The sequence below is a fragment of the Halomonas sp. CH40 genome, from assembly GCA_041875495.1.
Lineage (GTDB): Bacteria > Pseudomonadota > Gammaproteobacteria > Pseudomonadales > Halomonadaceae > Vreelandella.
On sequence record CP112982.1, the window covers coordinates 690,480 to 746,631 of the forward strand.

The 56,152-nt window shown below is 56.4% G+C and carries 59 protein-coding genes and 3 pseudogenes (2 of these 62 only partly in view); 33 read left to right on the forward strand and 29 right to left on the reverse strand.

Features of this window, described 5'->3' with window-relative positions; translation table 11 throughout:
* Positions 1–1,439, forward strand: the 3' portion of a protein-coding gene (locus OR573_03190) for an OsmC domain/YcaO domain-containing protein (GenBank protein ID XGA80678.1). Its footprint begins 757 nt before the window's first position; the window shows 1,439 of its 2,196 coding nt (coding positions 758–2,196); the start codon falls outside the window, past its left edge; its stop codon occupies positions 1,437–1,439.
* Between the two features lie 102 nt (positions 1,440–1,541).
* Here the strand turns inward: OR573_03190 and luxS are convergent, their stop codons facing one another.
* The 5 genes and pseudogenes from luxS to OR573_03215 all read right to left on the reverse strand — a co-directional run bounded on the left by luxS (position 1,542) and on the right by OR573_03215 (position 2,981).
* Positions 1,542–2,063, reverse strand: coding sequence for an S-ribosylhomocysteine lyase (gene luxS / locus OR573_03195; protein ID XGA80679.1), 522 nt, complete (start codon positions 2,061–2,063; stop codon positions 1,542–1,544).
* A 221-nt stretch (positions 2,064–2,284) separates the two neighbouring features.
* Positions 2,285–2,437, reverse strand: a pseudogene (locus OR573_03200) (GTP-binding protein).
* A 59-nt stretch (positions 2,438–2,496) separates the two neighbouring features.
* Positions 2,497–2,601: pseudogene (locus OR573_03205) on the reverse strand (metal ABC transporter permease).
* On the reverse strand, positions 2,591–2,803 hold the full coding sequence (locus OR573_03210; protein XGA80680.1) for a hypothetical protein: 213 nt from the start codon (positions 2,801–2,803) through the stop codon (positions 2,591–2,593). Before OR573_03210 ends, OR573_03205 begins: the two are co-directional and overlap by 11 nt.
* Before the next feature lie 58 nt (positions 2,804–2,861).
* Positions 2,862–2,981: pseudogene (locus OR573_03215) on the reverse strand (ATP-binding cassette domain-containing protein).
* Between OR573_03215 and OR573_03220 the strand changes: the two are divergent.
* On the forward strand, positions 2,965–3,462 hold the full coding sequence (locus OR573_03220; GenBank protein XGA80681.1) for a zinc ABC transporter substrate-binding protein: 498 nt from the start codon (positions 2,965–2,967) through the stop codon (positions 3,460–3,462). The pseudogene OR573_03215 and the gene OR573_03220 overlap by 17 nt on opposite strands.
* A gap of 270 nt (positions 3,463–3,732) precedes the next feature.
* Here the strand turns inward: OR573_03220 and OR573_03225 are convergent, their stop codons facing one another.
* On the reverse strand, positions 3,733–4,116 hold the full coding sequence (locus OR573_03225; protein ID XGA80682.1) for a hypothetical protein: 384 nt from the start codon (positions 4,114–4,116) through the stop codon (positions 3,733–3,735).
* A 719-nt stretch (positions 4,117–4,835) separates the two neighbouring features.
* Between OR573_03225 and OR573_03230 the strand changes: the two genes are divergently transcribed.
* Positions 4,836–6,302: a dihydrolipoyl dehydrogenase gene (locus OR573_03230; GenBank protein XGA80683.1), complete on the forward strand. Its 1,467-nt coding sequence runs from the start codon at positions 4,836–4,838 to the stop codon at positions 6,300–6,302.
* A 125-nt stretch (positions 6,303–6,427) separates the two neighbouring features.
* Here the strand turns inward: OR573_03230 and OR573_03235 are convergent, their stop codons facing one another.
* From OR573_03235 to OR573_03250, 4 genes are all read right to left on the reverse strand, one after another.
* Positions 6,428–6,682 (reverse strand): CcdB family protein, encoded by a 255-nt coding sequence (locus OR573_03235; protein XGA80684.1) that lies wholly within the window; start codon positions 6,680–6,682, stop codon positions 6,428–6,430.
* A gap of 61 nt (positions 6,683–6,743) precedes the next feature.
* The gene (locus OR573_03240) at positions 6,744–6,989 is read right to left on the reverse strand and encodes a type II toxin-antitoxin system CcdA family antitoxin (GenBank protein ID XGA80685.1); all 246 of its coding nucleotides are present in this window, start codon (positions 6,987–6,989) and stop codon (positions 6,744–6,746) included.
* A gap of 132 nt (positions 6,990–7,121) precedes the next feature.
* Positions 7,122–7,346: a Txe/YoeB family addiction module toxin gene (locus OR573_03245; GenBank protein ID XGA81652.1), complete on the reverse strand. Its 225-nt coding sequence runs from the start codon at positions 7,344–7,346 to the stop codon at positions 7,122–7,124.
* A gap of 28 nt (positions 7,347–7,374) precedes the next feature.
* On the reverse strand, positions 7,375–7,590 hold the full coding sequence (locus tag OR573_03250; GenBank protein ID XGA80686.1) for a type II toxin-antitoxin system prevent-host-death family antitoxin: 216 nt from the start codon (positions 7,588–7,590) through the stop codon (positions 7,375–7,377).
* On the opposite strand from OR573_03250, the gene OR573_03255 reads away from it, so the two are divergent.
* Positions 7,489–7,851 carry a hypothetical protein gene (locus OR573_03255; GenBank protein ID XGA80687.1) on the forward strand — a complete coding sequence of 121 codons (363 nt, stop codon included), beginning with the start codon at positions 7,489–7,491 and terminating at the stop codon, positions 7,849–7,851. The genes OR573_03250 and OR573_03255 overlap by 102 nt on opposite strands.
* A 71-nt stretch (positions 7,852–7,922) precedes the next feature.
* On the opposite strand, the gene dauA is transcribed toward OR573_03255, so the two are convergent.
* The 4 genes from dauA to OR573_03275 all read right to left on the reverse strand — a co-directional run bounded on the left by dauA (position 7,923) and on the right by OR573_03275 (position 11,265).
* A complete protein-coding gene (gene dauA / locus OR573_03260) occupies positions 7,923–9,656 on the reverse strand; it encodes a C4-dicarboxylic acid transporter DauA (protein ID XGA80688.1) in 1,734 nt (577 codons plus the stop codon).
* Positions 9,657–9,760: 104 nt separating this feature from the next.
* A complete protein-coding gene (locus tag OR573_03265) occupies positions 9,761–10,450 on the reverse strand; it encodes a DUF3047 domain-containing protein (GenBank protein ID XGA80689.1) in 690 nt (229 codons plus the stop codon).
* Positions 10,451–10,452: 2 nt separating this feature from the next.
* On the reverse strand, positions 10,453–10,647 hold the full coding sequence (locus tag OR573_03270; protein ID XGA80690.1) for a zf-HC2 domain-containing protein: 195 nt from the start codon (positions 10,645–10,647) through the stop codon (positions 10,453–10,455).
* Positions 10,648–10,677: 30 nt separating this feature from the next.
* On the reverse strand, positions 10,678–11,265 hold the full coding sequence (locus OR573_03275; GenBank protein ID XGA80691.1) for a sigma-70 family RNA polymerase sigma factor: 588 nt from the start codon (positions 11,263–11,265) through the stop codon (positions 10,678–10,680).
* A gap of 156 nt (positions 11,266–11,421) precedes the next feature.
* Between OR573_03275 and OR573_03280 the strand changes: the two genes are divergently transcribed.
* Complete coding sequence (locus OR573_03280; GenBank protein ID XGA80692.1) at positions 11,422–11,754, forward strand: hypothetical protein; 333 nt, start codon at positions 11,422–11,424, stop codon at positions 11,752–11,754.
* A 106-nt stretch (positions 11,755–11,860) separates the two neighbouring features.
* The gene (locus tag OR573_03285; GenBank protein XGA80693.1) at positions 11,861–12,073 is read left to right on the forward strand and encodes a type II toxin-antitoxin system Phd/YefM family antitoxin; all 213 of its coding nucleotides are present in this window, start codon (positions 11,861–11,863) and stop codon (positions 12,071–12,073) included.
* Positions 12,074–12,165: 92 nt separating this feature from the next.
* Here the strand turns inward: OR573_03285 and phnE are convergent, their stop codons facing one another.
* The 8 genes from phnE to OR573_03325 all read right to left on the reverse strand — a co-directional run bounded on the left by phnE (position 12,166) and on the right by OR573_03325 (position 20,519).
* Complete coding sequence (gene phnE, locus OR573_03290; GenBank protein XGA80694.1) at positions 12,166–12,981, reverse strand: phosphonate ABC transporter, permease protein PhnE; 816 nt, start codon at positions 12,979–12,981, stop codon at positions 12,166–12,168.
* Positions 12,978–13,787 (reverse strand): phosphonate ABC transporter ATP-binding protein, encoded by an 810-nt coding sequence (gene phnC, locus OR573_03295; GenBank protein ID XGA80695.1) that lies wholly within the window; start codon positions 13,785–13,787, stop codon positions 12,978–12,980. The genes phnE and phnC overlap by 4 nt, the downstream gene beginning before the upstream one ends.
* Before the next feature lie 100 nt (positions 13,788–13,887).
* Positions 13,888–14,772 (reverse strand): phosphate/phosphite/phosphonate ABC transporter substrate-binding protein, encoded by an 885-nt coding sequence (gene phnD / locus OR573_03300; protein XGA80696.1) that lies wholly within the window; start codon positions 14,770–14,772, stop codon positions 13,888–13,890.
* A gap of 148 nt (positions 14,773–14,920) precedes the next feature.
* Positions 14,921–15,901 (reverse strand): bile acid:sodium symporter, encoded by a 981-nt coding sequence (locus tag OR573_03305; GenBank protein ID XGA80697.1) that lies wholly within the window; start codon positions 15,899–15,901, stop codon positions 14,921–14,923.
* A 36-nt stretch (positions 15,902–15,937) separates the two neighbouring features.
* Positions 15,938–17,155 (reverse strand): MFS transporter, encoded by a 1,218-nt coding sequence (locus OR573_03310; protein XGA80698.1) that lies wholly within the window; start codon positions 17,153–17,155, stop codon positions 15,938–15,940.
* Positions 17,156–17,232: 77 nt separating this feature from the next.
* The gene (locus OR573_03315; protein XGA80699.1) at positions 17,233–17,784 is read right to left on the reverse strand and encodes a hypothetical protein; all 552 of its coding nucleotides are present in this window, start codon (positions 17,782–17,784) and stop codon (positions 17,233–17,235) included.
* A 78-nt stretch (positions 17,785–17,862) separates the two neighbouring features.
* Positions 17,863–18,156 (reverse strand): hypothetical protein, encoded by a 294-nt coding sequence (locus tag OR573_03320; GenBank protein XGA80700.1) that lies wholly within the window; start codon positions 18,154–18,156, stop codon positions 17,863–17,865.
* 71 nt (positions 18,157–18,227) lie between these two features.
* On the reverse strand, positions 18,228–20,519 hold the full coding sequence (locus OR573_03325) for a PqqD family peptide modification chaperone (GenBank protein XGA80701.1): 2,292 nt from the start codon (positions 20,517–20,519) through the stop codon (positions 18,228–18,230).
* A gap of 288 nt (positions 20,520–20,807) precedes the next feature.
* Between OR573_03325 and OR573_03330 the strand changes: the two genes are divergently transcribed.
* Positions 20,808–21,764: a sulfurtransferase gene (locus tag OR573_03330; GenBank protein ID XGA80702.1), complete on the forward strand. Its 957-nt coding sequence runs from the start codon at positions 20,808–20,810 to the stop codon at positions 21,762–21,764.
* 46 nt (positions 21,765–21,810) lie between these two features.
* On the forward strand, positions 21,811–22,398 hold the full coding sequence (locus tag OR573_03335) for a TetR/AcrR family transcriptional regulator (protein ID XGA80703.1): 588 nt from the start codon (positions 21,811–21,813) through the stop codon (positions 22,396–22,398).
* Here OR573_03335 and OR573_03340 read toward each other — a convergent pair whose 3' ends face one another.
* Complete coding sequence (locus OR573_03340; GenBank protein ID XGA80704.1) at positions 22,399–23,412, reverse strand: isocitrate dehydrogenase; 1,014 nt, start codon at positions 23,410–23,412, stop codon at positions 22,399–22,401.
* Between the two features lie 326 nt (positions 23,413–23,738).
* Between OR573_03340 and OR573_03345 the strand changes: the two genes are divergently transcribed.
* The 15 genes from OR573_03345 to OR573_03415 all read left to right on the forward strand — a co-directional run bounded on the left by OR573_03345 (position 23,739) and on the right by OR573_03415 (position 40,020).
* The gene (locus OR573_03345; protein ID XGA80705.1) at positions 23,739–25,208 is read left to right on the forward strand and encodes a nodulation protein NfeD; all 1,470 of its coding nucleotides are present in this window, start codon (positions 23,739–23,741) and stop codon (positions 25,206–25,208) included.
* A gap of 55 nt (positions 25,209–25,263) precedes the next feature.
* A complete protein-coding gene (locus OR573_03350) occupies positions 25,264–26,052 on the forward strand; it encodes a slipin family protein (GenBank protein XGA80706.1) in 789 nt (262 codons plus the stop codon).
* Complete coding sequence (locus tag OR573_03355; GenBank protein XGA80707.1) at positions 26,049–26,954, forward strand: DMT family transporter; 906 nt, start codon at positions 26,049–26,051, stop codon at positions 26,952–26,954. The genes OR573_03350 and OR573_03355 overlap by 4 nt, the downstream gene beginning before the upstream one ends.
* A 414-nt stretch (positions 26,955–27,368) precedes the next feature.
* Positions 27,369–28,859 (forward strand): SulP family inorganic anion transporter, encoded by a 1,491-nt coding sequence (locus tag OR573_03360; protein ID XGA80708.1) that lies wholly within the window; start codon positions 27,369–27,371, stop codon positions 28,857–28,859.
* Between the two features lie 26 nt (positions 28,860–28,885).
* Positions 28,886–29,746, forward strand: a complete 861-nt coding sequence (locus OR573_03365) for a universal stress protein (protein XGA80709.1) — start codon at positions 28,886–28,888, stop codon at positions 29,744–29,746.
* A 291-nt stretch (positions 29,747–30,037) separates the two neighbouring features.
* A complete protein-coding gene (locus OR573_03370) occupies positions 30,038–30,622 on the forward strand; it encodes a hypothetical protein (protein ID XGA80710.1) in 585 nt (194 codons plus the stop codon).
* Between the two features lie 14 nt (positions 30,623–30,636).
* The gene (locus OR573_03375) at positions 30,637–31,248 is read left to right on the forward strand and encodes a hypothetical protein (GenBank protein XGA80711.1); all 612 of its coding nucleotides are present in this window, start codon (positions 30,637–30,639) and stop codon (positions 31,246–31,248) included.
* Positions 31,245–32,009 (forward strand): hypothetical protein, encoded by a 765-nt coding sequence (locus OR573_03380; GenBank protein ID XGA80712.1) that lies wholly within the window; start codon positions 31,245–31,247, stop codon positions 32,007–32,009. The genes OR573_03375 and OR573_03380 overlap by 4 nt, the downstream gene beginning before the upstream one ends.
* Before the next feature lie 18 nt (positions 32,010–32,027).
* Entirely contained in the window at positions 32,028–34,502 is a 2,475-nt protein-coding gene (locus OR573_03385) for a hypothetical protein (GenBank protein ID XGA80713.1), read from the forward strand.
* A 155-nt stretch (positions 34,503–34,657) separates the two neighbouring features.
* Positions 34,658–35,455 (forward strand): AraC family transcriptional regulator, encoded by a 798-nt coding sequence (locus OR573_03390; GenBank protein ID XGA80714.1) that lies wholly within the window; start codon positions 34,658–34,660, stop codon positions 35,453–35,455.
* Positions 35,456–35,601: 146 nt separating this feature from the next.
* Positions 35,602–35,958: a RidA family protein gene (locus OR573_03395; protein XGA80715.1), complete on the forward strand. Its 357-nt coding sequence runs from the start codon at positions 35,602–35,604 to the stop codon at positions 35,956–35,958.
* Position 35,959: 1 nt separating this feature from the next.
* Positions 35,960–36,898, forward strand: a complete 939-nt coding sequence (locus tag OR573_03400) for an ornithine cyclodeaminase family protein (GenBank protein ID XGA80716.1) — start codon at positions 35,960–35,962, stop codon at positions 36,896–36,898.
* Positions 36,899–36,913: 15 nt separating this feature from the next.
* Positions 36,914–37,948: a histone deacetylase family protein gene (locus OR573_03405; GenBank protein ID XGA80717.1), complete on the forward strand. Its 1,035-nt coding sequence runs from the start codon at positions 36,914–36,916 to the stop codon at positions 37,946–37,948.
* Positions 37,949–37,963: 15 nt separating this feature from the next.
* The gene (locus OR573_03410) at positions 37,964–39,067 is read left to right on the forward strand and encodes a class II histone deacetylase (protein XGA81653.1); all 1,104 of its coding nucleotides are present in this window, start codon (positions 37,964–37,966) and stop codon (positions 39,065–39,067) included.
* The gene (locus OR573_03415; GenBank protein ID XGA80718.1) at positions 39,064–40,020 is read left to right on the forward strand and encodes a branched-chain amino acid transaminase; all 957 of its coding nucleotides are present in this window, start codon (positions 39,064–39,066) and stop codon (positions 40,018–40,020) included. The genes OR573_03410 and OR573_03415 overlap by 4 nt, the downstream gene beginning before the upstream one ends.
* On the opposite strand, the gene OR573_03420 is transcribed toward OR573_03415, so the two are convergent.
* Positions 40,017–40,319 carry a helix-turn-helix transcriptional regulator gene (locus OR573_03420; protein XGA80719.1) on the reverse strand — a complete coding sequence of 101 codons (303 nt, stop codon included), beginning with the start codon at positions 40,317–40,319 and terminating at the stop codon, positions 40,017–40,019. The two genes, OR573_03415 and OR573_03420, sit on opposite strands and share 4 nt — an antisense overlap.
* An 11-nt stretch (positions 40,320–40,330) precedes the next feature.
* Complete coding sequence (locus OR573_03425) at positions 40,331–40,675, reverse strand: type II toxin-antitoxin system RelE/ParE family toxin (protein ID XGA80720.1); 345 nt, start codon at positions 40,673–40,675, stop codon at positions 40,331–40,333.
* Positions 40,676–40,825: 150 nt separating this feature from the next.
* Here OR573_03425 and OR573_03430 point away from each other — a divergent pair, with 150 nt between their 5' ends.
* The 6 genes from OR573_03430 (at position 40,826) to OR573_03455 (ending at position 49,415) form a co-directional block, all read left to right on the forward strand.
* Complete coding sequence (locus tag OR573_03430) at positions 40,826–44,533, forward strand: ATP-binding protein (protein ID XGA80721.1); 3,708 nt, start codon at positions 40,826–40,828, stop codon at positions 44,531–44,533.
* Complete coding sequence (locus OR573_03435) at positions 44,530–45,180, forward strand: hypothetical protein (GenBank protein ID XGA80722.1); 651 nt, start codon at positions 44,530–44,532, stop codon at positions 45,178–45,180. Before OR573_03430 ends, OR573_03435 begins: the two co-directional genes overlap by 4 nt.
* The gene (locus OR573_03440; protein XGA80723.1) at positions 45,177–46,436 is read left to right on the forward strand and encodes a hypothetical protein; all 1,260 of its coding nucleotides are present in this window, start codon (positions 45,177–45,179) and stop codon (positions 46,434–46,436) included. The genes OR573_03435 and OR573_03440 overlap by 4 nt, the downstream gene beginning before the upstream one ends.
* Before the next feature lie 14 nt (positions 46,437–46,450).
* A complete protein-coding gene (locus OR573_03445; protein XGA80724.1) occupies positions 46,451–47,323 on the forward strand; it encodes a hypothetical protein in 873 nt (290 codons plus the stop codon).
* Positions 47,324–48,245: 922 nt separating this feature from the next.
* Entirely contained in the window at positions 48,246–48,698 is a 453-nt protein-coding gene (locus OR573_03450) for a hypothetical protein (GenBank protein ID XGA80725.1), read from the forward strand.
* 93 nt (positions 48,699–48,791) lie between these two features.
* Positions 48,792–49,415: a HEPN domain-containing protein gene (locus tag OR573_03455; GenBank protein ID XGA80726.1), complete on the forward strand. Its 624-nt coding sequence runs from the start codon at positions 48,792–48,794 to the stop codon at positions 49,413–49,415.
* Between the two features lie 593 nt (positions 49,416–50,008).
* Here OR573_03455 and rlmF read toward each other — a convergent pair.
* A complete protein-coding gene (rlmF, locus tag OR573_03460; GenBank protein ID XGA80727.1) occupies positions 50,009–50,959 on the reverse strand; it encodes a 23S rRNA (adenine(1618)-N(6))-methyltransferase RlmF in 951 nt (316 codons plus the stop codon).
* Positions 50,960–51,182: 223 nt separating this feature from the next.
* Here rlmF and OR573_03465 point away from each other — a divergent pair, with 223 nt between their 5' ends.
* Entirely contained in the window at positions 51,183–51,722 is a 540-nt protein-coding gene (locus OR573_03465) for a hypothetical protein (protein XGA80728.1), read from the forward strand.
* Between the two features lie 69 nt (positions 51,723–51,791).
* Positions 51,792–52,964 carry a sodium-potassium/proton antiporter ChaA gene (locus OR573_03470; GenBank protein ID XGA80729.1) on the forward strand — a complete coding sequence of 391 codons (1,173 nt, stop codon included), beginning with the start codon at positions 51,792–51,794 and terminating at the stop codon, positions 52,962–52,964.
* Positions 52,965–53,001: 37 nt separating this feature from the next.
* Here OR573_03470 and OR573_03475 read toward each other — a convergent pair whose 3' ends face one another.
* From OR573_03475 to OR573_03485, 3 genes are all read right to left on the reverse strand, one after another.
* Positions 53,002–53,256, reverse strand: coding sequence for a Txe/YoeB family addiction module toxin (locus OR573_03475; protein ID XGA80730.1), 255 nt, complete (start codon positions 53,254–53,256; stop codon positions 53,002–53,004).
* On the reverse strand, positions 53,253–53,504 hold the full coding sequence (locus OR573_03480; GenBank protein ID XGA80731.1) for a type II toxin-antitoxin system prevent-host-death family antitoxin: 252 nt from the start codon (positions 53,502–53,504) through the stop codon (positions 53,253–53,255). Before OR573_03480 ends, OR573_03475 begins: the two co-directional genes overlap by 4 nt.
* Positions 53,505–53,677: 173 nt before the next feature.
* Positions 53,678–54,874, reverse strand: a complete 1,197-nt coding sequence (locus OR573_03485; protein ID XGA80732.1) for a homoserine O-acetyltransferase — start codon at positions 54,872–54,874, stop codon at positions 53,678–53,680.
* Positions 54,875–55,172: 298 nt separating this feature from the next.
* Between OR573_03485 and OR573_03490 the strand changes: the two genes are divergently transcribed.
* Together OR573_03490 and OR573_03495 are read left to right on the forward strand one after the other, a co-directional pair.
* Positions 55,173–55,361: a hypothetical protein gene (locus OR573_03490; GenBank protein ID XGA80733.1), complete on the forward strand. Its 189-nt coding sequence runs from the start codon at positions 55,173–55,175 to the stop codon at positions 55,359–55,361.
* On the forward strand, positions 55,361–56,152 hold the 5' portion of the coding sequence (locus tag OR573_03495; GenBank protein ID XGA81654.1) for an insulinase family protein. The gene runs 519 nt beyond the window's last position; the window shows 792 of its 1,311 coding nt (coding positions 1–792); it begins with the start codon at positions 55,361–55,363; its stop codon lies off the right edge, out of view. The genes OR573_03490 and OR573_03495 overlap by 1 nt, the downstream gene beginning before the upstream one ends.

Consider the following 56,152-nt stretch of genomic DNA (forward strand, 5'->3'; position numbering starts at 1 on the left):
GGTTCCAGCCAGGGCCGAATGACGAACTGCCGGAAGGGCTGCTGGATGAGCACTGCCTGGCGATCTACAACCCGGAAGGCGAGCTGCGCGGCTCGCACCTGATCGATACCAATTCCGGCCGCGCCGACCGCGGCATTGTTGCACTGCCGTTTACCCGCCAATCCGACGACGAGACGGTGTATTTCCCCTCCAACCTGATTGAGAACCTGTTTCTCAGCAACGGCATGAGCGCGGGCAATACCCTAGCAGAAGCCGAAGTGCAGTGTCTGTCAGAGATTTTCGAGCGGGCGGTCAAACGGGAAATTCTGGAGCAGGAACTGACCCTGCCCGATGTGCCGGCTGAGGTGCTGGCCCGCTTCCCTGGCATCGTGGCAGGTATCGAGGCGCTTGAGGCTCAGGGCTTCCCGGTGCTGGTCAAGGATGCCTCCCTGGGCGGGCAGTTCCCGGTGATGTGCGTGACCCTAATGAACCCGCGTACCGGCGGGGTGTTTGCCTCTTTTGGCGCGCATCCAAGCTTTGAAGTGGCGCTGGAACGCAGCCTGACCGAGCTGTTGCAGGGGCGCAGTTTTGAAGGCCTGAACGATTTGCCGCTGCCGACCTTCAACTCCCAGACCGTCAGCGAGCCGAACAACTTTGTTGAGCACTTTATTGATTCCGTGGGCGTGGTGTCCTGGCGCTTCTTCAGCGCCCGGGCGGATTTCGATTTCTGCGACTGGGACTTCTCCGGCTCCACTCAGGAAGAAGCGGACACCCTGTTCGGCATTTTTGAAGACCTTGAAGCCGAAGTCTATGTGGCCGTGCACGAAGACCTGGGGGCGCCAGTCTGCCGTATTCTGGTGCCGGGGTATTCAGAGGTCTACCCGCTGGAAGACCTGATCATGGATAACACCAATAAGGCGCTGGCGTTTCGTGAGGATATCCTCAATCTGCATCGTCTGGATGATGAGCAGCTGGCAGCACTGCTGGAACGCCTGGAAGACAGCGAGGTGGATGAACATAGCGATATCATCACCCTGATTGGCATCGAGTTTGACGAAAATACCGTCTGGGGTCAGCTGACCCTGCTCGAGCTCAAGCTGCTGATCCATCTGGCACTTCAGGACCATGAAGCGGCGCTGGAGTATGTGCAGATGTTCCTGCAGTACAACGACAACACCGTTGAGCGCGGGCTTTTCTACCAGGCGGTAAATGCGGTGCTGGAAATTGTCCTTGATGATGAGCTGGCGTTGGATGATTACTTGCCTAATCTGACACGCATGTTTGGTGAAGCCACCATGTCAGCAGTGGTGGGATCGGTCGCGGGTGAGGTGCGCTTCTTTGGTCTGGAACCCACCAGCATGGCGCTGGAAGGGTTGGAGCGCCACCAGCGCCTGATCGAAAGCTATCAAAAACTCCATGTGGCACGGGCGGCCCAGGTAAGAGGTCAGATGAGAGCCTAGCGGTGATCAGAAGGGAAGAAGACTGGTGTGATAAAAGTGCCGCAGTACAAAGGTGTACTGCGGCAACGAGAAGCATGATGCTTCAACAAAAAAGAGCAGAGATCAGGCGTGGTTGCCCAGCGCCTTGAGCTGTTCGGGGCTCATGGCCAGGTCTTCGTTATGATTAACGCCAATGCCATGATCAATAATGCTCTGGGCAATCTGCTGGGCTTCGTCCAGTGAGTGCATTGTATAAGTGCCGCACTGATACTCGTTGAGCTCAGGGATGTCTTCCATACGTTTGACGTTAAGCACATCCTGCATGGCCGCAATCCAGGCGTCGGCAACGTCCTGCTCGCTCGGGGTGCCCAGCAGGCTCATGTAGAAGCCGGTACGGCAGCCCATGGGTGAGATATCAATGATCTCGATGTTGTCACCGTTAAGGTGCTCACGCATGAAACCGGCAAATAGATGCTCCAGAGTATGAATACCCTTTTCGCCCATGATGTCCTTGTTCGGCTTGTTGAAGCGCAGATCAAAGACGGTAATGGTGTCACCGGAGGGCGATTGCATGGTCTTGGCAACGCGGACGGCCGGGGCTTCCATAATGGTGTGGTCTACGGTAAAGCTGTCGAGAAGAGGCATAGTAACTCCTGCTGTTATCAGGGAGTGAGTGCGGCTGAATGTGCCGCACCTTGTGATCACTTTCGAGTTTAACAGACCGCCTCGTGATTGGCACAACGCCCTTGCAAAGATAGGGATCGCCAAAAACACTTAATTTCCCGCAGATCTTATTCCTAGGCGAGGAATGGGTCGGCCAGTTCGCGCCGGTTCAGGGTAACGCCCTGCTCGATTCCGGCGTTGCCACGCACCAGAGCGGCGTCGATATTGACCTCACTCATATCATTGACGATCACCGCTACCCGTAGGCCTTCGCGGTTGGCGAGAATATGGTTGAGCACCGTGGTTTTACCGGCTCCCAGAAAGCCGGAAAGGACAGTCACGGGAAGTGGATTAATGATATCGGTCATGGTATTGGAACCTTATAATAATCAGCGTGATATGAAGTTCGTAAGATGAAATAGGCCATCCGCCGCCAGACCACAAAACATCCCAGCGGCGCGGCGGCTAACCCAACGCCAAGCCCTGCCAGGGCCGCACACCACATAAAATCATCCAGCATGGCGCAGTGTCTCCTCATCGTGATGGCCTGCGTGTTGATGACGATAGAAGGCCAGAGTGCTGGCCGTCTGGTCGCCGAAAAGCGCCTGGTATTGAGGTGACGAGGCCACTCTTTCCGGCTGACCTTCACAGCAGATATGCCCGTTCAGGCAGATCACGTGGTCCGCCGTGCGCATGACCACATGCAGATCATGGCTGACCATCAAGACCGCGCATTGGGAGCGCTGGAATACGCTGATAGAACTCGGCAACGCCTCTGTGATCCAGCCCCTGAGTGGCTTCATCCAGCAATAAAAGCGATGGGCGTGACAGCAGGGCGCGCGCCAGTAACACCCGTTGCAGCTGGCCGCCGGAAAGATGATTCATGGCCGCATTCAGCAGATGTTCGGCCTCAAACAGCCAAACGAAACAGTCTGAAAGGAATGCCGAGACCTATCAGAGCAATGCCACTCAGGCAAAAGCCGACCTGCTAGGCTTGCAGATGGCGCTGGAAGAGCAGTTTGCTGAACAACCCACGCCGCGCTTTGTGGTCTTCCATGATGCCTACCAGTATTTTGAGCAGCGTTTTGATGTGCCCTCGGAAGGTGCGATTTCACTGGGCGATGCCTCCGACCCTAGCCCGGCACGGATTGAAGCGCTCCAGCAACATGTGCGCGAAAATGCTATTCAGTGCGTGTTCAGTGAGCCGCAGTTCAACTCAGCGATGGTGGAAAATGTCTTCGCTGATACCCCCGCCGTGATGGGCGTGATCGACCCTCTGGGCGTTGAGCTGCCGCTTGGGCCAACATTGTATAACCAGTTGCTGCGCCAACTGGCTGATGCGCTAGAACAATGCAGCGTGCAGCAGGAAGAGACATCGTGACTGTTGCGGTGAGGCACTAGAAACGTCAAAGGGCGGCACCGTTAAGTGCCGCCCTTTGACGTTTTTACTTATTTTGGCATCAAGGCGCAGGCCTGATCAGTAATTGTGCCTCGCGTGGCCGCCAAAGTTAGCGTTGATCTGACCTTCCAGAGAGAAGACTTTCATGTTTTGAACGCTCATATTCCGGTGATCAAACACATCGATTGCTGAATCTGTTGCATTGCCGGCTTCTAAAATACTGCAAGTTTTTTACCATTCATAAGCAAGCGCCTATCTGAAAACGCCCGTTCCCATCTTTACGTCAGACTCAGTCATGCTGTAACGGTAAACTGTGTCTTCTTCATTGAAAAGTACAGTGAGTTTTTTCTGAGTACCTGACGTTGAAGTCCCAAACATGGAGACAATAGGGATATAGCTAACGGCATCAGCTGACATATCAGAAAGAGAATATTCCCATATCTCTAATCCATTGTCTGTAAAAGTGGTGTTAATCGGTGATCCGAACTGGCTCCTCACTTCAGCCTTTGTTGTTTGGCCTTCGGTGATATAGTGACCGATTGTTTGTTCATCATGTTCTTTCAGGGATTGGTTGCCAGATGAGGCACATCCGCCCAAAACAAAAAGAAAGCACAAAGCAGCAACAGTTTTTTTCATTATATGTCAATCCTTGATAAGTGGTGATTCACGTAAATCCCCGTCAATAAAAGCACACGTAAAATAACCGCTTATAAATTAAATTTCAAATAAATTTCGTCGAGTATTTGTGAGGTCATACTCTTCCTTCCTGTGGACTCTTTAGGCATCAGTCGGTGATTTTGGCCTATGATTGAAAAATATCTAAAGGTTTGCCAGCAGGTGGTTAATGTCTGAGTAGTAACAGGATTTACCCCACCACATGTTGTTCTCATCATTCGTGGTTGGATTCCTGAGTTCAGGATTTACAGTAGTTACATTTGGCTTAAAAAACAGCCTGGGCGTGAGTTAAAGCTTAAGTGTCTGTGCAAAATTAAACGGGCATAGGCGATCAGTAAGGCACTGATTTTGTTCGACCTGATTGCACGAAAATTTCTGCGTAAGCACTTACCTCACCAGCATTTCTACAATCTGGTGGCCTGTTTATGCGGAGACTTTGTATAGCTTTGAATCTGTGTCCTTCAACTGCGAAATTGTTCGTACCGTGCAAGCTGATGAGGCGTGTTCAGCTCCGATCAGAGTACATTTTCTCTTTTATCGGCTCCTGGCAATGTGTGGCGCTTCAAACACTTGGCAACATATTTGTTACTATATGGCTTTTAAGGTATAAGGTTATAAGCCTGTATGTCATCCTTGGGCTAGCTTAATGTTGCCAAGGGTTTCCTAAAAGGAGGTTTGCCATGCAGAAACGTCATGTTGATGTTGCGGTGATCGGGGCGGGCAGTGCCGGGCTGAGTGCCTGGCATACGGCACGCAAGAGCGCCGACGATGTCCTGCTGATTGAAGCCGGTGAGTACGGCACCACCTGTGCGAAGGTGGGCTGTATGCCCTCCAAGCTGCTGATTGCCGCCGCTGATGCGGCCCATCGCGCACGCCAAGCGGGCACCTTCGGCGTCAAGGTGGCCGAGGTCGATATTGACGGTGAGGCGGTGATGGCGCGGGTCAAAGGCGAACGCGACCGCTTTGTCGGCAGTGTTCTCAAGTCAATGAAGCGTATTCCAGAAGACCAGCGCCTGCGTGGCCATGCCCGCTTTATTCAGCCCCACACCCTGCAGGTGGATGATCACACCCAGGTCACTGCCAATGCCATCGTGATTGCCACCGGCTCGCGCGCCACCTGGCCGGGCTTTTTTGAAGCGGCGGAAGATCGCCTGATTATCAACGATGACGTCTTTGAGTGGGAGACCCTGCCTGAATCGGTGGCCGTCTTCGGCCCGGGGGTGATTGGCCTGGAACTGGGGCAGGCACTGAGCCGTTTGGGCGTGCGCACCCGCACGTTCGGGGTAGGCGGGGCGATTGGGCCGCTGCAGTCAGACAAGGTACGCGAGATAGCCGATGACCTGTTTAACGCCGAGTTCTACATGGACCCGGATGCCGATGTACAGAAGATCGAGCGCAGCACCGAGGGGGTGACGCTGACCTTTGTTGAGCGCACCACCGGCAAGGTGTTGACCGAAACCTTTGATTACCTGCTGGCGGCCACCGGGCGGCAGCCCAATGTGGATAAGCTGGCGCTGGAAAATGCCGGGATTGAACTGGGTGAGCGCGGTGTGCCGAGTTTCAACCGTTTTACCATGCAGTGTGCCAACACGGATGGCAGCCCCAGCCATATCTTTATCGCCGGAGATGCCAACCAGGCAGTGCCGCTGCTGCACGAAGCGATAACCGAAGGCCAGATAGCCGCACGCAATGCCGCCAACCTGAACGACATCAAGGCAGGGCGGCGCAATGTGCCCCTGGCAATTGTGTTTACTGAACCGCAAATGGCCAGCGTCGGGGATAGCCGTGCGACCCTGGAAGCACGTTTCGGCGGCTGCGATTGCATTGCTGAAGGCGGCGTATCTTTTGATGACCAGGGCCGTGCGCGTGTCATGGGTGAGAACCACGGCTATCTGGCACTCTATGCGGAACACGGTAGCGGCCAGTTTCTGGGCGCTGAAATGCTCGGGCCAAGGGTCGAGCATATGGCCCATTTGCTGGCCTGGGCACTGGAACAGAAAATGACCGTGAGCGAAATGTTGGCAATGCCGTTTTATCACCCGGTATTGGAAGAAGGCCTGCGCTCTGGCCTGCGTGATCTGAATGCCAATCTTCAGCTAGGGCCAGCCATCAGTTCGCGCTGCATGGAATGTGGCCCAGGGGATTAATGGCAGCTTGGCCTTGTCCACCCAGCACTCCTAAAGCGTTGCGCCGCTGGGTGGCGTTGGGTCGGCTAATATTGTTGAACGCGCAGAATGTTCATCTAATATCAGAACGTGCGGTCCAATCACTGTTAAATGCCGGTGATAGCCAGATCCAGAGCCCCAATAATCTGGTTTCTGAAGTGTGACAGGGATCCAATGGGGCTCTTGAGGTGTTTTTTGGGCACGGCGGAAATTTGCGGCGTTAACAGCAACAGCTTCTGATCGGCAAAGCTGATTTCTGGAGTCAGCCCTTGCATGGTTTCGCCACCGAAGGCTGAACCTTTACCCAAGGGGATAACAATGCGAGTTACCAAATCGCTCAGGAGGCTGCTCTGAATATCCACCAGATAAGGGTAGTGAGCCTTACTGGCTTTGCTCGGGTTGGGTATACATCGAACTGTGCCATCAGAACTCCCTGAATTCGTCGCCGAAGCATCGATTTTGTTCGACAAAATCGTTGTAACTTTTTATCGCAGCGCGATTTTCTTCAACCCATTGTGCGGCTTCGCGTTTCGAAAGCTCTTCTTTCAGCGCTTGCTCCAGGGTGGCAGACAAATTAATGTTCAGTTCTCGGGTTTTACGCAGCAGATCGCTGTTGATTGAGAGGTTCGCTGCTTTTTTGGGGGCGGCTGAATCATAGAGTTCGGCCATGCGGGTCTCCGAAAAGATCTTGAATATACAGTTTGACCTTATGCGCATGGCTGTGCGCATGCAAGCATTTAGCCAATGGCTGTTGTCGGAGGTGCCTGCGCTGGCGCTCCGGCACGCCGCAAAGCCAGGGCGTTAGTGCTGATCGTAGTGTCCTCCAAGGGCGAAAATATAAATGGACTGGTCACCGAACCGGTAGATCAGCCTGTCCTGCTGTGAGATTCGTCTTGACCACAAGCCTGATAAGTTGTGTTTAAGCGGTTCAGGTTTGCCAGTGCCAGTGGATGGATCTTGAGACCGGAGCATGTCTTTCAATAGCTTACAGAGAGCCTTGTGCAGCTTTTTGTCTTTCTCGCGCATCCTCTCATAGGCTTCCCAGGTGTTGCCCTCAAATACCAGTGATCTCATTCATCTGCTCATCATCAGGTGTATATCCTTGGCCACGGCTGTGAGTATCGAGGGAAGCCGCAATCTGTTGCATCAGGTCTCGGTTCTGAAGAACGTGAAGGGTTTCTTGCTCTCTTTCCCAGTCCTCAGCGCTTATAATCACGAAAGCTTCTCCGGCACGACGCGTCACCTTGAGGGGTTCGTGCCTACTGATCACCTGCTCTACAACGCTTTTCAGGTTGTCTCTGAACTTGTTTACACTGATGATATCCATAACTCCCCTTTATGTACGGAAATACCGTACGATTTTAGCGTGATCACCCTAGCAAGGCCAATCACATCGACTGCTTTTTCATTGCGGCTTCGCCTCTACTACACGCTGGAAGAGGTGCATCTCGGGTCTGAATCTCTTGATCAGCAGCGCGTGGCCGAGAACGGCGCAGAGTATCTGGAAGCGGCCCGGACCCTGGTCGAATAACCCAAAAAGCCTGTTCTCCCATCACAGGCTTTCCCGCCGCTATCTGCTTCAGGTAGCGGCGGTTTTCGTATTCAGCCCTGCCAGCGCCTGGCGACCTTGATGGCCTGGGCCATGTGCTGGCAATACAGGCGTTGGCCGGGCACTTTATGAATACCTGTGCGGCGCAGCTTGAGGATCATACGTGCCTTCAGGCCGACCAGAATCACCCCGACGTTATCTCGCGCCATATCATCTAGCAGCGTTTCCAGGGCCATGATGCCGGTAACATCCATGCTGGGCACGTCGTGCATATCGAGAATCAGCGTTTTAATCGTCGGGTCTGCCACGCGCAATGACGCAAGTGCCTTTTCAGCGGCACCAAAAAACAGCGGGCCATCAATGTTGTACACCGCGACCCCGTCAGGCAGGGTCGCCAGGCTGATATCCCGGCGAGTATCGACTCGGTCACTCTGGGTCAGCAGCGCCATTCGGCGGATAAACAGCGCCGCTGCCAGAGCAATCCCGACGCCCACTGCTAATACCATATCGAAGATAACGGTCAGCCCGAAGCAGGTCACCAGAATGGCTACGTCATCAAAAGGGGCAGAACGCAGGGTACGCACGAAATGGCGCGCTTCGCTCATGTTCCAGGCGATGATAAACAACAGCGCGGCAAGTGCGGCCATGGGCACCAGCCCCAGCACGCCGGCCAGGGCAATCACGGCGAGCAATACCACCAGCGCATGCACTACCGCCGCCAACGGTGAGCGGGCGCCGCTGCGGATGTTGGTGGCGGTGCGGGCAATGGCGGCGGTGGCGGTGATACCCCCAAATAGCGGCGCGACAAGGTTGCCCAGCCCCTGGCCCAGCAGTTCAGCATCCGGGTCGTGGCGGGTCTTGGTCAGGCCGTCGGCGACGACGGCGCACAGTAACGACTCGATTGCCCCCAACATGGCAATCGCAAAGGCAGGGCCAATCAAGGCGCGAATCAGCTCGAAATTGACCTCCAGAGGCACGCCATCCGCCCCTGGCAGATGCCAGGGAGCCATCAGCACCGGTGCTACCGGCGGAATGCCGCTGCCGGTTTCACCGTTGATTTCCCAGCTAAAACGCGAGGCAATGGTTTCTATGCTGCCGCCGCCCAGCCACAGGTTCAGGCCATAGGCCGCCAGGGCGCCGACCACCAGGCCAATCAGCGGGGCGGGAATCGGCAGATTAAGCCGTGGCCAGTAGAGCATGACGGCCAGCGCGAAGACGCCCACGCCCAACTCCCATGGGTCAAGGCTTGGAAGGGATTGAGCGATGATGGCCAGGTTAGCGATAAAGTGTTCACCCAATTCACCCGTCTGCAGCCCCAGAAAGTCAGGAATCTGCAAGACCGCAATCACCATGGCGATACCGGCGGTAAACCCCAGCACAACAGGGTAGGGCACAAACTGGATCAGCCGCCCCATGTGGGTGAGGCCCAGCACAATAAGGATAACGCCCGCCATCATGGAAGCAATCAGCAGGCCGCCCAGGCCAAACTGCTGGACAATAGGAAACAGGATGACCACAAAGGCAGCAGTGGGGCCGGAGACGTTGAAGCGGGCGCCACCGGTGAGGGCGATAATCGCCCCGGCAACAATGGCGGTATACAGGCCATGCTGAGGCGGCACCCCGGTGGCAATTGCCAGCGCCATAGACAAAGGTACCGCCACCGTGCCAACGGTCAGCCCGGCCATGATGTCCTGACGCAAATCGGCGAGCCCATAGCCCGCCTGCCAGGCAGAACGTAGCCCGGTGGCAACGGCGGGAAGGTGAAACCTCAGCCTTCGGCGTGACATGGCAATGCTCCCATAACTACTTCTTTAGCAGGTTAAGTGGCTAACATAGCATTTAACCTGCTGGGCAGCATGCGTGTGGGACTAAGGTTAAAAGGGCGAGAAGTTTACAGAGTAGGGCAATCCGGCGGGTTTGAGTCGGCGGAGAAGACCAGGGTGCTGTAACGGGCAGTGGCATCGCCACCGGCGTTATCGCCATCGGTCATCAGCGCAACGCCATCAATGCTTGCCGGGCGTTCACCAAACAGCTGTTGATAGTCGGCCTGTACATCGCGCACCTCGGCAACCCATTGGCCCTGTTTCTTTTCACCGCTCTGCAGGGCCAGAAGCTGGGCGCGGTCGGTAAAGGCATTGGGCCAGGCGCTGCCTGCCGGTTGGTTGGATGACCAGACGTAATTAACGGATTCAACCTGCCAGGGTAACAGGCCTGTCTTGCGCGCCACGTAGACCCGCGCGGGGTAGTCATCGCCCGCCTTGGTGGTTTCATCCAGGTCAGGGTAGAGCGAGTCGACCTGCCAGCACCATTTCAGGTAAGGCGTCTTTTCAAGATCAATCTCGCGCTCCAGATACAACGCCGAGGCCTGGCCGTTGGCGCTGGCCTGAAGCGCTGCCTGCCCGTCTTCCTCGATGATCTGGTAATCCGTTTCGCCTTCAAAACTGCGGGTCGGCCAGTTTTCCATACGGTAGGCAGAAAAGCGCTGATCGTCGCTGCCGATGGCGGGAGTGATGGCTACCGCCAGCCAGGGCAGCAATAACCAGCGTAGCGCGGAAGACACTGACGTGCTTGAGGCAGGCATGGTTAGCTCCGTGATGAGGTGTCGTCGGTATCCGGCAGTTTATCGCCCAGGCCGTGAAGTAGCTCAAACTGGGATTCACAGCGTCGGCAGGCGCTGCACATCAGGGTATGCAGGCGCAATTGCAGCTGTTCCCGGCGCGTTAGTGAGCGGTCGAGTTTCAGCGACATCAGTTTGGTCGCTTCGCGGCACATGATCATGATCGGCCCCCTTGGGTGATCCACCGGCAGTTAATGGGCAAGCCAGCCTTTTTCAATACATTGACGCAGTTTCAGGCGCGCGCGATGCAGGATGACCCAGCAATTGGTTTCCGTGACGCCGATTTCCTCACAGATCGCCTGTGTGGAAAGGCCCATAAATTCGCGCAGCGTGAACACGCGGGCAATATTTTCCGGCAGGGCAATCATGCAGGCGTCGAGAGCTTGCCAGAACTGGCGATTTTCTAACACCCTATCCGGCTCACCCCAGGGTTGAGGGCGCGACGCCGCCTGCCAACGGCCACTGGCCTGGAAAGGGGCTTCCTGAAACAGCGCATCGAGGGCGTCATCCTGGCTCAGGCTGTCATCAAACTGCCAGTTGGCAAAACGCTTCTGTTGGCGCATGCGTTCAAGCATCTTGTTTTTGAGGATACCGAACACCCAGGTTTCAAAGGCTGAGCGGCCCTCGAAACTGGCATGCTTTTCGAGCGCCACGACATAGGTATCCTGCACCACATCTTCAGCGGCAGCGGCGTCGCGCAGTTGCAGCCTGGCAAAGGTCACAAGCCTTGGCCGCATCGCAGCAAGGTGATCCATCGGTGAAACTGTGACCTCAGTCATCGTGATTTAACTCCCTGTCTGACTTGCCGCATGAGAAGCCCTTGAAAGGGCGATGTTTGCCGATAGCAAAAGCGTACTTCAGTGGCTGGGGGCTGTATAGGCATTCTGCAGATGCATCGTCAGCGCAAGATTAATTATGGAACAACCGGTGCAAAAATGGCAAACCGCCATTCAACGCGTATAAGGCAGAGGCAGGATGTAAGGAATCCCCTGGCGCCTTCACTGAGTAGCTATAAGCTTTCCTGTGCCACCTGCCACGATAGCGATGGGCAATCGGGTTATCAGGGAGCCTTTGATCAGGCGTTTCCGCATAGCGTTAACATGGGGGTGCAGCAGTTTGGCATGGAGACTGTTTACGCCGATGAAATGGTGCAGATCTGCATGGTAGCGCCGATGGCGGCAGAGCCATTAGCCTGGGATTCTGACGAAATCGCTTCTCTGTCTGCTTTTGTGGTGGATGCCCAAGCTCGCTTTACAGAAGAGAATTAACTTGCTTTCATGTAATAAAGGTTGCATATAAAAGCACTATGACGGATTTCCATGGTCATACTATGTTGTTACATCTATGACTATAGGCAATGACTAGGGCAGGGCGATGAATATCGAAGAAGTGTCAAAAACACAGTTCAAGGCGAAAGCCTTGGAGTTTTTTCGTCAGGTTGAAGCTTCTGGCAAGCACGTTATTGTCACTGATAATGGACGCCCCACTATTGAAGTCAGGCGCTATAAAACTGATGAGCGGCCACCGTTGGAGCGGCTGCGTGGTAGTGTTATTGAGCTGGTTGACCCGTTTGAGCCTGTCTGGTGACAAGATGCCCAGTCGTTGCCGGAATTGAGCGGCAAGACTGGGGTTGTGGCGCCTCCGTGTCGGAGGCGAGTATTACACTGGGTAGCGGTCATTCACCCTACGGCATTCTGATCACCGATGATGCGCCGCCTGATTGCCGATGAAATCTGCTCAAAACTAATCACGGCCACCAGGATAATCAGGATGATGGCGGCTGCCTCGTCATAGCGGAACAGGCGCATGGCGGTTGACAGCTCAACCCCGATACCGCCGGCCCCCACCAGCCCCAGGGTGACGGCGGAACGGATGGCTTTTTCCACGCTGAATAGCGAAACCGCCGTCATTGAGGCAAAACTTTCCGGAATAATCGCCCCGAAGATAACCGATAGCCTGCCGGCGCCGGTGGCGGTTAACGCATTGGAGGGGCCATCGCTGACTTCTTCAAAGCGTTCGGAAAAGAAACGCGCGGCAAAGCCAATGGTATCCATGATGATGGCCAGTATCCCGGCGAGGGGCCCCAGGCCGACGGTAACCACGAAAATCAACGCCCAGATCAGATCCGGTATGGTGCGTGACACCGAAATGATGAACCGCGCGCTGACGTGAACCAGGCGGCTTGGTGAGGTATTACGGGCGGCCAGCAGGGCAAGGGGCACCGATAGGATGCAGCCCACCGTCACCCCGACCACGGCGATATTGAGGGTTTCCAGCATCGACCAGCCAATGCTGCCAGTGCGGCTGAAATCGGGTGGCAGCGCCTGACCAAGAAAGCGGACAATGTTGCTGGCGCCGCGGATCAGGCGGTCAACCGTGATGTCGGCGGCAATCAGGCCTTGAACGAAAAAGGCAAGAAACCCAAGGCCGAGTACCCAGGCCAGCGGGGAAGGTTTACGCAAGCGCCGCGGCATATGCTTGTTTTCAGTGATCATGTTGGCTGCAGTTCCGGTGAGATCGTGGGAGAATTCGCGCCGTCGTAGAGCTCGCTCAGTTCGGCATCGCTGATCTGTGAGGCGGTAGCATCCAGGGCGGTCACGCCGTTCTTGATGCCAACAATCCGGTCAGCGTAATGGCGCGCCAGATCCAGCTGGTGCAGGGTACACAGCATGGCCAGATTGTTTTCGCGGACAATTTCCCACAACAGATCAAGTACTTCGCGCCCACCGCGCGGATCCAGGCTGGCAATCGGTTCATCTGCAATCACCAACGAAGGCGCCTGCATCAGCATTCTGGCAATGGCGACCCGCTGCTGTTGCCCCCCTGACAGCTCTGTTGGCCTTTGCGCCGCACGTTCGGCCATACCCACCCGCTCCAGGCACGCCATGGCGTATTCGCGATCAGAGTGTGAGGCTGTCGCCGCAATGCAGTTAAGCAAGCCGAAGCGCTGAGCCCCTAACTTGCCCATCAGGACGTTCTGGAACACGCTGAGCTGGTTGACCAGATTGAACTGCTGAAAGACATAGCCCATGCGGCGGCGTATCTTGCGCAACTCCGAGCTTCGCGCCTGGGTAACGGACTCACCGTGAATCAGGATCTCACCGGCATGAGGGCGTGCGAGGCGGTTCAGGGTGCGCATCAGGGTTGACTTGCCTGAACCATTGGCGCCGAGCAGGACAACCCCTTCCGCCGCATGGATATCAAGCGACACACCGCGTAGAACGTCTACCTTGCCATAGCGCAGATGTACGGATTGAACGCTGACGGGATGCGCTGATGGCGAGGGTGAGCTATCACGCATGGTTTTTCCTTAAGCTGAAAACGGTAAAAAGCTACTCCGGTGAGCGGAGTAGCTTGAGATGATGCACGGTCAGGCCATGATGCTTGCCTGACCCTGAAAATCACTCGTCGAGCGGGATACCGGCAATTTCGTAGGCTTCGCGTACCTGCTGGTAGATGGCCGGGTCAGTCTCGAAGGATAGGTAGGCATCGCGCTCAATAAACTTGTCGGCGTTGCGTTCGGTGGAGGTCAGCGAATCCCAGACTTCATCACTGTTTTCAGCCAGGGTGGCGCGCAAGGCGTCGCGGCATTCCTGTGGCAGGGAAGCGCGCATGATTACCGGATCACCGGGCAGAGTGTCGGTCTGGGCGAGCAGGCGATATTCAGTATCCGGGTCTTGTTTACGAACCGCATCCCAATCCTTGTTGCCACCCCCCATGGCCGCGACGTCATCGTTGATCAATACCTGGATGCGCGCGTCGCCGGCCATGACGATATCCATTTCATCTGGATTGAGGCCAGCTTCGGAGAGCAGCTTCATCGGGAAGATGTGGCCGGAGGTGGAACCGACATCCTTCAGTGCTACGCGCTTGTCGGCGAGCTCGCTGAGGCTTTCGATACCGCTGTCGGCCTTGACCACAAAGCTTGAACCATAGTTGGGGCGCACCACTGAAAAGAGCACGTCAAGTTCAGCGAGGGTTTCGAAAAGTACGAATTCAGACGGCCCGGCAAAAACCATATCCACTTCATCGAACTGCAAGGCGGTACCGGCCGCCGTCCGGTTGGCCAGTGAAAAGAGCTCAAGCTCGACGCCTGTCAGCGCTTCGAAGGATTCAGCAAAGGGGGCAAAAGCTTCTTCCAGTGAACCCATGCCTTCGATGCCGGTATCGGCCATTGTCATGGGCGACGGGCAGCTATCAGCAGGGCTTGCCATGGCAACATTGGCGGTCAGTGAGCCGCCGAGGGCAACGGCAAGCAGGGCGCGGTTGAAGATGGGCTTTTTCATCAAGTGGACTCCATTGGCAAGTGGCAGGTCGGGTCGTAAGATCCTCAATACGTCCCCAACCTACAAATTCCCGATGACAGCTTGATGACGACTTCATGATGACGGAACGCCCTTTATGGCGCACCGATAGCAAATAACAATCGTGGTGTTACTCCGCAGGGCCGAACAGGCGCGGGGTGAGCTTGACGTACCAGGCGGCAGATTGCACTTGGATGATGTAGGCCAGGGCGATCAGCAGGGCCGCATCGGCACCAGCCTCGCCGAAGGCGTTCATGGCCAGTGCCAGGGCAATCGACAGGTTGCGCATCACGGTGCCGTAAACCAGAGCAATCCCATCGCCACGGGAAAGCCAGGTGCGCGCCACCCAGGTGCTCAATGCATAGTTGATGGCATACAGCAGCGCCAGCGGTACGAGGATATCCAGCAGTAGTATGGGCTGGCTCAGCAGATCATCAGCTTTCAGCGCCATGGCAACAAATACGATCCCCAGTACCCCCAGCGTTGCAAAAGGCGGAAACTTCGGGCCGATATGCTGGCGGTAATGGCGTTGACCATGGCGCTTGACCAGCCATTTGCGGGTCAGCTGACCGGCCACCAGCGGCAGGCCGATCACCAGCAGGATCTGCCGGAAGACCGCCACCAGATCCACCGGGATATTGGCGCCCATCAACCACTGCACGTAAAAAGGCGTTGCCAGCGAACCCAGCAAGAGGCCAATCACGGTCATCTTAACCGCGGCAGGCAGGTTGCCCTTGGCAAAGCCCGTCCAGGAAATGGTCATCCCGCTGGTGGGCAGCAAGGCAGAAAGCAGCAGGCCAAGCGCCAGATAGGGCTGGTCGGCAAACCACCACAGCCCGATGCCAAAGGCAATAAAAGGGATGACCGCAAAGTTGAGCAGCTGAGCAAGCCCCTGAGCGCGCAGGTCGCCACCGCTGAACAGTTCATTCAGACGCAGGTTGACCATCATGGGATAGATCATCAACAGCGTCAGCGGAATCACCAGAACACTCAGCCCGCTCACCGGCAGCAGGGCGCCTGCTACCAGGCCCAGCAGCATGGTGACAGGTATGGCCACCAGCAGGTTGCGGGTGAGGCGTTGGATCAGTTCCATTATGGCGTTTAGCGTCATCTTGACCCTCCGTGCGGATAGTTATTTCAGGCTTTTTCAGGTGTTGGCGCTGGCTTCCTGACGGTTGCTTTGCTGCCAGCCGACTAGCGCTATGGCGATGATCAGAATGGGCAACAGCATGGCAAGGTTGAGGGTTTCCCAGCCGAGGTGGTGCAAGAGTTGGCCGGACATCAGCGAGCCAACCGCCACCAGGGAGAAGATGATCAGATCATTGACGCCTTGCACCTTGCCGCGTTCTGCCTCGCTGTGGGTCGCGGCCAGCAGGGCGCTGCCGCCGATAAACAGGAAGTTCCAGCCGATGCCCAGCAGCACCAGAGCAACCCAGAAATGCGCCATGGAGGTGCCAAGATTGCTGAACAGCACGGTGCCCAGCAGAATCACCACCCCGGCGGTCAGAATTCGTTCAACGCCAAACCGGCTGATCAGGCTGCCGGTAAAAAACGACGGCGCATACATGCCCAACACATGCCACTGCATGATGAAGGCCACCTGAGACATCTCGAACCCCTGGCCGCGCATGGCCAGCGGTGTGGCGGTCATGACCAGCACCATCACCCCGTAGCCGATCGCCCCGGCAATCACGGCGACCCTGAAGCGTGGCTGGCGGGCAATGCTCGCCATGGGGCGAGTGACTTCACCGGGTTGAGGTTCGCCGTTGGCGGGCACCTTGAGCTGGCTGAGCAGGCCGATGGCGAAAAGCGCCAGCAGTGCAATGATCAGATAGGGGCCGCCAGAAGGAACGCCCGGCACCCAATCCAGGGTAGCGCTGGCATTCCAGGGGCCAAGGAAAGCGGCCACGACGCCGCCCGCCATGACCAGCGAAATGGCTTTGCTGCGAAACCCAGGGCTTGCCACGTCAACGGCTGCGAAGCGGTAATACATGGCAAAGCCCTGATACAGGCCAATCAGCAGGTTACCGGCGCAGAACAGCCAGAAAGAACCTGCCGCAATACCGCCAAGGCTTACCAGGCCGCCGCCAACACCACCGAGGCCCGCACCGAGGATAAACCCCATACGGCGGCCTACGCGTTTCATGAACAGTGACGCGGGCAGGGTGGAGGTCACGGTGCCAATCATCATGATGGCAATCGGCAGGGTCGCATAGGCCGGGTTGGGGCTGAGTTGTTGGCCAACCACACCGCTGAGCGTCATGACGGTGATGGTCGCGACCATGAACAGCATCTGACTGACCACCAGGATGGCCACGTTGAGTTTTTCTCTGCGTTGAGGCTGCACAGGCGGGGGCGCAGGCATGGGAAGGCTCCGATAGAAATTTGGCTATGGTTATAACGTTAGCATTCTTTCTATCTGTGACCTAGCCCGATAAAAAGTTAATCGGTCTGTAGAGCTTTCCAATGGCGTAGCGTTGAGGGGTGAACGCCAAAGTGTTCGGGCAGGGCAATGTCCTGCTCGGCGCAGAGCAGGCTGATCAGCGCCATATGATGAATGCTGTGGCTGGTCAGAAAAGCCAGTTCTCGCCCCAGGCTGCTGGGCAGGGCGGCTGTTGTGTGCGTCTCATTGGCGTCAAGCGGATAGCCAAGCGTCAGCGCCGTATCGGCAGGCAGTGTGGCCACTCTGGTCAGGGCGTTATCGATGGCGTTCAAACGGTACAACGCTGTCTGGGGGCAGGTTTCAAGCCGGGTGTCACGCTTGCGCCCTTCGTAATTCAGGCAGGTGCTGGCGTTCAGGTGATCAAGCAGTGTCTGATAATGTTCAAGAATATGCCGCACATGCTTGCCCACTGACTGGGTGGCCTGTGGTGTTTGCAGGTGCTGGTAGCTGACAGGCGAAATACGCTCAAGCAGCGCGGCCAGCTGATTGAGGGCCTGGCGGTTTTCCTCGGCCAGTGCGCCTGTGTAAGAGAGTAATCTTGCTGCCGTCATGACGTTCAACCTTGTCCTGTAATCACTGTGCCAGCGCCAGGGCTGGCACAGTGTGGTTTAGGTAATGAAAGGAGGGGGTTAACCTGCTTCCGGGCTGCCTTCTGCGCTACCTTCGCCTTCTCCCTCGCCTTCACCTTCTTCTTCATGTTCACCTTCGCCTTCCGCACCGCCTTCGGCGCTATGGGCTTCGGCCAACATATGAGGGGCATCTTCGAACTGGCTGTAGCTGCCTTGGGTGTCGTCAGCATGCGCCTGCATGGCCAGACCGCTGGCAGCCAGTGCCAGTGCCGGAGCGGTGTAGGCGAACTGGCGGCCAAGACGGCTGAGTAAGCGACGTTTGCTTTCTTGTTGAGACATGGTTTTGTTAGACATAACTTTTCCTCTTTATTGTCGGATCAGATGTCGATCAGGGTCGTGCAGTGCCACAAGACGTCATGGCACGGTTAAACGCCCGTGGGCGTCATTTCCTTCCACGCTGGCGTGGTGGGGAAAGCGGGAGCTGTCGCCAGGGCTTCCCGGCAGGCTTTTTCCAGGCTGGCCGGGTCGCGGGGGCTTAGGTGTAAAGGCACTTGCTGGCAAAAGGTGTGTAGGGTGCTGAGCGTCTGTTCATCCAGGGCGCTGCGCTGACCCTGAAAGGCATAGGGTAGCAGCAGGCTCATGGCTGCCAGCGGCCCTTTTTCTGCTACGGCTTCTTCAGGTATCAGCGCCAGCAGGGCCAGCGGCTGGCAATGGTTTTCAGCGGCGAAAGGCATGTCTGCCACCGGCAGGTTTAATGGGGCTAGCGCCGCTGTGGCGGATGATTCAAGGCGCGCGCCATGGGTCAGGGTGGCGCCCAGTCGATCAGCAACCTCACCCAGTGCTGCCAGGCAATCGGTGTCATTCAAGGTAGCCAGCAGGGCAAGCTGCTGCTGACCGGTATTCAGCAGCACCAGATCTATCACGCAGGTGCTTTCTCCTGCTACATGATTGAGCAGGGCGTGTTCAATCGCAGGGGAAATCTCATTCAGGTGCAGGCGTGAGCGCAGAATCCTGGCGCCATCGGTCAGGCAGTAGCCGTTGGCACTTTCCAGCACGGCTAAGTATAAGGAGGTGTCGGCATCCACAGCGGCATGGCCTGCCAGCAAGGGCCGGAAATGGGCTTGCAGATGATCTGCTACCGGCCCTTCCGGCGCACTCAGCTGCCAACCTTGCCCGGCAAAGGTTAGCGTCATTGCCTGGCTTGATACTGCGCGCTGGCTCCCCGTGCGCTGTATTGGCGGTGAGGTGCTATCGGCGGGTGCCAGCAGGCCATATTGCTGCCAGGTTTCCAGCGTGGCCCAAAGATCCTGTTCAATCTGCTGGCGGGAGGCGTCGCTCATGGCCTGCAGCTGATCCACAATGGCACTGACAGGCTGACCTTCGCCAAGCAGCAGCCAGATCAGCGCTGCGCTATCGTTGAGCTGGATAAACTGGCCGCTGTCATGCTGGTAAAGCGCCAGTTGTTCGTTATCGAACAGTTCGCTGACCTTATGGGCGCGCAGCGCCAGAGGGCGCTCGGGGGTGAGCCGGCTATCGGCCAGGCTGGGCAGCCCGGCAAAAGGGGTATAGTCAATGTCCGCGTTAGGGTAAAGCGTGGCGAAATTCCCTGCGCGCTGATGTTCGGCGGTAAGCGCGGCGGCATCAAACTGGCGAGGCGCTTGCTCGGGGCGATCCAGCCCGGTCAGGCTAATCATATCGCTGACCAGGCTGGCCTTGACCTCTTCTTCCACTATTCCGCCGTGTTCCGGGCGGGCGCAGATGCCCAGTGAGGGGCTGAGGTTGCATTCCAGAATCCACGGCTTGAGCTGATCATCCACCAGACAATCCAGGCCAATCAGCTCATAGCAGCCCAATGGGTCGGCGCCACTTTCGCGGCTGCGCGCACGCATGGCGTCAACACCGCTCAGGGCGGTCAGCGTGGCCAGATCGTGGATCTGCGCAAACAGCGCTGCGTCGTCATGGCCCTGCTCCCTTAACCACTGGCGGTAGCGTTCAAGGTCGATGAACTCAACCGGAACGTCAGCGTCTTCATTCAGGGCGTTGATATCCGGGTTGGTTAACTGGCTGTAGACGTTATCAATATCATCTGGGTCCCAGAGGGCGGAGGCCAGCTTGGCAAAGCCCTGGCGGTAGAGATAGATCCGCACCGGCTCGATACCGGCGATCAGCATATACAGGCGCAGCACATATTTGTGGCCACGGATGGTGTGTGGGTTGCCAATATATTCCTGTACCAGCCAGTTAGGCGCCAGCGGTGCCTCGCTAGGGTCGCCAATCACCCGAACCCCTTGGCCCTTGGACGCATTGGTCGGCTTGAGAATCCAGCCCTTGTGCGGGTTGGCCGCCGCGTCTTCCACCAGGGCCGGGTAGTCGCGGGGCATTTCATAGGCGCGCGGGAAAAATGCCAGCCGCTGAGTATAAGGGTGGTCTTCCCCGTACTGGACGAGGATACGTTCACGCATCCGCTTGAGGCTGTCATGCAGGCGGCTTTTGATGGTCAGCGCTGCATTGCCGGGAATATGGTTCATTTTATGCTGGGGCGAGGTGGCCTGAAACGCCGCCTTGGGCGGCATGCCGGTGATCCAGGCCGCCTGCCAGTCGCTGTCATCGCCTTGCTGCCAGCCGCTGGCTTCAAGCGTCTTGCGAAAAAAGTGATCCTGCTCCGCGTGGCGCTGCCCGCTTAACCAGAACTTTTTGGGGGTGCGTGAAAAGGTCATCGGATAACTCCTGAAAGCGGCTGGGTAATGGTTGAGTGACCGGTGCGGGTGATTCCTTACAGCTTTTTTCACAACCACCTTTCTATTTCACAACCACCTTTCTATTTCACAACAAGGCTCCCATGCTCGAATGCCATTGGTAGCAATCAGCATGGGATGGCTATATTTATATTCCAAAAAATAACTTTAACATTGTTTCCATATACCACAAAATTATATCAAATATAAAGCAATCGTTAACTCGCCATCTACCCCACAAGCCACGCCTTGCGGGTGTCCGGAGGACATATGTCTCGTACTGTTATCAGTTTGGCCGTTCTGTTTGGTTTTGCCACCCAGGCCCATGCCCTTGAGATGACGCCATTGGTTGACGCCAACTGGCTGGATCAGCATCTGGAATCCGACAACCTGGTAGTGCTGGATGTGCGTTCATCCATCGACAACGGTGGCGATGCCAATAGCTTCGGTGAAGCGCGTATTCCCGGTAGTCGTTATTCCAGCTACACCGATGCAGGCTGGCGGGAAACCCGTGATGAGGTGCCCGGCGTGATGCCCTCGGTGGATGAACTGGAAAGCCTGATTGGTGGCCTGGGCATTGGTAATGACAGCCAGGTGGTGATTGTTGCTGCCGGTACCGGGGCAACCGATTTCGGTAGCGCAGCACGGGTCTTCTGGACTTTCAAGGTGTTGGGCCATGACAACGTGGCGATTCTCGACGGCGGCTTTGCCGGTTGGCAGCAGCAGGGCTTTGAGGTGGCAAGTGGCCGAGTAGCAGCCCCTGAGGAAGTGGATTTCAGTGCCTCCCTGCAGGATGCCTTGCTGGCGAGCAGTGACGATGCCGCTGCGGCGATTGATTCCCCGACCCAGCTGGTGGACGCGCGCCCGGCAGGCTTTTTCACTGCCGATACCCAATCTCCAGCTACCCTGGCAGCCGGTACCATTCCTACAGCGTTGAACCTGGAACACCAGAAATACATCAGCGAGCGTGATGGCGCTTTTTATCTGGATGAAGCGCCGCTGATGACGCGGATCGATGAACTGGGATTGGACGCAGAAACGCCCACCATCGCTTTCTGCAATACCGGTCATTGGGCGGCGATTGGCTGGTTCATGCTTCAGGAGGTCGCCGGGTTTGAAAACACCTCCATGTACGATGGCTCCATGGCTGAGTGGACACGTCAAAATGAGCTGCCGTTGCAGGTAGCGGGTGGTAGCTTGACCACGGTAGGCGAACAGGTTAATTAATTCCGGCACAATTGCGCAGGGACGCGCAGGCGCCTAGAATGCCGGAATGACTTCCGGACGCCCGCTTTCCCATCATCCCGAGGCTGCTTTGGCAGCCGCCATGCAGACCTTCTGGCAGCTGGGCTATCACCATGCCTCATTGCGTGATCTGCTCGCTGCCATGCAGGTATCGCGTAGTACCCTCTACCACTCCTTTGGTAACAAGGAGGCCCTGTTCCTGGCCGCCCTTGATCATTACCGTGAGCGCCAGTTGGCACACTTGGCTGAACGACTGGCCGAAGCCCCCAGCGCCTGGGCTTTTATCGAGCAACTGCTCCATGACACCGCCCAGGACGCGGAAAGCGACCGGGCACGTCTTGGCTGCCTGATCTTCAATTCCGCCACTGAGCTGGGCAGCGAGCAGACACTACCCGCCCAGGCCGCGCAGGCAAGCCTTGAGGCCATCACCGGCTTTTTTACCCAGGTGATGGAGCAGGCCCAGCGCGAAGGAGTGCTTCCGGCTGAGCATAGCCCGCAAGGTGCCGCGCGTTTTCTGGCGCAGTCAGTTGCGGGCTTGCGGATGCTGCTGAAAAGCGGCATCCGTCAGGCTGAGGCTGAAGAAGTGGTGGCCTATATGCTCAGAGGCTTGCGCTGATCAGGCGTTGAACAGCTCGACCAATGCATCGGCAAAGGTATCCGTGTTGCCGGTGCCGCCCATATCCGGGGTGACCATATCACGGCGTGTTTCCAGTACGGTGCGGATGCCCTGACGAATGGCAGTACCTTTCTCGACCATGCCCAGGTGATCGAGCATCTGCGCGGCTGCCAGCAGCAGGGCGCAGGGGTTGGCGAGCTTCTTACCGGCGATATCCGGCGCTGAGCCGTGAACCGCTTCGAAAATAGCCGCGCTTTCGCCAATGTTGGCACCCGGTGCCAGGCCAAGGCCGCCGACCAGACCCGCACACAGATCCGACAGGATATCGCCGAACAGGTTGGTAGTGACCACCACATCAAACTGGTGCGGGTTCATCACCAGCTGCATGCAGGCGTTATCAACGATCATTTCCTGAAATTCGATCTCGGGATATTCCTTGGCCACTTCCCGGGCAACATCCAGAAACAGGCCGGAACTGGTCTTGATGATGTTGGCCTTGTGCACGGCGGTGACCTTCTTACGGCCATTATTCTTGGCCAGTTCAAAGGCATAGCGAACAATACGCTCAGAGCCCTTGCGAGTGACCTTGATCACTGAAATGCCGGTATTACCGTCATCAATAAATTCCTGGCCATCGGATAGGTAGGCGCCTTCGGTATTCTCACGCACCGTGATCATGTCAATATCATCGTAGCGTGAACGGGTGCCGGGGAAGCTGACGGCCGGGCGTACGTTGGCGTAGAGGTCGAAGTGGCGACGCATCTGCACGTTGATCGATGAAAAACCCTTACCGATTGGTGTGGTCAGCGGGCCTTTCAGGGCAATGCCGAAACGCTCGATGGTCTCCAGGGATTCCTTGGGGATCAGGGTGCCGTGATTTTCCAGCGCGCTCAGGCCAGCATCAATAAAGTGGTAGTCCAGACCGCAGTCCAGCGCGTCCAGAACGCGCAGAGTTGCATCCATGATCTCTGGGCCGATGCCGTCGCCCTTGATGACTGCAATAGACTGGCTCATTTCATTCTCCTGTTTGATGACGGCGAGCCACAGCTATGCGAACTAGATTGAATGAAACGCGGATAGATGTTTTCGCCGTGGGTTGACGGTGCAGTTGATAGGCGAGGCAATGGTACGCCAAAGTGAGGCAAAACGTCATCCTGCAAAAGCCGTAGGCAGAGTTCTTGGGAAGAGTTCTTGAGAAGAGGGTTTGGGAGGTTTCGAGAGTTATTCAAAAGTTTTTCAAGAGTTATACGTTGTGTCATAAGCGTTGAACCTGATAGCGTGAACTTGGGTCATAAAATCATGCGCTACGCGATTCGCTGATGGTTATTCGGGAGGCAAGCATGCCGACACTTCCTGTACGTCCATACCGCAAAATGGCTTTTGTTTTATGTATGTTGCTGGGGTTGCTGATGCTGGGCTGGCAGGCGCTTGCCCAGAGCAGTCAAACCCAAGCCAATCAAAATAGTGCCCTGGTGATGACCATTGAGGGTGCCATTGGCCCGGCCACCAAGGATTATTTTGAGCGCGGCCTGCGCCAGGCAAGTGATGAAAATCATGCCGTAGTGATCGTCCAGCTGGATACCCCTGGCGGGTTGGTGGAAACCACACGGGATATGATCAGCGCAATGCTCAACGCGGATATCCCAGTGGTGATGTATGTGTCACCCAGCGGCGCGCGGGCGGCCAGTGCCGGTACCTATCTGCTCTACGGTAGCCATGTGGCGGCGATGGCCCCGGCCACTCATCTGGGGTCAGCCACCCCGGTGCAGATGGGCGGTGGCGGTTTGCCGGGCATAGACCCCGAAGATGAGCCGCCTTCTGACTCTGATACCAATGAGGAATCCGCAGGTGATGACGCCGCGCAGGACGAAGCGGCGTCCGACGACCAGGCCGGGTCTGAAGATGAGGTGCGCCGTGGGGAAAATGCCATGGAGCGCAAGGTGCTGGAAGATGCGGTGAGCTTTATCCGCGGCCTGGCTGAGCGCCATGGCCGCAATGCCGACTGGGCGGAAGAGGCGGTGCGTGACGCGGTTAACCTGACCGCTCCTGAAGCGCTGGAAAAGAACGTCATCGACGTGGTGGCCTCGGATATTGACGATCTGCTGGCGCAGATTGATGGGCGCAGCGTGGTTATGCAAAGTGGCGAACAGGTGCTGGAGACCGCTGACCTTCAGGTTGAACGCTTTGATCCTGACTGGCGTACCCAGCTGCTGTCAGTGATTACCAACCCTAACGTGGCCTACTTTCTGATGCTGATTGGTTTCTACGGCATTATCTTTGAACTCTCAAGCCCGGGTAGCCTCTTCCCCGGTACCATTGGCGTCATCTCCCTGCTGTTGGCCCTGTTTGCCTTTCAGGTGTTGCCGATCAACTACGCGGGGCTGGCGCTGATTCTGGTGGGTATTGGCCTGATGGTGGGTGAAGCGTTAATCCCCAGCTTTGGCGTGCTGGGCGTGGGTGGTATAGCCGCTTTCGTGTTTGGCTCAGTAATGCTGATGGATGCTGAATACCTGGCCGTGTCGCTGCCCCTGATTGGCGGTATCGCCGCCCTGGCGGCTGGATTTATGCTGTGGACACTGCTTAACCTGATGCGTCTGCGTCGCAAACCAGCGCTGGGGGGTGAAGAGGAAATGCTGTATGAAGAAGCCGTGGCGCTGGAAGACTTTGAACGTAAAGGCCATGTGCGCCTGCACGGTGAGCGTTGGAATGCAGTCACCGAGGTGCCTGTGGCAGAAGGGCAGCGATTAAAGGTCATTCGCTTTGAAGGGTTGACCGTGCAGGTATCGCCAGCGCCGTTACCTGAAAAGTGATGCCCTGAGCTAAGCTTCCACTGATAGAAAACGCAAAATACAGACGAGGTGTCCGATGATTCTTTCCTATCTTGTTCCTGTTGTGCTGCTGGTGATGCTGCTGGCAGCGTCCATTCGCATTCTGCCTGAATACAAACGCGGGGTCGTGTTCTTTCTGGGGCGTTATCAGAAGGTCAAGGGGCCGGGCCTGATCATCATTATTCCCGCCATCCAGAAAATGGAAGTGGTGGACCTGCGTGTGATCACCATGGACGTTCCCGAGCAGGATGTGATTTCCCAGGATAACGTCACCGTGAAGGTCAATGCCGTGCTCTACTTCCGGGTGGTTGACCCGGAAAAGGCCATCATTCAGGTGGAGAATTTCACCCAGGCAACCAGCCAGCTGGCGCAGACCACGCTGCGTTCGGTGCTGGGTAAGCATGATCTGGATGAAATGCTGTCCGAGCGCGACAAGCTCAACGATGATATCCAGGAAATCATCGACTCCCAGACCGAGGAATGGGGCATCAAGGTGGCCAACGTCGAGATCAAGCACGTTGACCTGGATGAGAGCATGATCCGCGCCATTGCCCGCCAGGCCGAGGCCGAGCGTGAACGGCGCGCCAAGGTGATTCACGCGGAAGGTGAACTGCAGGCCTCGCGCAAACTGGTGGAAGCCGCTAACGTCATGCAGGAAAATTCTGCCGCCCTGCAGCTGCGTTACTTGCAAACCATGAGCGATATGAGTAACAAGAACGCATCAACCATTGTTTTCCCCTTGCCGATGGACATCATGGAGGCGTTCAAACATATGAAAGCAAAGCATGCATCCGAGGCATCCCAACCTGATAGCGGCAATCAATGACCGCTCCCCCCGGCCTGTCGCGCCGCCAGCAAGGGCTTTTGATGACCGCTGGCGGCGCCCTGATCATTTCCCCTGATGCACTGCTGATCAAGCTGATCAACCTGCCCGACAGCGATATCCTACTGTGGCGAGGCTTATTGACGGCGCTGGGCTTTGCCTTGATTGTCGCGCTGCGTCAGGGGCGTGGCTTTATTAATGCGTACTACCGCTGCGGCGGGGTGGGAATAGGCGTGGCGGTGCTGTTCAGCCTGTCGACCTTTGGCTTTGTGCTGGGTAACCAGTACACCAAGGGCGGTAATGTGCTGATGATATTAGCGGGTGCGCCGCTGATTGCTGCCGCGCTATCGCGCGTCTTTCTGCATGAGCGCCTGCCGCTGCGTACTTGGGTCGCGATTGGCCTGTGCCTGTTCGGCACCTCCCTGATTGTGCTGGATGATGCAGGCGCAGGCTCCTGGAAGGGCAATGCCTTTGCCCTGTTGGCTGCCACCGCTCTGGCGGCCAACTTTACCCTGTGCCGGGCACGCCCCGGTGTGGATATGAGCCCCATGCTGACCCTGGCAGGCCTGATAGTCGCTCTGGTGGCTTTTGTGGCCAGTGGCTTTGGCGCGGGGCTTTCGGCTGTGCCCGCCATGAGCGTTGTCTGGCTGGTGGTGCTGTGCCTGATGCTGTTACCGCTCGGGTTCACCCTGATTCAGCGCGGCCCCTTGTATCTGCCTGCCGCTGATGTTGGGCTCTTAATGCTCTCGGAGGTGGTCGTGGGCACGATCTGGGTGTGGTTGATCCTCAGCGAACGCCCGGCGCCCGTGGCCCTGGTGGGCGGTGCTATCGTGATCGGCACTCTGGTGGCCAAGGGGTTGATGGAACGCCGAATTGAGATGCGGCAGCGCAGCAGGGTGCAGTGACGGCTATTTGCTGCTAAACTCTTGCGCCTTTCATCGGCGCTGTTGGTAACCCTTGCTCAGCGTTGGCTTCATTCGGCACAAATGGCATCCATGATGGCACCTGCTTTTCGCGATACTGTTTTTATTAAGACAGCTTTTTTCAAGACAGCGCTTTCAGGGTTGATGACTCCACCCTAGCGCTTTCCTTCCTTTGCAAGCAATTCCTGCCTGGCGTTCACTGCGCTGTCACGGCGGTATGCCACGCTTGCGCCAAAAAATTGGCTTCTGCCCGAACGTCTGGCATTCGCCCAATCCGTTGGCTTGTCTTCATCCTGTGTGCTTTTTGTTAAGCCGTTTAACGCGGCCTTGATACGTCTTTGCAAAGGCAGTGTCATCGGTCGACTCAATCACCGTTCGATAACCCTGGACCCCCTGATGTACGAAAAATTCAAACTTTCCTGGCTCTCCAATCTCAAGGGCGACACTCTTTCTGGTCTTGTGGTGGCGCTGGCGTTGATTCCCGAGGCGATTGCCTTCTCAATTATTGCTGGCGTTGACCCCAAGGTCGGCCTTTATGCCTCTTTTGCCATCTGTGTGATTATCGCCTTTACGGGTGGCCGCTCAGGCATGATCTCTGCAGCCACCGGTGCCATGGCGCTGTTGATGATTACTCTGGTTAAAGAGCACGGGCTTGAATACCTGCTGGCGGCCACTTTGCTGACGGGTGTGCTGCAGATTATCGCCGGTTACCTGCGTTTAGCGGATCTGATGCGCTTTGTGTCGCGTTCGGTGGTCACCGGTTTTGTCAACGCTCTGGCGATCCTGATCTTTATGGCCCAGCTGCCGGAATTGACCGGCGTCACCTGGCATGTCTATGCCATGACGCTGGCTGGCCTGGCGATTATCTACGGCTTCCCCTATGTGCCGGTAGTGGGCAGGGCGATTCCTTCCCCCTTGGTGTGCATCGTTGTGTTGACAGCGGTTTATATGCTCACCGGCATGGAAATTCGCAGCGTGGGTGATATGGGTGAATTGCCCGATACGCTGCCGGTCTTCCTGTGGCCAGACGTGCCGCTGAACCTTGAAACCCTGATGATCATCTTGCCTTATTCGGTCATGTTGGCCGTGGTGGGGCTGCTTGAATCGATGATGACAGCCACCATTGTCGATGACCTGACCGACACCAAAAGCGACAAGAACCGCGAGTGTAAAGGCCAGGGGATTGCCAATATCGGTTCCGGCCTGATCGGCGGTATGGCCGGTTGCGCGATGATTGGCCAGTCGGTGATCAATATCAAATCCGGCGGTCGTCGGCGGCTATCCACCCTGATTGCCGGGGTTGCCTTGCTGATGATGGTAGTGTTCCTGGCAGACTGGGTCTCGCAGATTCCTATGGCCGCCCTGGTGGCAGTGATGATCATGGTCTCGATCGGTACCTTCAGCTGGGAATCAATCCGCGATCTGAAAAAGCATCCAATGAGCACCAACATGGTCATGCTGGCGACCGTTGCCGTTACCGTAGGGACGCATAATCTGGCGATTGGTGTCTTTGTCGGTGTGCTGCTGGCAGCGATGAACTTTGCCAACAAGGTCGGCAATATTCTTTATATCGGCTCGAAAGAAGTGAAGTCGGGCGTTGAGCGCGAATACGAGATTGTCGGCCAAGTGTTTTTTGCCTCATCTGAGCGCTTTGGTAATGCTTTCGATTTCAAGGAAAGTATTGATAAAGTGACTATCAATCTGACCCGTGCCCACTTCTGGGACATTACCGCCGTGCAGGCGCTGGACAGGGTGGTGATCAAGTTCCGCCGTGAAGGTGCCGAGGTTGAGATCATCGGCCTGAACGAGGCCAGTGCCACCATTGTTGACCGCTACGCGGTGCACGATGATCCTGAAGCCGTCGAAAAACTGATGGGTGGCCACTAAGCCATCCTGCAGCCGAGGAGTGTGAGATGTCAGATCATGTAATGGCCGCCATTGACGGTTCCAGTTTTTCAGAAAACGTCTGTGATTACGCCGCCTGGGCCAGCCTGGCGCTGGATGCCCCCCTGGTGTTTGTACACGTGGTGGATAACCACTCGGACGTGCCGGATGACGCGAATCTTTCCGGTAACCTGCGCTTTGGCGCCCGTGAACGCCTGATGAAAGAGCTTTCCGATCTTGACGAAAAGCGCGCCAAGATCAACCGTGAACAGGGCAAGCTGATGCTGGAAGCGGCTCGTGACCGGGCGATTGAGGATGGCGTCAGCGACCCCCAGACCCGTCAGCGCAACGGCACCCTGGTGGAAACCCTGGTCGAGCTGGAAAAAGACGTGCGCCTTTTAGTCGTCGGCAAGCGCGGCGAAAAGGCGGATCAGGCCACTGGCCACCTGGGCTCCAACCTGGAACGCGTGGTGCGTGAAATGCACCGCCCCATTCTGATGGTGCCGAGTGCCAAGTTCAAAACGCCAGAAAGCGTGATGATGGCCTTTGATGGCAGCAAGACCGCCCGTAAAGGCGTCGAGATGCTGGCCAAAAGCCCGCTGTTCAATAAAGCCGTTTGCCATGTGGTGATTATCGGCGCGGATACCGCTGAAAACCGCTCCCAGCTGGAATGGGCGCTGAGCACCTTGCGCGATGGTGGCCATGACGCTGAAGGCGCCATCCGCGCTGGTGATGTCGAAGCCACCCTGCACGCCTACGAGCAGGAAAACGCCATCGACATGATGGTGATGGGCGCCTACGGACATTCGCGCATCCGCCATCTGCTGATTGGCAGCACTACCACTGAGATGCTGCGCAACAGCCATATCCCGGTGCTGATCTTGCGCTGATATTAATGGATTAACCTGGGAAAGTTCTTGTGTTCACCAGTCCTATGATTAAGGGCTGGTGATTTTCTGCTTGTTCCTTTCCTGCTTTGCCCTTGCTGGACTGCTTTCCATTCAATGGTGCCTCCAGGCGGCACTGTTATCTCTCACCTCAAATCCCTCTTATTAATAATTGTATTCAGTTTTTTCTAATTAAATGACATAAGATGCATTAGAACACTTTAATTAAACGTGTCTAATGTTACAGATGGCTGGTGAAAAGCATTCAGTTTGCTAACCAGCAAGGAGAAATCCATGAAAAAACTCTATACGGCTTCTGCTATTGCTGCGGCGCTGCTTAGTGCGCCCCTGGCTGGTCAGGCGGCAACCGGTCAAACCAGTGTTTCTTTCGATCTACCGGGCATCATCATTCTTCATTATGTCAGCGACGTGACCTTTGATGTGCCCGCCAGCTACTTTGGTGGCGCTGATCAGGCTTTTGATGACAGCGCAGCCAAGACACTAATAAACGATTTTGATGACAATGCTAGCGTAGATATAACAGGTGGCCCGTCAGAAGCAGATATTGACGCAGTTACCGCCTTCATTCGCGATGCCTGGGCGGTACGCTCTATGTCTAGCACTGGTCAATCTCAGGTTAAAATCACTCTGGATACGGCCACAGCGAGCCATTCTACTGCAGGTAGCATTGCGCTTAGCAACGCCCAGGTCAGTGCGGACGGCACCACCTTTGGGGTTACCACACCCTTTGCTTCTCCTGGTATGAGTAGAAATAACGCTGAGTATGGTGATGTCAGCCTTGATCTTGATATGACCAATGCGACCTCTGCAGGTATTTATACGGGCGCTCAGTATACCATCGAAGCTACCAACATCTGATTGATGAGCTGGCGATGCCTCTTCTGTCACTGACAAAAAGCGTCAGAAAACCAAGCCACCTGTGCCTTAGCGCAGTGTGGCTTTTTTATGGTGTGGTGTTCAGCTTGTGGTCATCCAGTGCCTCAGCGGCACAGGGTTGCCAAGGAAAGAAACTCAACATCAATGGCAATGGCCTGGATTTCGGACAAATATCCCCTGGGCAGCTTGGGCTTTCTTCCTATGATATGGCGCTGGGTGCATCACCAACAGGGCCCACTCAGGTCAGTGGCCCCAGGCAAATCGAGATATTGCTGGATGGGGCGGTCTATTCAGATATGCCTGTATGGCTGACGCCAGAGCTTGTATCAATCAATGACTGGGACTGGCGCTGCCGTATGAAAAGTCCTGTCAATGGCAACAATATAGTGGTGAATTATCAACTTAGCGCGGCATCCGGGCAAAGTGGTGGTTTAAGTATTGGTGGGCAATTTATACCAGTGACTCTGGAAACAGATATTTCTGTTACTCCATTTAATCCTCAATTTGTTGAGGTGATAGGACGCATCCGCGCTTATCCGGATCTATCAGATCTGACTGTGGCCGGTGATGCGCAAGGAACGCTACAGATTGAGGTTTATGAACAATGAAGCTTCTTATCTTCCTGGGTATCCTGCTCGCCAGCTTAGCTGGCCAGTCGCTGGCCCAAGCGCCCGCTCAGATTTCAGTTTCCCCGGATGTCTTCCGGATCGATATAGATGACAACCGCCCTCATTCTTTGACGGTGATGAATCTTTCAGACCGAACTATTGAGGCCACCACCAGCGTTTCAGGCTGGACGCTGGAAAATGATCAGGTGGTCCCGACGCCGCCCACTCCCGCAAGCCTGGATCAGTGGATCATACTCAACCCGGTTGATATGAAAATTGCCCCGGGCGAGAGTCAGATCGTGCGCTTTGCTATCCGTCCTTCTTCCGAGCCTAAAAGGGGGGAGCATAGCGCCATGCTATGGATTCAGGAAAAGCATGCTATGGCCCCCTCGCGAATGGTGAAGGCACGTTTTCGTATTGGCGTGGCTATTTATGCAGATAAAAATCCGGTGGAGCGGGCAGGGCAGTTTATCGCCGCCCATATTGAGCCAGATAAAAACCGGCTGAAGCTGGAGTTCTCCAACCAGGGTAATGCCCATGATCGACCCTCTGGAACTGTGACGCTGGAAAACCGTAACAACCAACAGCAAGCGCCCATTACCCTGTCATTGCCCAAGCGCCCGATATTGCCTGGCAAGAAGGCGTCGCAATACGTCTTGCTGCCCACGCTGCCAACGGGCACCTACCTGCTGACGTTGGAAGGTCACTTCTATGACCGTCAACGCGTCTTCCAGCAGCAGATGGAGTTCAGGGCTCCCTAAATGCGCAGGTTGCTATGGATGGTTGGAAAGTGGCTGTTACTGCTTGGCGTGATAGCAAACAGTGCACTGGCAGCAACTCCAGGGCCTCCTGTGCTGGGCGCCCTGATTGTTCGCGGTGATGAAATTGCTGCCATCATGCCCCTGATAGGTAACGATGAAATATGGATTTCTGAAGATGATCTTCTGCTGGTGCCAGGGATCAGCCTGGATCAATCCAGCCGGGAACTCATCACACCGCTGGGGCGAACTCCCCTGGCTCGTCTGACTCAGGCCAAGGGCCCTCAAGGGTATATAGCGCTCAGCGCGCTGAAAACATACCTGGGGCTAAGAGGCAGCTGGAACCCGCAAACCATCGCCCTGGAAGTCAGCCCTCCCTGGCCTGTCAGCATGAACAATACCGGCTCGGCGGGAGATTTGCCAGAACCCGATTTTCGGTCACCGTCTTACAGCTTGAACGGCTTGCGCTATGACTACCGCATCAGTAGCGCAGGTGGTGCCAATAGTGAGATTGGCCAGGAGCATGAAGTTACCCTCAAGGGGCGGTTCAAGCGGGGGCCATGGAGGGCCAGTGCTTACCGTACCAGCGCCGACCGTGAAGGGCTTAGTGAATTATTCTGGTTAAATGACCAAGACAATTACCGGAGCCTGTTCGGCATTCAGTCCGTTCAGTATGGCTCGGTGCTGCCTGTAACGGAGTTCACCGGCTTACAACTACAGTATGCCAACTTTGCGCTACCTGACATCAGCAGCCTTTCTGATGCATCGCTGCAACCCAGCTTCGGCCCTGATCAGCGCATTATTCAAGGCGTTGGCCCCTTGGGCGGCACTGCTGAGTTGCGCCTGGATGGACGGCCTATTGTACGCAGCCGTATCGACTTTGAAGGCCGCTACCGCCTTGAAGTGCCTGCCGAGGTGGGTCGGTTTGGCTCTCTGGAAGTATGGATCTATGAGTTTGATCCAAGCGGTGAGCCAATTCGCCGGGAAGATGTCAATTACTTGTCCAATAGCCAGCTTCTTAATCAGGGACAATGGACAGTTCAGGGTGGGGGTGGTGCCAGTGGTAATGTGTTTGATACGCAATCCGACGCCAGCGGCGTGGCTATCTTTACGAATGCACGATACGGCATCACCAACCGGCTTACCCTTGAAGGTACCACGCTGCGTGATCAGCAGGGGCGCCAATATTTCGGCACCGGCGCCAGCTTTTTTCCCTTTGATGGTTTACAGGGTCATCTAGGGCTCTATCAGAATGAGTCTGGCAATACGGCAGGTAATCTTTCCCTGCAGGGTCAGTGGGGCCGTCACCAGTTGCAGGGCTATTGGAACGAACGCAAACGTGGTTTTGTCGATGATCAGCGCCAAGTCAATGCGCAACTGGATGCTTCACGGCAGTTTACACTTGGCTCAACGCGTCTGGGGTGGTTGGCGCGTCAGCGAGTTAATGAAACTGAAGAAGCCTCCTTTGCACTGCCTTATTTCCATTCTTCCCCAACGGCCTCTTTACGTCTGAGTTCAAAACCGAACTTCAATGGAGACTATCGCAGCGAAGTTCACTATCGGCCATCGCGGCCCTGGCACTTCCAATACCTGAATGAAGCTGCTGACGACACAGTGCGTGTGGACTACAACGTCTCTCCGGCGTGGCAGGTCTATGTGTCACGTCAATGGCGCGAAACACAGACGCGCGATGAAGCCGGTTTTGGCTGGTTTTCTCCCCAGCGTGAAGGGCTCTATGTGCAAGGCGCCCTGATTGATGAACAAGATGGATTCGGCTATAGGGTTAATCTGCGCCACCGCCTGATGCCAGGCCTTTATGCAAACCTGAGCGTCACACAGCGTGCATTACCCGAGTTACCCGGTTTCGAACAGGCTGAAGATTCAGATACCTTTGTGTTTCTGGAGCTCAGCGCAGATTTTGGCGTTAGCGGCGGTCGTTTGTATCCCGCCAGGGCGCTAAGCGGTAGTCAGAACCTGCGCGGCAGTCTTTATGGCACCGTGCGGCTGCCGGATGGAAGCCTTGCCCCGATAGATAACTTACGGCTTCTGCTGGATGAACAGCCACGCGATGCAGGCGGTGCGCCTGGCCGCTTCGCCATGGAAAATATCACTCCCGGCACCTATAAGGTGAAGCTGGACCCTTCATCACTGCCAATTGAATACTCACCAAAAGGCGGTGCTTATTGGGTTGAAGTGGAGCAGGGCGCCACCACTGCGCTGAATTTCGAGGTCGCGATTGAATATGGGGTGGCCGGGCAGGTCAGCCTATCAGGTGGTCAAGATGCTCAGGTAATACAGGTCGAACTGGCATCAACCCAGTCCGATTTTTACCGAGCTGCCTGGACAAACCAGTTTGGCTACTACCGTATCGATGGTGTACCACCGGGTGATTACACACTCACTCCGGTAGGGCATGACTCCCCGCAACGCCATGTGAAAGTAGATAATGACTTTGTATTTGGTCAGGATCTTAGCTTTTCTAAACCCGGTCAATAGAGGCAAAATGCACGGCTCAGGAAGGGTTGGCAAAATGCGTCAAGCATCAAGTATGTTCAACGGGGGAACATGAAGCGACTGTTAGGCAACCCGTTAGTGTTAAGATATAACAACGGTGCCGGTGAACAAACAATACAGGGTGGGATGCAAGCCACATGGGTGATTTCGAACTCCATAGCCGTAACCTGGCGCCTGAACATGTGGCTCACAGTCATGAGTTTCACCAGCTGATACTGGCGACCCACGGTACCACCGAGCTTGCCATGGAAGGGCGGGAAGAGCGGGTCACAGCGCGCCGTGGCTGTCTGATTCCGTGTACTCGCCATCATGAATTCCAGGGCGATGGCTGCAACCGTACTCTGGTGCTGGATATTCCGATTACCCATCTGGCGACACTGGAAAAAGGCGACGAGATTGCTCGGCTGTTCGATAAGCCACGCTTTTTCAACGTTCCGACCGGGCTTAACCAGCTCACCCATGCGCTGGCACAGCAGCTGGAGCAGTGCCCCGGGCTGCAAAATGAGATTGCCGTTCTGCTGCTGCGCGCCCTGACCATGTATTTACAGGATGTGCCGCAAGCGTCCGTCAGCCAATTAGGTGCGCCGAGCCGCAAGCTCAAGCTGAGTGGAAGACACTGCATCAGTGAGCGCCTTGATCTGAAACGCCTGGACGACTGGGTCGACCAGCACCTGGTCGATGATATTCGCGTTGAGCAGCTGGCGGCCCTGTGTGCCCTTAGCCCCGGGCATTTTCATGCCTGTTTTCGTGAGCTGACGGGCGTCACGCCGTTGGCCTATGTGCAGCGCCGCCGCCTGGAACATGCGCGCACCCTGGTGCGCCACAGCGCCCTGAGTCTCGGGCATATTGCCATGCTGGTGGGCTTTCGCGATCAGGGCAGTTTCTCGCGGGCCTATCGGCGTTATTATGAGATTGCGCCTTCCTCGGATCGCTGATGGTTCAGTGCTTGCCGTATTGGCCCGTTGGCAGGTATCAGCGGATTTGCGGGCAAAATGTTCCGAGTCTGGGGCAAGCGCTATGGCCAGCAACTTCGTACTCTCAAAGTGTTATTGCTATTCACCCTATTTTGAGAGAAAACGCCATGAGTGTGACTTACCACGACAGCAACGCCCGCATGAGCCAGATTGCCGTTCACAACGGCACGGTTTACCTGGCAGGCCAGGTGCCCACGGACGCCTCAGCGGATATGCAGGGCCAGACCGAGCAGGTACTGGCACGTATTGATCACCTGCTGGCCCAGGCCGGTACCTCCAAAGAGCACCTCGTCTCCGCGCAGATCTGGGTCACCAGTATGGATGAGTTTACTCATATGAACGCCGCCTGGGATGCCTGGGTAGTGCCGGGGCGCCCGCCCGTGCGTGCGGCAGTGGAAGCCAAGCTCGCCAAGCCGGAATGGAAAGTGGAAATCATGGTTATCGCCGCATTGCCGGAGGCGTGATATGCAGGTCATCTCTGCTGCCGATGTTGAACGTCATCTGGGTTGGGAAGGGCTGATCCAGCGCCTGAAATCCACCTTTGTGGACGGCGTTGAATCGCCACCGCGTCATCACCACGCCATGCATCGCCCAGATGGTGAAGCCACCATGTTGCTGATGCCCGCCTGGGAAGAAGCTGGCTACATTGGCGTCAAGATCGTCAATGCCTTTCCGCAGAATGCCGATCACGGTATCCCGGCGATTTCCGGCCTTTACCTGTTAAGCGAAGGCAAGCACGGCCAACCGCTGGCCTGCATTGATGGCAGCGAGTTGACCCGCCGCCGCACCGCGGCGGCCTCGGCCCTGGCGGCCGATGTGCTGGCCAAGCCAGAGGCTGACACCCTGCTGGTCGTCGGCACCGGCAAGCTGGCGCCCATGGTGATTGAAGCTCACGCCAGCGTGCGCCCGATCAAACGGGTGCTGGTATGGGGGCGCAGCAAGGCCAAGGCGGATGCAGTGGCTGCCGAGTATGCCGACCGTTTCATCACCGAAGGCGTCACTGATCTGGCCTCAGCGGTGGGTGAGGCCGATATCGTCAGTTGCGTCACGCTCTCTACTGAGCCGCTGATCAAGGGCGAGTGGCTGACCCCAGGCACCCATCTGGATCTGATTGGCGCCTTCCGCCCGACCATGCGCGAAACCGATGGCGAATGCCTGCGCCGCGCCGATGTCTTCGTCGATACCTATGCGGGCGCCAAGGGCGAGGCCGGGGATATTCACCAGGCAATCGAAGAAGGCTGTTTCGCGTTTGATGATATCAAAGGCGACCTGGCCGAAGTGCTTAAAGGCGACAAGCCCGGACGTACTCGCGATGAAGCGATAACGCTGTTCAAGTCAGTCGGCGCCTCGCTTGAAGACCTGGCCGCCGCTATTGAAACCTGGGAAAACATGGCTAACGCCTGACAGGGTGAACGATTGATGAAATGCTTTTACCATCCGGATCAGGCGCAGCATGCGCCGCCCACCTTTTTGTTGCGTGGCCAGCCGGCGCCTTCCCCGGAAGGGCCGGTGCGCGCTGAATTGCTTAGCGAAGGGCTGGCGGCAGCAGGTTTGAGCCTGACGGCCCCGACAGAAACTGACTCCCCGACCCTGCGCAAACGTCTGGAGCAGATTCACACCCCGCGCTATTTGCAGTTTCTGGAAACTATCCATGAGCGCTGGCATGCCATGCCGGGGGCGTCTGAGCTGGTCGCGCCCAACGTTCACCCCTGTGGCGGTGCGCGCCATTATCCGCGCCACCCCACCGGGCAGGCAGGCTGGCATCTACACGATATGGCCTGCCCGCTGAGTGCTACCAGCTTTCAGGGGGCGCTCGCGTCGGCATCAACGGCGGTTGCTGCTGCCGAAGATGTGCTGCGTGGAGCTGCCCGTTCCTATGCCTTGTGCCGCCCTCCTGGCCATCACGCCGGGCCGGATAACGCCGGTGGCTTTTGTCTGATCAACAATGCAGCGCTGGCCGCCAGCGTGCTGCGTGAGAAAGTGTCTAAAGTCGCTATCATTGATGTGGATTTACACCACGGCAACGGCACCCAGGATATCTTCTACACACGCGGCGATATCTGGACGGGCTCGGTGCACGTTGACCCCACGGATTTCTACCCCTTCTTCTGGGGAGGCGCCGATGAAACCGGTAGCGGCGAGGGGGAAGGTGCCAACCTTAATCTGCCCCTGCCGCTGGGCAGCAATGGCGAGACCTATCTGGATGCGGTGGCGACCCTGATCGAGCAGCTCAACCACTTCCAGCCAGAGGCTGTGGTGGTGTCGTTGGGGTTGGATATCCACAAGGACGACCCGCTGGCCGGGTTAAGCGTGGAAACCGAGGAGTTTGTGGCCCTGGGCGAGCAGTTGAGCGCGCTGACACAGCCTACCGTGGTGATTCAGGAAGGTGGCTATCCGACCGAGCATCTAAGCGCTAACCTGACCGCCTTTATGCGCGGTTATCTGCGAGGCTGAATGAGTGAGACAGGGTTGATAAAGACAGGCTTTTACTGGCATGAACGCTGCTTCTGGCATGATCAGGGCGCTATTGGGGTGTTTTCGGCGCCAGGGGAGTTTCTGCAACCGCAGGCTGCTTCGGAAAGCCCAGAAAGCAAGCGGCGGCTGAAGAATATTCTCGAAGTCAGTGGCTTGATCGACGAACTACAGGTTGTGAAACCCCCAGCGGCCACCGAGGAAGACCTGCTGCGTTTTCATACGCCACGTTATCTTAAGATGTTGGCGGAAGATGATGCCCGCGGGGGCGGGAACGGCGGTGACTGCGCGCCCTTTATGCCCGGCAGCTGGGCCGCGGCTCGCCATTCGGCAGGGCTTGCCGTGGCAGCGGTGGAAGACGTGGCCCTGGGCAAGGTCGCCAATGCCTACGCGCTGTGCCGCCCGCCCGGCCACCATGCCGAGGCCGATCAGGGGCGCGGTTTCTGCCTGCTGGGCAATATCCCGGTGGCGGTGATGCGCGCAAGGGCCTTGGGGCAGGTCAAGCGGGTGGCGATTCTTGATTGGGATGTGCATCACGGCAACGGCCAGCAGTCAGCCTTCTATACAGACCCAGAGGTGCTGACCGTGTCCATTCACCAGTCTGGCAACTATCCTCTGGAGACGGGCTATTTTGACGAGCAGGGTGACGGCGCCGGAAAGAGCACCAACCTCAACCTGCCGTTGCCACCAGGCTGTGGGCTGGGGGCTTATCAGTACGCCATGGAAACCTTGGTTCTGCCCGCGATGGAAGCCTTCGCGCCGGACATGATCGTGGTTGCCTGCGGTTATGACGCCTGCGCCAAGGACCCGCTGGGCAAGATGCTGCTCAACAGCGGCGCCTTTGCTGAAATGACCGCACAGCTAAAAGCGCTGGCCGAGCGCTGCTGCGCAGGCAAACTGGTGGTGGTGCATGAAGGCGGTTACTCGGAGGGCTATGTGCCTTTGTGTGGCCATGGTGTGATTCAGACCCTGGCGGGCAGTGATATTGCAGTGCCCGATCCGCAGAACGATGAAATTGCCGCCTGGGATTATCAGGCGTTACAGCCGCATCAGCAGGCGCTGATCGATGGCTGGCGCCAACAGTGGGAGCAAAATGCATGACACCGCTTTATGATCGCGATGGCTGGATCTGGCAGGATGGCGAATGGCTGGAATGGCGAGAGGCCAAGGTTCACGTATTCACCCATACCCTGCATTACGGCATGGGCTGTTTTGAAGGCGTGCGCGCCTATGCAGGCGAGCAGGGCACGGCGCTGTTTCGTGTTACTGAACACACCCGCCGACTGGCAGAAAGCGCCCATGCGCTGGATATCCCGATGGATTTCAGCGAAGCCGCGCTGATTGATGCCCAGCAGGAATGCCTGCGAAAAAACAAGCTGACCAACGCCTACCTCAAACCGACGGTCTTTCTTGGTGCAGAAGGCCTGGGCCTGCGGGCCAAAGGGTTAAGCACCCATGTGATGATTGCCGCCTGGGATCTGGGGCCTTATCTATCGCCGGAGGCCAAGCGTTGCGGGCTGCGTGCGCTGACCTCCTCCTGGGCACGCCACCACGTCAATATCAGCCTGTGCCGGGCCAAAACCAGCGGCCACTACGTCAACTCCATGCTGGCGCTGAATACCGCCGTCAAGGCCGGCTTTGATGAAACCATCATGCTCGACCCGGAAGGTTATGTGGCGGAAGCCTCGGCTGCCAATGTCTTCCTGCTGCGCGATGGCGTGCTGCACACCCCGGAAGTCACCTCCTGCCTGCAGGGCATCACCCGCGACAGCGTGATTCAGCTGGCCCGCGAAGCGCTGGGCATTGAAGTGCGCGAACGGCGCATCACCCGGGATGAACTCTACACCGCCGACGAAGCCTTCCTCACCGGCACTGCCGCCGAAATCCTCCCACTGCGCGAGCTGGATGGGCGAAAAATCGGCTTCAGGGCAGGCGCCCCCGCCGTAGATGCCCCTATCCCTGACGACAGCGTCACCGCCCGGCTACAGCAAGCCTACCAGCAAGCCGTCCGCGGCGAACTGCCCGCGTTCAAGCACTGGTTGATGCCGGTCTAGACAGAGAAACCATGATGGCTACCGTCCGGCAGCTCGACATCAATTCGCATGCGTCCGCCCAGGGATTCGATATAGCGTTTTAAAGAGCTTAGCCGGATATCTTGTCCGTCTCTTTCCATCTTGGCGATGGTCGGTTGTTTGACACCCATGGCTGTCGCCAGCTCTGTCTGCGTTTTTTCGGCCAAACGTCGAATTTCAGCCAAATGGATGTCCATCAGGATGTGATCCGCTTCCTGCCGAGCAGACGCTACAAGTTCTGGGTTTTCTTCTGCCAGTAGTTCTTTTAAGGAACGTGTCATGGCTGTCTCTCTCATGTCAGCGAATTTAAATGCTTCTCATACTCTTCATCAGCAATGGGAATCATCTCTTGATAAAAACGTTTGTCATTTTTTCCTTTATCGCCAGCACATAAAATAATCCCGGTTCGTTTAGGATCAAAAGCAAAGAAAGCTCTCAGCGGTTTTCCCTGGCTCTGGATGCGTAATTCTTTCATATTGGCGTAGCGGGATTCATTGACCGTATCTGCGTGGGGCCTGGGAAGATGAGGTCCTTGGTTTTCCAGTAACATTAACCCTACAATGACTTTACGTCGGTCTACGTCATCCAACCCTTTGAACCATTGTTCAAATCGAGCTGTTTGTTGTACATCCCACATGGCGGCGCTCCCTTGCCGATCATCATGTTTATATTATATAGCACAAAAGCTATAATTGGCCACTCAAGCATGTTGCTCCCTTGTGTGATGACGTAAACTGTCGGGTCAATAAATCGATTTATCAGATAACGACATGACCAGGGATGCGGCATGGCTCACTTACTGCGTATCGTGATGATTCACGGCCACCTCGACGGCGTGGTCGAGTTAAGTCTGGATGGTCACACCAATATCTGCGGCACCAACGCCTCCGGCAAGACGACCCTGCAGCGTCTGGTGCCGGTGTTCTATGGCGAGCTGCCTAATCGGGTGGTGCCCAAAACGCGCATGAAATTCGATGCGTTCTATCTGCCCAACAGCAACAGTTACCTTGTCTACGAATATCGCCGTGAAGCGGGTAGCCTGTGTCAGGTGGTGCTGACACGGGGAACCAACGGCGGCGTGGAATACCGTTTTGTGGCGGCCCCTTACCAGCCTGAAGATTATCTGCTGGAAAGCGAGGGCAGGGTGGTCGCCCGCGATTATCCGCAATGGCTGAATGGCCTGCGCCATAACGGCATTGCTACCTCCAGCAAGCTGACGGCCACCTCGGAATATCGGGCGGTGATTCAGAATGACTTCACCCCGATTCCCGGTATGGCCTCTCACGGCAACCGTAAAGAGGCGCTCAGGCTGCGCCAGATGGCCGCCCAGTTCAGCCTGGTCAAGCCGGAACACCGCATCCGCCATATGGAAAAGCTGGTCTCGGCGGTGCATGCCAAAGAGGGCAAAATGGATACCCTCAAAACCATGCTGGCGGCGATTTTCGAGGAAGACGGCGTGGAACTGCCGGTCACCCGGATTCGCAGCAACAAGGCGCGGGGCTGGGTCGGCCAGATGCGCCAGTCCATGCGTCTGGCGCCCTTGCAGCAGGCACTGGCCGAGCTGCGCGACACCGATGCGGAACTGGCCCGTCTTGAGGCCCTGCTGTGGCAGCTCAAGCCCCAGCTGGACGCCGACCGTCACCGCACCGAAGGCGATGCCGCAGATACCGACGCCGCGATCAAGGAGCACAAGGCGGCCTTCAAGGCCCAGCAGGAAGACTACGAAACCGCACGCGATGCGTTAAACGACCAGCTCAGCGCCCGTGAAAGTGAGCGTAAGCAGGCCGAGCGCAGCCTGGAAGACCTTCAGCAACGCTATGAAGCCTATGCAGACGCCGACATGCCTGCGCTTGAGCGTGACCTGCAGGCGCTGCCGCAACAGCGCGAAAAGCGCCAGCAGCTGAAAGAACATCTGGCGCTGATGCAGGAAGCCGCTGAGGCCAGCCAGGCGCGCAAGGAAGAACGCCTGCGCGAGCTGGGGGAAACCCTGGCCCGCCAGAGCGAAGAAATTCAGGCCCAGCTGGACGCCGTTGGTGAAGAGCAGGCGCAACGCCGTGAAGCCCACTGGAACGACCAGCAGCGCCTGACCGAACGCTATCAGCAGCAGCGTCAGACGCTGGATGCCAGTTTTCAGGGGCGTTTGTCCGAAGGTGTGCAGCGTCTGGCCATGCTCAAGGCGGCACTGGAGCATCAAGGCCCCAGCCGCGAAGAAAGCGCCGAGGCCGAACTGGCCCAGGCGCGGCTGGATCAGGCGCAAGGGTCGCTCAATGCGGCGCGTGAACATCACAACAGCTTGCGCCTGGAACTGGATACCCATAAGCGTGCCCGCGAACAGGCTGACAGCGCCTTCAATGCCGCCCGCCAGCAGCTGGCGCTTGCCCAGCAGCACAGCCGCGAACTGCATCGCCAGAAAGACCCGGAACAGGGCAGCCTGCGCCACTTCCTGCGCTTTCATCGCCCCGGTTGGGAGCAGTCCCTGGGTAAAGTACTGGCACCGGAACTGCTGGAGCGCCGCGATCTGGCGCCCGCCATGTTGGAGGTGAAAAACGCCTCCATCCGCCCGCCTGAGAGCGATAGCCTTTATGGCCTGCAGGTCAGCCTGAATGCTATTGCACTGCCGGATTACGCTCAGGATGAAGCCAGCCTGCTGGCTGCCATCGAGGCCGCCGAGGCCGCTGTTCTGCAGGCAGAAGCAGACGTTGAAGCCAAGCAGAAAACCCTGCGTCGCCACAGCGAGCAGGTCACCCTGGCCGAGCAGGCACTAAGCAAGGCTCGCCTGGCGGTGACCAGCGCTGAAGAAGAGCTTGAGTACGCCCAGCAAGCCCGCCACCAGCTACAGGAACGCCACGCCAACGCCCAGAAGCAGCGTCGCATCGAACAGGAAACAGCCCTGGCCGAGCAGCAAGCGGTGCAACAGGCCTTGGAAGAAGAGCAGCAGGAAGCCCAGGCTCAGCTGGAGGCCACCCATCAAGCCGAGCTTATCGAGCTCAAGGCCGATGCCCAAAGCCAGCAGGACACCCTGGCCGCGCGTTTGCAGCAGCATAAACAGCAGTTGAACGAACTTAAAAGTGAACACCAGCGCCAGCGCAATGAGCTGGAGCAGGCCTTTGATCAGGAGCTTCAGGCCAGTGGCGTCGACCCAGTCACCCTGCGCGATACCCGTCAGCGGCTGCAGCAGCTGGAAACGCATATTCGTGAAACGGCGGCCCGCCAGGAGGAGCTGGAAAACTATCAGCGCTTTATGCGCGTGGAGTGGGGGCAGCAAAAACCGGAACTGATTGAGCAGCTGAGTGAACTGACCCGCAGCTGCGATGAACTCAAGCGCGAGCAGAAAAACCAGCAGCAAGCCTTCAAGGCGGCCCAGGCGAGCTATCGCCAGGCCCTCAACCAATTGCAGGAAACCTACCAACAGGCCGAAGCGCTGCTCGAAGAGCTTAAACCGCTGCTAAAACAGTTGGATGAGTTGGCCCTGAGCGCGGATGCCACGCCTCAACAGGACGCGCCGGGAGACGTCAGTGAACGCCTGGCACGCGCCCGCCAGGCCCTTAAACAGCGGGCAGAGGCCCGCGATACCCTGCGCAGGGGCTGTCAGGAGGTGGAAAGCCAGCTGATCAAGGGCGCCAGCAGCGGGTTTGTCGAAATGCTGGAAGGCGAACGCGAAAAACTGCCTGATCGCGAAGACCCTCGCCGGGTGCTGCCACTGCTCGCTGATATGCTCAAGCTGCTGGAAGACCAGCAACAGCAACTGGTGCAGCAGGGGCGCAATATTGGCGATGATCTGGTCAAGTTCTTTACCGTCTTCCGTGACCTTAACCGCCGCATCAGCGCCCAGAGCCGTCGGCTTTCCGACGAGGTGGCGGACGATCTGCGCCTGGAAGGCATTACCAAGGCCGAGGTGCAGATCCAGTCAACCATCGACGAACTGGGCTTCTGGGAGCCACTCAAGGATTTTGCCCAGCGCTATCAGCACTGGATGCAGGCGGGCTATACCCTGCCCAGCGATGACTATCTGGATGCCCTGGCGGATGTGGTCGATCTGCTGCGCCACGATCAGCAATACAGCTTTGAAAGCCTGCTGCGCCTGGAGCTGCACCTCAACGAAGGCGGCGCGGATCTGATTATCCGTAATGATCGCCAGCTGCTGGAATCCTCCAGCCACGGCATGGCCTACCTGATTCTGTGCAAGTTTCTGCTGGCCTTCACCCGGCTGCTGCGCGGCAAGGCCGAGATCGCCATTCACTGGCCAATTGATGAAATTGGCACTCTGGCCTACCACAACGTCGAGAAACTGTTTGAGGCCTGCGACAGCAATCGTATTCATATTGTCGGTGCCTTCCCCAACCCAGAGTCGGACGTGCTGATGCTGTTCCACCACCGCTACCTGATTGAGCGCGACGCCGATGATAAGGATATCCGCCGCCTGAAACGCATTGAGCCGCGCCTGAGCCCGCTGGCCGCCCGCATCAAGGCGCGCAGCGAGGAGGTAACCGCATGAGCGAGATCAACCTTGCCAGGATGCTCAGCCATGGGCCTCTGCTGGAACGCCTGCTGGCCGGCGAATTTATCTGTGCGGTGAGCGATGAAAGCGCGTTTCGCCAGCTTCAGGACGGCAGCCTGCGTGAAGCGCTGGATGCTTATCTGCGCCCGCTCAACCGGCGGCTGGCCAGTAACGACGAAGGCAGCGTGTATTTTCTGGCCTGGCGGCAGGTGGATGATGCCGCCCGCGAACAGCTTTCCCGCCAGCTTAACGAGACGGTCAATCATCTGCTGCCGCTGCTGGAATGGCTGCAGCTGGTGCAGGAAGCGCTGGGGCGTGATGCGGTGCTGGCGCCAGGGGATGTGCTCAAGCCCGGCGAGCTGCAGGCCAGAAGCGAAGACAACCCCAGCCTGCGTGAGCGCATCGAGCGGCTGGCCACCGACAGCTTTTTTGGCTCCCAGAGCGAACAGCTTGATGCCCAGGTCAAACAGGTATTCAAGCGCCTGAAAGAGCACGGCTATTTGCTTCAGCCCCACAGCGACCGCCAGGTTTACCTGGTCACCGGCAAGATCGACTACCTGATTGACTGGGTGCGCTTTATTCGCGATGAAGAGCAGCTGCCGATTGATACACAGGGCGAGGCCAGCCAGGAGACGCTGCTGTGAGCCAGCTCAATGATGCCCAGAATGCGCCGCTGGAAAGCCGTTTGCTGACCACCGGCGTTGAACGGCTGGCGCTGATTGGGCGCCATGCCGACGTTCTGATGCAAGGCTACACCCAGGATGAAGTGCCCCTGGAAGGGCTGAGCAGTAACGCCCTGCGCAAGTTGCTTGCCGCGCGACTTCTGTGGCGCCCGGACGAGCATAGCGGCGTTAAGCTGACCCCCAAGATGCGCGAACTGATTGCCGATATGGTGGCTGATGAATCGCGTCGTCAGGTGAACGCCGATGTGGCGGACACCCTTGAGCAGATTCGCACCCAGGTCGCCAGTTACCGTGAATCCAGTCAGTTGGGCGATTACTGGCAGCAGGAACAGCAGCTGTTGCGCCTGCGCCAGACGGTGGACGACCTGAACGGCCGTTTTGCCGATGCCATCGATAGCCTGTGGCAGCGGCTTAACAGCGATTTCGGCTTTGTCAGCCGCTTGAATGACAAGGTGCGCGAAAACGAACGTGCCCAAAAGCAGGTGGTGCGCCTGCTGGATGGCCTGGCGCTGATCGATTTCGACGAGCTGATTGATCTGGTGGGTAGCGATGGCACCCTGCGCAAGCTGCTCATCAGCCAGCTTCAGCAGCAGCTTAGCCAGCATTTCACCAGCCTGCGCGAAGTGCAAAGCCGCCTGACCGAGCTGATGGCGCGCTTTCGGCGCATGCAGGCACGTAGCCGTCTGGTGTCGGGTATGGCCGCCTTTCTGCGCGAACACCCAGGCTTCACGCCGGGCAACTATGCCCGCCGCAGCGAGGTGCCAGAGCTTTGCAACCGTGCGGCACCGCTGTCAGCGGCTGGGTCTGCCGCGCTGGATCACCATCACGATATGGCCCTGCTGGGCAGTCTGTTGAAAAACCTGCCCAGCGTGACGCACTCTCCTGAGGTGACAGCCGCCGCTGGCCCCACGGTGATGGCAGAAAGTGCCATGGTGGCTGCTCGGCAGCAGGCCCTGAAGCAGGATGTTGAAAATTTCTACCTGCATGTGGTCGATAGCAGTGCCGATGAACCCCTCAGCGCCCTGGCGTACCTGCAGGCAAGCGAGCTGGCCTGGCCCGAGGAGATCTGGCTGTATCAGGTGATTGCCGAGTTTCAGGGGTTGGGGCAGCACGAGCAGCAGGCGTTTGATTGGCAGCCCGAAGAGAGCAAAGCCAGCCCCTTTAACGATGTGCGCCTGATTCATGATGTGGCGCTGCGCTTTGCAGGAATTGCATAAGGAAAGGAAAGGGTATGAAACTGTCCGGTCGGGCGCGCAAGAACCTGAATGAAGTGGATCATCTGCTGCGCCGTCATCCAGAAGTGGTCAAACCGCGCCGCCAGTGGGTGGATGATGTGGTGGCCTGGTGCCATGAAAACCATATCGACCCCGGCCTGCGCCTGAATGGCCGAGAGCTGCATTTTGACCGCGAGCTGATTAAGCAGATCAACACCACCCTGCTCAGCCAGGGGCAGCCGCCGGTCGGGCGCTCACTAAGCGGGCTGACCAGCCTGGAACAAGCCAAGGAAGGGTTTGACGAAGACAAGGGCAACCGTGAAGGCCCAAGAGCCCAGCGGGTGCTGGTCAACGCACCTGCTGACCAGCCTGAATGGCTGGGCAAGGCATCGCGAGCAATTCACGATGTGGATTGGCGCGGCATCCGGCTGGACGCCTGCGACACGCTGATTCAGGTGGAAAACCTCGACTGCTTCTACCACTTCGACCCCACGCGGCTGGCGCTGGAAAACGTAAAGCAACCTCTGATTGTGTACCGGGGAGATAAGCATTACGGCGGTGCCTTCAGGCCCCTGGCTGAAGCCTGGCGGACAACCCGCAAGGCACATTACTACGCCGGCGACTTCGACGTTCAAGGCGTCAGCCTCGCGCTTTCCAGCGGCGCCACCGCGCTTTTGGTGCCGCCGCTGGAATGGCTGCAGCACCACGCCACCGGCTTCCACGACCCAGCAGAGCAACAACCCTTCCGCCCCGCGCTGGAACGCCACCGCAACGCACTCCCCGCCGCCCACCCGCTGCAACCCTACCTGGCAATCCTACTCGGCTCACACCGAGGCCTCCGCCAGCAATGGTTCGAAACCCTGGTCAGCGTGCCGCTGCATCAGGAGTGAATATGCACTCAACACCGTCACGTCATTCCGAAAGCACCCAACACCATCATTCTGAAAGCACTTTAACACCGTCATTCCCGAAAGAAACCCCACACTGTCATTCCCGAAAGAAACCCCACACTGTCATTCCCGAAAGAAACCCCCACCGTCATTCCCGAATGGGGTAATCGGGAATCCATTTTGACCTTGCCAAAAGAGGCACAAACGTAGGGTGGCTTAGTAAAGCAAGCCACCAACACACCGCAGGCGAGAGCCGTTAAGCCCCCCAACACCGTCATTCCCGAAAGAAACCCCCACCGTCATTCCCGAATGGGGTAATCGGGAATCCATTTTGACCTTGCCAAAAGAGGCACAAACGTAGGGGGCTTAGTAAAGCAAGCCATCAATTCGCCGCAGGCGAGAGCCGTTAAGCCCCCCAACACCTTCATTCCCGAAAGCACTCAACACCGTCATTCCTGAAAGAACCCCCACACTGTCATTCCCGAATGGGGTGATCGGGAATCCATTTTGACCTTGCCAAAAGAGGCTCAAACGTAGAGTGGCTTAGTAAAGCAAGCCACCAAAACACCGCAGGCGAGCCCTGTAAGCAGCCTGTTATATCAGCCAACATCCACCAAAAGATGTTAGCCAAAGGCTGGGATTAAAATAAATTAACTGCTAGTCTTAAACTAGTTGGGTAGTGCAGACATAACGAGAATAGTTAAATATAAATTTACTTTTTATACAGTGTTATTGAAACCGCAAATGCAGCACGCACGCGAATTCTGAAAATGCAGCCTAAGAAGTATTAATTTTTTTGAGAGTCATGCAGTTATATCGGAAAAGGCAGGCTGCATTTGCCCGATAAACGTGCCAGCATGTTCATCCAATCATAGAGCGCGCTGTCTAATACGCTGTTATGCGGCAATTGGGGAGTCATACGATGTCAATAGATTCAATCGTTACTGTTCTTGAGCAATATGGAACCTGCAAAAGCCTTAGTCCAGAGTCGCTAGCCTATTACGCATACCATGTGGCTGTGAACAAAGATTTTATGCATCTGTACACATCTAGTGTTGCAACCTTTATCAGTTTGTCCATTGCTGCAATTGGAGTGTCAGCAGGTTTCCGAGAAAAGGTATTAGGTCAGGCTGGTCCTTTGGAACTCAATTGGTTAATTATTTCTTCTTGGTTCTTCTTGGCTCTAACGATATTGACTGGAGCCTATTATCTGTATGCCGCGCCAAAGCATATTGAGTTTCGTTATCAATGTGACCAGTTTACGCCATTTGGTATATGGCCTGGACATGCATATGGCGCATGTACGATTTTTCTACTGTTGGGTATGGCGCTTCTTTTTTCAGCCATAGTACGGCAGGCACGAAATGCCCCATAACCAGGCCAAGCACGGGAACAGCTTTTCCGTTTCGGCTTCGCCTTCACTACAAAGCTGCCCGTGTTGGCAACGTTATAAGTCTGAGGAGGCTCTTTGCCATCGAACGCACATGCAAAGTTCTTGAAAACAATAAGGCGTTGCGAATCTTTGGTCGCCTCATACAAGCAACTACAGGAAATCGACCAAGAAAATGGCGCTGCTGTTCCAACTCCAAAAGATATTGTCCGTGGCGCGGTGGTTCTGGCGGTTGCGGCGCTCGACACATACGTGACCGATGTTTTTTCGGAGAAACTGGTTCCTTACCTTCAGCGCTACAGACCTGATGAAGAGCTAATAGATCTCCTCCACGATGCAGGCCTGGACACCAAAGAGGCGCTTGTATTGCTGGGCATGGACAGGCCATATAGGCGGATTAGGACATTAATCGAGAACTACTATGGGTCGTACACGACTCAGAAATTCGACGTTATTGACCAAATTTTCCGTCCCTATAGGCTAATCAATATAACTGAAAACGCTGCCAGGAGAAGTGGCAGAATATCTATCAAAAAATCCGTTGGGAAATTAGTAGAGCGCCGGCATCAGATTGCTCACGCCGGAGATTACAATCGACACGGGCGAATAATAGACATTGATGAGGCACAGATTGCAACCCGAATAGAGCATCTGGAGCTATTTGTAACGAATATGGACGCAATACTGTGCAACAGGGTTTGACGACTTCTAACCAAGCCAAGCACAGCGACAGCTTTTTCGTTGTGGCTTCCCCTCCACTACAAAGCTGCGCGTGTTGGCGGCGTTAGGTATATCTAATCAGGAGGCATTTAAGTATGGCAACCATGACAAACTGCATTTTCAATGGTCGCACTATTGGCATTGATGAGGCTATTGAGATTAAAGACAGTGGGTCAAGCGCTGCCCTCGATTTTCGGTGTACGGAGTGCAATCAGCACGTCCGTCCTCACCGGTCAGGTGGCCATGCAGCGGCTCATTTTGAACATCTTAAGCGCAACTCAGATTGTTCGCAAAGCCATGTTGCGCGTTAAACTTAACAATTGGTTTCAGGGCAACCCGTAAAAGCGGCATTAAGCAGTCGTGTTGCGCCTAACGAGGTTGCAGAAGCGCGTGGCAAGATGCGCTGACCCAGAGGTGCCGCATATTTCTCCGCGGACCTTGCTATAATGAGAGCAAGGTCGACGTAAACCCTCCAGGTCTGCAAAAGCGCTTATCGTGATTACCTTCCGCCATCTTGAGGTGATTCGTGAAGACCTTGGGCTCAGGGGGTAATCAGTTGATAAGCATGTGGCCGCTCACATAAATGTCCAGGCTAATATCCTGGTGATCTTGTTTCCCTGCTTCATCTCTATTTCCCTGCAATCAACGGCGCCAAGCTTGGCAATCAGCTTTTTGGCGGGCTTAACGTTGTCAGCTTTTGAAACCAGGCTGGTAAACCAGCGGCATTGAGTGGCATACACCTGGCTTTCCTTTATCAGCTTTTTCAGAAAGAGCTGTTCGCCTCCTTTGCACCATAGCTCTGCTCCCAGCCCCCCGAAATTCAGCGAGGGGGATCTTGTATCGGTGTTTTGCTCACCGCGATGACGGGCCAGGTTATTGAGCTTAAGCTGGTTACCTTTAAGTGCTTCATCCAGCGAGGCGTGGAAGGGTGGGTTGCACACGCTGACGTCAAAGAACTCCCCCGCTTGAATGATCCCTGCAAAAATCTGATGTTTATCGTGCTGCGTGCGCAGCGTAAAGCGCGCTTTGAGTTGGGGGTTGTTGGCGATAATGGTGGCGACGTTGTCAAGCGACTGAGGGTTGATGTCACTGCCGACACACTGCCAGCCGTAAATCTGGCAGGCCAGTAGTGGGTAGATGCCATTGGCTCCCGTCCCTATATCAAGCAGTTTGACGCCGGGCTGTTCACGCTCGTCGCCTATTCCAGGCAGGTCCGCCACGTAGTGGATATAGTCAGCCCTGCCTGGAATGGGAGGACAAAGCGCGCCCTCCGGAATATCCCAACCGACAATATTATAGTGCCAGCGTAATAACGCGGCGTTGAGGCGCTTGACGGCCAGTGGGTCTGCGAAATCGATGGAAAGGTTACCATACGCATTGGGTTTTACATGGCGGGCCAGTGCCGGGTGGCTTTTTACCAGCGCTGGGAAGTCATAACCCTGGTTGTGCAGATTCCTCGGGTGCAGGCCTTTGTGGGCAGGCTTGGTCTGGCTTTTTGTACTTCGATGGCGGTTGCTAGCAGTCATAGGCCCGTGGCTTAGAGTTTTAAGAGTAGAGGGGGGCAGGCATTGTAGGCGATTATAGACGTCATTCAGGTGTGCGGGGTACTTGGCAGCTCAAAGCGCGCGAGAAAAGGCCTACACCGAAACGATGGCCCACAAAGCTGATGCTTGGAATAGTCTGGACACAGGGCAGCTGCTAAGCTGGCGAAAAACTGCCAATGCCGGAAGGGCCCATATGGATGTCAGAGTGAATTCCCCCGCACAGATCATCAAGTCGTTTTCTGCCTGGCTGCCCATGCTGTTGGTGGCCTTGCTGCTTTACGGTGTTGTCTTTGTGGGGTTTACCGTGTGGCTATTGATGCAGCCATTGGGGATGGCACCGGCGCTGGCTCAGCAGCTGGGGTTGATCATTGGCGCGGTGCTGCTCACCGGTGGGTTTTACCTCTATGTCCAATGGCTGATTGGCTCTCTGGCCGCCTATGAATTATCCCTTAACGGCCAGCAGTTGCGGGTCAGAGGGATTTCCGGGCGCGGTTCAATTGACAATGAACTGCCATTGGGGGAACTTAAAAAGGTTCATATCGGCACCCGTCACCATAAAATGGAAAAGCCTTCCTCCGGCCAGCGAGGAGCCAACAGTAAAGCCGCTGCCCGGATGATGTTTGTGCTCGATGATGGCCATTACTTCAAGCTGGATTACGCCGCCAACGCCTTTGATAACCAGTCTCTGTATGACTTTCTGAGTCATCTCAAACGTAAAGGCGTCGATATCAATATCAGTGAGTAGACGGGTGGTTAACACACAGTGGTTATTTCACCTTCACTATAGAGTCAACTGGAAAAGGAGTTCAGGGTCATGACTGCAACCGCATCCTCAAACGGACGCTCCCTAGTCGGTCGGTTTTTACGCGAAGAAGCTTCGTTTCTGGTGGCGTTGCTCACCTTCCTGATTTTTCATTTCGGGCTGCATGACGCCTTGAACAAAGCCGTTACCCCTGAAACCGCTCAACCCCTGATGGGCGTTTTCTTTGCCGTATGGCTGTTTGCCGTGGTGCTTTGGGCTGCCTTTAATGTGGTTCGACATGCTGATGTGCTGGCCATCAAGCTGGGTGAGCCGCTGGGTACGCTGATTCTTACTCTGGCGGTGGTGGGTATCGAGGTGTCGCTGATCTCAGCGGTGATGCTGACCGGCGCCGAGGCGCCAACAATGGCGCGGGATACCATGACGGCGGTGCTCATGATCGTATTGGGCGGCCTCACCGGCGCTTCCCTGCTGATTGGTGGTTTTTTCCATGGCGAGCAGGACTACAACCTGCCAGGCGCGCGGGCCTATCTTGGCGTTCTGGTGCCCCTCGCTGTCTTCGCACTGGTATTGCCCGATTTCACCGCTTCCACGGATAGCCCGACGTTCACTCCCATTCAGGCAGGGTTCTTTGCGATTATCACGCTGGTGCTTTACGGCATCTTTCTGGCCATTCAAACCCTCCGCCATAAGAGCTATTTTGAGCAACCCATGCAGGAAAGGGCGGCAGACCATGAAGCGGCGCCCGGGCACTCGCATGATCATGGCCCACAGCACGCAACAAGCTATCACGCTGTCCTGTTGCTCCTGACGCTGGTGACCATAGTGCTGCTGGCGGAACTTATCGCCATGATTGTCGATTTTGGCATTGTCCAGGCGGGCGCGCCGGTGGCGTTGGGTGGGGTGATCATCGCCCTGGTGGTGCTCACACCGGAAAGCATGGCGGCCCTGGCAGCCGCCCGTGCCAACCAGCTTCAGCGCTCGGTGAATCTGCTGCTGGGTTCGGCGCTGTCAACCATTGGCCTGACCCTACCCGCGGTGGTTGCCGTCAGCCTTATAACAGGCGCCAATCTGCAGCTAGGGCTTGATATGGCCCCCATGGTGTTGCTGCTGCTGACGCTGGTTGTGTGCCTGATGACCTTCGGAGGCACCCGAACAAATGTGCTGCAGGGTGCTGTTCACATCGTTCTGTTCCTGGCCTATCTGCTGCTGATCTTCAGCCCGTAAAGCGCAATCAGCCGCTATTTTTGCGATTTGGTACTCATCAGTAGTGATAGCGAAGATGGGCAATCAAGAGGGCGTCATCGGTGACTTTGTAAACGATACGGTGTTCTGCGTTGATGCGCCGGGACCAGTAACCGCTAAGGCTGTGTTTGAGGGGTTCGGGTTTGCCAACACCCTCAAACGGTTCTCGCTTGATTTCCTTGATCAGTTTGTTGATTCGGTTAAGGATCTTCTTGTCCGTTGTCTGCCAATACAGATAATCCTCCCAGGCGTTTTCTGAGAAGATGAGCTTCATTCAATCAATTCCTTTTCTTGACCACCTCCTTGCTCAAGCTCGGCGACGGATTCCAGCAATCGCCGCGCATTTTTTGGCGCTCGCAGCAGGTAGGTGGTTTCCTGTAATGCGTCGTAGTCTTCAAGGGACATCATGACCACAGACTGTGATTTGTTGCGGGTGATAATCACAGGAGAATGGTCTTCACAGACCTGCTCCATTGTTTTAGCCAGATGAGTTCTAGCGGCTGTGTAGCTTATGGCATCCATAAATCGCCTCCTGTACAGAATGTTGTTCTGTTCAGGATATCGTACAGATAAGGCTGTCGCAATCAGCGGTATAAAACCCTCCGTGAATAAGAGAGGGATGCAAAAGTTCAATGTCGACCATGGGCCGCCTGCTGTTGCACAGGCGGCCACGCGATATCTATTGCAGAAACGCGCTATTGCAGAAATTCACGTAGCGTTTCGCTGGACTGGCCAATAGAGACCACTCCGTCCAGATGGCCCCGGTTACCTTCCAGGGTTTCAAGGGTCACATCGCTGCCGCCTTCTTCAATCAACTCGGCGGTGCGGTGCACGCTTTTAGGCGGGAAGGCAAGATCATCCTCGCTGTAGAGCATCAGGGTAGGGGCGTCGATAGCGGCAAGGCCCGCTTCTAAGGAGTCGCCGTGGCCCGCCATAAAGGCCTGGTTGGCGCGCACCAGATACAGGAAATGGTTGGCATCGGAGGCGGCTGCCCGGGCGGCGGCAATGTCATCCAGCGTTTGCTCGACCGCATAGCGGGCGTTGATATCCTGGGCAGGGTCGCGTGCTTCGTCGGCCCAGTCGCGGTTAAAGGTCTCGTTGGCCCACCGCCAGTGATTGGCATCGAGCGTGACGAGCTTGAGCGATTCTTTCAGCCCATCGATGGGTGGCTCACCTTCGTAGTAATCACCTTCATTCCAGTTGGCATCCAGGCGGATGGGTGCTGCCCAGCGGTTTAGCCTGGATAATATCCAGGGGTCGGCTACGCCAGCGCCGATAACGGGGATCAGCCTGTCCACCTTGTCAGGGTAAACGCTGGCCCATTCAATCGCCTGAAGGGCGCCCATGGAGGCGCCCATGACCGCATGCAGGGCGTCAATGCCCTGGCTTTCCAGCAGGGCATGCTGGACCTCGACAAAGTCGCGGATGGTCACCACCGGAAAATCCATGCCCCAGGGTTCGCCGGTCTCCGGGTTGGTCGAGGCGGGCCCTGTGGTGGTCACATTCGGATCATTGGCATTGAGGTTTACCAGCGTATCCGATGCAATGATGTAGTACTCATCGGTATCCAGCGGCTTGCCGGGGCCGATGATGGCGTCCCAATAGCCGGTCGGCTCGCCATCCGGGTCATAGCGGCCGGCGGCGTGGCTGGTGCCGGAGAAAAAATGAGTAATCAGAATGACGTTATCGCGGGCCTCGTTCAATTCGCCGTAGGCTTCCCAACCCACATTGAGCTCGGGAATGCTCTCACCGCCCTGAGTGGTGAAATCCTCCATCGAGAACACTTGTTTCTCGACGATACCGTCCCAGGCGAACAGCGCCGACGCCGGAAGCAGGCTGAGGGTGGTCAATGCCGCTACGCTGAATAACGCTTGCTGTTGTTTGAATATCATGCGCTTTCCTTTGATAGAGGTGCCGTTGGCCATCACGGAGGATGAACTCTTTGCCATGCTCACAAACCCGAGCACTTGATAACCACCCTATCAGCCTAGCCGCTGTTAGCGCATTTTAAAGGGGAGGCTTCGACAGTGCGTCACTGCAGTCTCTGTGATAGATAATACGACTAAAGTTTAAGCAAGGCGAGTTGCATCAATGTTATAACATCGATAAATTTATTAGGTAAACTTGATTTATTGGCGCTCACAACGACCTCTTTCTCAATTTTATCCGCCTTTTTTAACCGGGGAATACATGTATACACGATTAAAAGGTGGATTAAAGGTCGGCATTCTATGCGCATCAATGTCACTATATTTTGATTTTACTGATGGTGATAATTTTTCATTTATTAACGCTTTGGTGGCTTTTTTAGGAGCATTTGTGGCATATGAAGCGCTTGGCTTAATAGGGACGCTGTTAAAAAAGAAGCTCGATTCATGATGCTTGCTAAGTCGTTGATAAGATCCTCTGGATGCTGGGTGGTCGCCATTACCACGTTGTTCCTCCTTTTATGGCTTTTGGGTGCTGTTTCTTCGAGCCAGGAAAACCGCGTCTATACTCAGCGGACAGAGTCACAAAAAGTTCAGGCCCACGTCATTATCAGGCACGAAAACCCAGCTTCCGGATTGGCGCATTATGTTGAGCACCTCGCCTGGTTAAACACGGTGGGGGCCAAACAGCGCAGCGCTGATCGGCACTCTAACGCCTGGACGAACCCCTATGCCGTCGGTTATTGGCTTTCCGGTAACCCTGATGAACTGAGCGATATCCTTCAAACCCTTTCAGGGCTTTTTGAGCCTCTTGAAATCCCTGCTGAATTTGCTGAAGAAGAGCGCGACATTGTTTTACGTGAATACGAGTCGCGTACGGTCGATAAGCCGGATGCACAAGCGGCGGAGGCGATGAATGTGTTTCTCTATGCGGGAAATACCCTTGCTTCTTCAGTGCTGGGCACGCCAGATGACATTCGTGGGTTCAGCTACGATGGCGCCCGTGCGTTGCATGCCGCTACCCATCGTCCGGAAAATACTACCTTGCTGGTCACCGGGGGTGTGACTGAGCGAGACGTTAACCGAGCGCTGAAGGATGTCGATTGGCCCGCCAAACAAGACGCTGGCGCAGAGATTCAGCCTCCAACCTTTGAGCTGGCTGAGCCTGCAGATACCTTGCTGCGTTACCCGGAGAAAGAGGCCTCTGCGCGAGTCATTCTGCGGCACGTGGCGGCGCTGCCT

Bases quoted from the DNA above. Each gene is read 5' to 3' on its own strand.
- luxS (XGA80679.1), bottom strand. From the start codon at position 2,063: ATGCCTCTTCTCGACAGCTTTACCGTAGACCACACCATTATGGAAGCC.
- OR573_03210 (XGA80680.1), bottom strand. From the start codon at position 2,803: ATGGTCAGCCATGATCTGCATGTGGTCATGCGCACGGCGGACCACGTG.
- OR573_03220 (XGA80681.1), top strand. From the start codon at position 2,965: ATGGCCGCATTCAGCAGATGTTCGGCCTCAAACAGCCAAACGAAACAG.
- OR573_03225 (XGA80682.1), bottom strand. From the start codon at position 4,116: ATGAAAAAAACTGTTGCTGCTTTGTGCTTTCTTTTTGTTTTGGGCGGA.
- OR573_03230 (XGA80683.1), top strand. From the start codon at position 4,836: ATGCAGAAACGTCATGTTGATGTTGCGGTGATCGGGGCGGGCAGTGCC.
- OR573_03240 (XGA80685.1), bottom strand. From the start codon at position 6,989: ATGGCCGAACTCTATGATTCAGCCGCCCCCAAAAAAGCAGCGAACCTC.
- OR573_03245 (XGA81652.1), bottom strand. From the start codon at position 7,346: ATGCGCGAGAAAGACAAAAAGCTGCACAAGGCTCTCTGTAAGCTATTG.
- dauA (XGA80688.1), bottom strand. From the start codon at position 9,656: ATGTCACGCCGAAGGCTGAGGTTTCACCTTCCCGCCGTTGCCACCGGG.
- OR573_03265 (XGA80689.1), bottom strand. From the start codon at position 10,450: ATGCCTGCCTCAAGCACGTCAGTGTCTTCCGCGCTACGCTGGTTATTG.
- OR573_03270 (XGA80690.1), bottom strand. From the start codon at position 10,647: ATGATCATGTGCCGCGAAGCGACCAAACTGATGTCGCTGAAACTCGAC.
- OR573_03275 (XGA80691.1), bottom strand. From the start codon at position 11,265: ATGACTGAGGTCACAGTTTCACCGATGGATCACCTTGCTGCGATGCGG.
- OR573_03280 (XGA80692.1), top strand. From the start codon at position 11,422: ATGGCAAACCGCCATTCAACGCGTATAAGGCAGAGGCAGGATGTAAGG.
- OR573_03285 (XGA80693.1), top strand. From the start codon at position 11,861: ATGAATATCGAAGAAGTGTCAAAAACACAGTTCAAGGCGAAAGCCTTG.
- phnE (XGA80694.1), bottom strand. From the start codon at position 12,981: ATGATCACTGAAAACAAGCATATGCCGCGGCGCTTGCGTAAACCTTCC.
- phnC (XGA80695.1), bottom strand. From the start codon at position 13,787: ATGCGTGATAGCTCACCCTCGCCATCAGCGCATCCCGTCAGCGTTCAA.
- phnD (XGA80696.1), bottom strand. From the start codon at position 14,772: ATGAAAAAGCCCATCTTCAACCGCGCCCTGCTTGCCGTTGCCCTCGGC.
- OR573_03305 (XGA80697.1), bottom strand. From the start codon at position 15,901: ATGACGCTAAACGCCATAATGGAACTGATCCAACGCCTCACCCGCAAC.
- OR573_03310 (XGA80698.1), bottom strand. From the start codon at position 17,155: ATGCCTGCGCCCCCGCCTGTGCAGCCTCAACGCAGAGAAAAACTCAAC.
- OR573_03315 (XGA80699.1), bottom strand. From the start codon at position 17,784: ATGACGGCAGCAAGATTACTCTCTTACACAGGCGCACTGGCCGAGGAA.
- OR573_03320 (XGA80700.1), bottom strand. From the start codon at position 18,156: ATGTCTAACAAAACCATGTCTCAACAAGAAAGCAAACGTCGCTTACTC.
- OR573_03325 (XGA80701.1), bottom strand. From the start codon at position 20,519: ATGACCTTTTCACGCACCCCCAAAAAGTTCTGGTTAAGCGGGCAGCGC.
- OR573_03330 (XGA80702.1), top strand. From the start codon at position 20,808: ATGTCTCGTACTGTTATCAGTTTGGCCGTTCTGTTTGGTTTTGCCACC.
- OR573_03335 (XGA80703.1), top strand. From the start codon at position 21,811: ATGACTTCCGGACGCCCGCTTTCCCATCATCCCGAGGCTGCTTTGGCA.
- OR573_03340 (XGA80704.1), bottom strand. From the start codon at position 23,412: ATGAGCCAGTCTATTGCAGTCATCAAGGGCGACGGCATCGGCCCAGAG.
- OR573_03345 (XGA80705.1), top strand. From the start codon at position 23,739: ATGCCGACACTTCCTGTACGTCCATACCGCAAAATGGCTTTTGTTTTA.
- OR573_03350 (XGA80706.1), top strand. From the start codon at position 25,264: ATGATTCTTTCCTATCTTGTTCCTGTTGTGCTGCTGGTGATGCTGCTG.
- OR573_03355 (XGA80707.1), top strand. From the start codon at position 26,049: ATGACCGCTCCCCCCGGCCTGTCGCGCCGCCAGCAAGGGCTTTTGATG.
- OR573_03360 (XGA80708.1), top strand. From the start codon at position 27,369: ATGTACGAAAAATTCAAACTTTCCTGGCTCTCCAATCTCAAGGGCGAC.
- OR573_03365 (XGA80709.1), top strand. From the start codon at position 28,886: ATGTCAGATCATGTAATGGCCGCCATTGACGGTTCCAGTTTTTCAGAA.
- OR573_03370 (XGA80710.1), top strand. From the start codon at position 30,038: ATGAAAAAACTCTATACGGCTTCTGCTATTGCTGCGGCGCTGCTTAGT.
- OR573_03375 (XGA80711.1), top strand. From the start codon at position 30,637: ATGCCTCTTCTGTCACTGACAAAAAGCGTCAGAAAACCAAGCCACCTG.
- OR573_03380 (XGA80712.1), top strand. From the start codon at position 31,245: ATGAAGCTTCTTATCTTCCTGGGTATCCTGCTCGCCAGCTTAGCTGGC.
- OR573_03385 (XGA80713.1), top strand. From the start codon at position 32,028: ATGGTTGGAAAGTGGCTGTTACTGCTTGGCGTGATAGCAAACAGTGCA.
- OR573_03390 (XGA80714.1), top strand. From the start codon at position 34,658: ATGGGTGATTTCGAACTCCATAGCCGTAACCTGGCGCCTGAACATGTG.
- OR573_03395 (XGA80715.1), top strand. From the start codon at position 35,602: ATGAGTGTGACTTACCACGACAGCAACGCCCGCATGAGCCAGATTGCC.
- OR573_03400 (XGA80716.1), top strand. From the start codon at position 35,960: ATGCAGGTCATCTCTGCTGCCGATGTTGAACGTCATCTGGGTTGGGAA.
- OR573_03405 (XGA80717.1), top strand. From the start codon at position 36,914: ATGAAATGCTTTTACCATCCGGATCAGGCGCAGCATGCGCCGCCCACC.
- OR573_03415 (XGA80718.1), top strand. From the start codon at position 39,064: ATGACACCGCTTTATGATCGCGATGGCTGGATCTGGCAGGATGGCGAA.
- OR573_03420 (XGA80719.1), bottom strand. From the start codon at position 40,319: ATGACACGTTCCTTAAAAGAACTACTGGCAGAAGAAAACCCAGAACTT.
- OR573_03425 (XGA80720.1), bottom strand. From the start codon at position 40,675: ATGTGGGATGTACAACAAACAGCTCGATTTGAACAATGGTTCAAAGGG.
- OR573_03430 (XGA80721.1), top strand. From the start codon at position 40,826: ATGGCTCACTTACTGCGTATCGTGATGATTCACGGCCACCTCGACGGC.
- OR573_03435 (XGA80722.1), top strand. From the start codon at position 44,530: ATGAGCGAGATCAACCTTGCCAGGATGCTCAGCCATGGGCCTCTGCTG.
- OR573_03445 (XGA80724.1), top strand. From the start codon at position 46,451: ATGAAACTGTCCGGTCGGGCGCGCAAGAACCTGAATGAAGTGGATCAT.
- OR573_03450 (XGA80725.1), top strand. From the start codon at position 48,246: ATGTCAATAGATTCAATCGTTACTGTTCTTGAGCAATATGGAACCTGC.
- rlmF (XGA80727.1), bottom strand. From the start codon at position 50,959: ATGACTGCTAGCAACCGCCATCGAAGTACAAAAAGCCAGACCAAGCCT.
- OR573_03470 (XGA80729.1), top strand. From the start codon at position 51,792: ATGACTGCAACCGCATCCTCAAACGGACGCTCCCTAGTCGGTCGGTTT.
- OR573_03475 (XGA80730.1), bottom strand. From the start codon at position 53,256: ATGAAGCTCATCTTCTCAGAAAACGCCTGGGAGGATTATCTGTATTGG.
- OR573_03480 (XGA80731.1), bottom strand. From the start codon at position 53,504: ATGGATGCCATAAGCTACACAGCCGCTAGAACTCATCTGGCTAAAACA.
- OR573_03485 (XGA80732.1), bottom strand. From the start codon at position 54,874: ATGATATTCAAACAACAGCAAGCGTTATTCAGCGTAGCGGCATTGACC.
- OR573_03490 (XGA80733.1), top strand. From the start codon at position 55,173: ATGTATACACGATTAAAAGGTGGATTAAAGGTCGGCATTCTATGCGCA.